Raw genomic sequence first — 55,434 nt, forward strand, 5'->3', positions numbered from 1 at the left:
CACCGAATCGGTGTCCCGGCCCCGCGCCGCAGGCGACCGCAGGGGTCAGAGCTGCTGCCAGGCCGGCTTGGCCGCGTAGGTGTCGCGGAAGTAGTCGGCGAGCTTGAGGCGGGAGGCGGCGGCCTCGTCCACCACCACGGTGGCGTGCGGGTGCAGCTGCAGCGCCGAGGCGGGAACGACGGCGGCCAATGGGCCCTCGACGGCCAGCGCGACGGCCTCGGCCTTGGCCTCGCCGGTGGCCAGCAGCACCAGGTGGCGGGCCTCCAGGATGGTGCCGATGCCCTGGGTGATGACGTGGTGCGGGACCTCGTCGATGCTGTCGAAGAACCGGGCGTTGTCGACCCGGGTCTGCCGGGTCAGGGTCTTGATCCTGGTCCGGGAGGAGAGCGAGGAGCAGGGCTCGTTGAAGCCGATGTGGCCGTCCGTGCCGATGCCGAGGATCTGCAGGTCCACACCGCCGGCCTCGGCCAGCGCGCGGTCGTAGGCGGTGGCGGCCGCGGCGATGTCGGCGGCGTTGCCGTCCGGGCCCAGGAAGGACTCCTCGGTCAGGCCGAGCGGCTCCACGACCTCCTTCAAGACCACCGAGCGGTAGGACTCCGGGTGGCCGGCCGGCAGGCCGACGTACTCGTCCAGCTGGCAGATGCGCGCCCGGGAGGCGTCCAGGCGGCCGTCGCGGACCCGCTCGGCGAGGGCCTGGTAGATCGGCAGCGGGGTCGAGCCGGTCGCGACGCCGAGCAGGGCCTCGGGCTTGCCGGTCAGCAGATCGGTGATCGCCGCGGCGATGAGTTCGCCGGCCGCTGGGGCGTCAGGGACGATCACGATTTCCATACTGGGTCCACCGTTCTGAGGCGAGGCTGAGGTCTAGACCTCCGAGGTCTAGACCAGTTTGCCGTGAACGGGGCCCCCAGGTCCACCCGGGGCCGGTCTCCGGGCCGGATGTTCTGCCTGGTGGGGGCTTTCCGGTGCCCGGGCCACCCGGGCCGCCCGGGCCGCCCGAGAAGGCGGGGGAGGCCGGGGAGGCCGGGACGCCCGAGGAGCCGGGGCCCGAAGGCCCCGGCTCCCGGTGCCCGGAGGTCCGGGCTGCCCTGTCTTACGGAGGTGTCCTTCCGGACGGCGCCCCTCCGGCGGCCGATCGGGGTCCGGCCCACCGGAGCGGAGCGCGCCGGATCAGAACGGGTTGGTACAGGTGGTCACCTGCTTGGCGGCGTCCAGCGCCGGGCCGGCGGTGGCGCAGATGATGCGGGGGGCGGTGGCGGTGACCTTGGGGGTGACGGCCTGGGCGGAGCCGAGTCGGACGGTCGTCGCACTGGCGACCGTCTCCCACGGGCTGCCCCAGGCCTGCTGGGTGCGCACCTCTACCTGAACCATCGTCAACTGGGTGGGGTCCGCGCTGACCTGGGCGATGCCGACGATGCCTTCACCGTCGGCCTGGTGCGTGATGCAGGGGCGGTTGAGCACCGTGGCGCAGGCCGCGGTGCCGGCCTCGGACGTCGCCGTGGCGGCCACGGCGGGGGCGGCCGACAGCCCGGCGATCCCTGCCACCGTCATCATCACGGCTGCAATCCGAGTGCGCATGATACGAACCTCCTTGGAAATAAAGGGAATCTCACTTCTTGAGATGAGTCTTGCACACATCATGAGATCGGCAAGTGTGCGTTGCGTCACACCCATGGTGACGGTTCAACTACTGGCTGCAATCGTTCGCCGGATGTTCAGCGCACGGACAAGTCGCGGCCTGACGGATGATCAGTAGGTCCGCAGCGCCCAGGGCGTTCGCCAAGTTCCCGACCTGCAAGGGTTCGTGGCCGATCGCGCCCGCGGCCGGGGTCCCGCGAGGAGTGGCGGGAGGCCGGGAGGAGTCCCGTCCGTGCGGCCGGGGAGGGTCGGAGCGGCCCGGGGCCCGGTTCCACGTACTCCGGGTCCGCCCGTTTGACCAGGCCTTGAACCACCCTTTTGTCGAAAGCGATCGTCCGGGCCCCGGCCCGCCCCGCCCTTCGTCCGGACTCCTTCACCCGTCCGGGTAAGCGCCTTGCCTCCGGGGCGAATCGGACGGATACCATCGAACCGATCCCACGGAGGTGGCGGCGTGGCCACGGTCATCGTGCAACTACCCAACCAGAGGCCGGAGTCGGCGCCCGGCACGGCGCCCGCACTGCTGCGGATGGGCCCCGGCGAGACCGCGGTGTTCGGCCGCGGCGAGCCCGCCCGGCCCGTCCCCATCCCACTGCCCGACCAGGGCGTCTCCCGCCGGGCCGGCGAAGTGGTCGCCGCCGAGGACTACTGGCTGCTGTCCAACTTCTCCACCACCGCCACCTACGTGGTGGAGAACCTCGAAGGGGCGGGGGAGCACGTCAAGGTCGCCCCCGGCCGGCTCGGCGCACCCGTCCCCTTCGAACTCTCCCGGGTCCTGCTGCCCGCCCTCGGCGAGCCCGCCGCCTTCAAGGTCTTCGCCCCGCAGCACTCCTACCTGGACGGCCACTCCGCCGGCGCGGACGGCGAACGCACCGTCAGCCCCTTCGCCCTGGACCCGACCGCCAAGTACTTCCTGGTGCTGCTCGCGCTCTGCGAACCCCGGCTGCGCTCGCCCTCCGCCGCCGCCGTCCCCGGGGCGACCGAGGTGCTGGCCCGGCTGCGCGCCCTGCCCGCCTGCCACGGGCTGACCCGCTCGGCGGTGAACTACCACATCGACTACCTCGTCGGCGCCAAACTGCGGCTGCGCGAGCCGTACGAGGAGGGCCCGGCCGGGGGCAAACGCGAGGAACTGGTCGCCCTGGCCCTGCGCTTCGACCTCGTCCGGGAGGAGCACCTCGCGCTGCTGCCGCCCCGGCGCCCGGCCACCCGGCCGTGACCCCGGCCGACCCGCCGGGGCCGCCACCCGGTTCACGGCCGCCCTTCGAGGTGCCCCCGGGCTACCTCCTGGCCGGCTACCGCACCGGCGCCTTCCTCGGCGCGGGCGCCTGGGGCAGCGTCTACGCCGCCGAGGGCCCGGACGGCACCCCGGCCGCCGTCAAGCTGCTCGGACCGGCCCGCTCCAGCCCCGGCCAGCGCCGTACGGCGGCCCAGATGGCCGCCGGGGAACTGCGGTTCAGCCGCCGCGCCGACCACCCCCACCTGATCCGCACCCTCGCCGTGGTCACCGTGGACGACCCCGGCCGCCCCGAACTGGACGGCGCCGTCGCGCTGGTGATGGAACGCGCTGCCCGCAGCCTCCAGGACCTGCTCGCCACCGCGCGCCCCGGCCGGGCCGTCCCCGGTGCCGAGCGGATCCTCGCCGAGGTGTGCGCCGGACTGACCCACATGCACCGGGCCGGCTGGGTGCACGGGGACCTCAAACCGGCCAACATCCTGCTGATGCCCGACGGCACCGCCAAGATCGCCGACTTCGGCCTGACCGCCGAGCTGGAGGGCACCCACGCCTACGCCCCGCCGCTCGGCTCCCCCGACCACGTCCCGCCCGAGTGGTGGTCCCAGCGCACCGGCGCGCGCGGGGTCGCGGTGCGCCCCAGCGCCGACGTCTGGGCCTTCGGGGTGATCGCCCACCAGCTGCTCACCGGAGGGCTGCACCCCTTCCTCGGTGCCACCGCCCGGGCCCGCTCGCTCGCCGCTCAGGCGTACGCGCGCGGCGCGGCCCCGCTGCGGCCGGACCAGGCACTGCCCGCCCGCTGGCGGCCCGTGGTGGCGGCCTGCCTGGCCCCGGACCGGGAGGAGCGCGCCCGCACCGACCTGGCCGCCCTGGTGGCCCGGGCCGGCGCCCGCCCGGCCGCCCGCCGCCGGGTGCTGCGGGCCGGCCTCGGGATGCTGGCCTGCACGGCCGTCCTGCTCGCGCTCACCGGGGGCCCCGAGCCGGTCGGCCGGGCCGGGCCGGGCGGTCACCGCGCCGCACCGCTGCCCGGGCAGATCCCGGCCGGATCCGACGTCCCGCCCGCCTACCGGGGCATGGTCGAGGACGCCGCCCGGCGCTGCCCGGAACCGGAGGTCACCCCCGTCCTGCTGGCCGCCATGCTCAAGGCGGAGAGCGGCTTCGACCCGAACGCGGCCCGCCCGGAGACCGGCGAGTACGGCATCGCGATGTGGACGCCCGCGGTCTTCGAGGCCTGGGCCAAGGCCGCCAGCCACCCCGGGCCGAAGTCCTACCTGGACCCGGGCGACGCGATCGCCGCGATGGGCAACTACGTCTGCTGGCTCGACCAGCAGCTCAAGCGGCAGGGCTTCACCCGCGACCTGCCCGCGCTGGTCGCCGCCGCGTACCGGACCAGCGACAAGACCGTGACGGCCGCCGGGGGCGTCCCGGAGCGGGTCCGGCCGCACGTCGACAAGGTGCTCCGGTACCTCGCCGACTACGGCGGGTGAGCGGACGTATCGGGATGAGTTGTGCCACATCCACCCGTATCCCGGCGCGGGCACCCGGGCGACCGGCCCCCGGTCTGGGATCCTCGGGCGCATGATCACGAAGCTCCGCGCGGCCTCCGCGCAATGGACCGTCGTCGTCCCGGTGGCGGCGTTCGTCGTCCTCGCCCTCACCTGGCACGAGGACCTGCCCGGCTGGGTGGTCGGCGTCGTCGCCGTGTTCCTGGTGGGGGCGGTGCTGGCCGCCGTGCACCACGCCGAGGTGATCGCGCACTGGACCGGGGAGCCGTTCGGATCGCTGGTGCTCGCGGTCGCCGTCACGGTGATCGAGGTCGCGCTGATCGTGACGCTGATGGCCGACGGCGGGGACAAGTCCTCGACCCTCGCCCGGGACACCGTGTTCGCCGCCGTGATGATCACCTGCAACGGGATCATGGGCCTGTCCATCATCGTGGCCGCGGTCAAGTACCGCACCGCCGTCTTCAACGCCGAGGGCACCGGCACCGCGCTCGCCTGCATCGCCACCCTGGCCACGCTCAGCATGGTGCTGCCGACCTTCACCACCAGCACCCCGGGCCCGCAGTTCTCCACCACCCAGCTGACCTACGCGGCCATCGCCTCGCTGGTGGTGTACGGGCTGTTCGTGACCACCCAGACCCTGCGGCACCGGGACTACTTCCTGCCCGTCACCCCGGAGGGCAAGGTCCGCCGGGAGGAGGACGAGGAGGACCACGCGACCCCGCCCACCGTCCGCGCCGCCGGGACGAGCATGCTGCTGCTCGCCGTCGCACTGGTCTCGGTGGTCGGCCTGGCCAAGGGCGTCTCGCCGACCATCGAGTCCGCGGTGGAGAGCGCCGGACTGCCGCACGCCGTGGTCGGCGTGGTGATCGCCCTGATGGTGCTGCTGCCGGAGACCATCGCGGCGCTCCGCTCGGCCGTGCGCAACCGGGTGCAGACCAGCCTCAACCTGGCCCTCGGCTCGGCGCTCGCCAGCATCGGCCTGACCATCCCGGCGGTCGCGATCGCCTCGGTCTGGCTCTCCGGCCCGCTCGTCCTCGGCCTCGAACCCTCGCACCTGGTGCTGCTGACCCTGACGGTCGTGCTCGGCACCCTGACCGTCATCCCGCGCCGGGCGACCCTGCTCCAGGGCGCGCTGCACCTGGGGGTGCTGGCGGAGTTCGTGGTGCTGGCGGTGAATCCGTGACGGGAGTGAACCACTGAGGCCCCTGGGGCCGTGGAGATGAACGGAAGCCCCTGGCACGTCCCCCCGTGCGGTCAGGGGCTTCCGTCGTCTCCGCCCCTGATCAGGGACGAACCCCGGCCCGCCGACGGACGTCGACGGGCCGGGCGCTTCGGTGCCGCGGCTCAGACGCGGCACCGCGGCCCCCGGAGGGCTCAGACCCCCGGGGACCGGCGTACCGGGGTGCCTCAGGCGGAGGTGCGGCGACGGCGGGTGTAGACCACCGCGCCCGCACCGGCGACCAGCAGGGCGGTGCCGGCGCCCGCGTACAGCAGGGTGCCGTCGCTACCGGTGGTGGCCAGCTTCTTGCCGTCGGCGGCCGCGCCCGGGATCGGGGTCGGGACGCTGACCTTGGCCGGCACGACCAGCGGCCGGCTCGGGCTGACCTTGGTGCCGTCCCCGGGGTGCACCGGGACGGTGGCGGTCGGCGGGGTGGACGGGCCGGCGCTCGGCACGGTGCTCGGGGTGCCGCTCGGGACCTCGGCGGCCGGGGTGGTCGGCGCGGGGGTCTTCGCGGGCTCGGTGGCCGGAGTGGTGGCCGGCGTCGTGGCCGGGGTGGTCGGCGCGGGGGTGGTCGGCACCGGCGGCAGCGGGGTGGTGGACGGCGTGGCCGAGTGCGAGGGCGCGGGGGTGTGGCTGGGCTCCGGGGTGTGCGACGGCGTGGCCGAGTGCGAGGGCGCCGGGGTGTGCGAGGGGCTGGTGCTCGGCACGGCGGTCGGCTTGCCGGTCGGGGCCGGGGTCTGCCCGCCGCAGTCGACCTTGAAGACCTTCTGCTTGGGGTTGCTGACGTCCGGGTTCTCCGGCAGCTCGCCGTCGACCAGCGGCACGGCCGCCCAGAACAGCTTGTAGTGGCCGTCCGGGAGCTTGATGTCCTCGGTGCGGATGTGGCCCTCGGAGTCGACCGGGAGGTCGCCGTACACGACCGGCTCGGTCATGTCGCCGTTCATGTCGAAGATCGCCCAGAGCACGTCCTGGTTCGCGTCGAAGCCGAAGGAGTCCAGGTAGAAGGTGCAGACCTTGGGCTCGTTGCGCACGTCCTCCTGACCGGTGCCGGCGTTGTGGATCTTCACGGTGCCGTTGTTGCCGGGGGCGCCCTTCCCGTTGCCGCCGGCGGCGGCGTGCGCGGCGGGGGCGAGCAGGAGCAGGGCGGCGGCGGTGGGGACGGCCACCAGGGAGCGGGCGGCGGTGGAGCGGAGGTGCATGGGTGTTCCATCGGGTACGGCGGGCCGGACGAGTCCGCGCGGTGGGTGGGGGCCTTCGGTCGCCCGCCGGGCGGGGGCCGGCTGGGTACGACGTGAGGGGCACAAAAGTTCCCGCAGGACGAAAGGTGACGCAAGGGGGATTTGGCAGAAATGCAGCGCTGAGGGCGATTTATCCGACTAGTTCCCCACAACGATCCGATCACCCGGTTGTGGTGAATTCATGTGCAGCGCAGGCCTCTGACGTGCTGATGTGCCGATCGGGACCCGGCTCGCCGGGCCGCGAGGACGGCCCGCGGGGCGACGACGGGACGGGTGGCGGGTGGCCGGTAATGGCCGGTTCGCGGGCCGGGTCCGCGTGTCATGGCGGCGGGCGGTGGGCCTGGTTCTCTATCGTCCGTCTGGAACCGCCCAGCCCGCCGATTCCGTTGCGCGTGCGGCCGATCGCGTCAGCCACCGGTCGAGCCAGCAGCCGATCCGACCCCAGGGGGAGTGCTCGATGCCCGGCCCAGAGCAGCAGCTGCGAGCGGAGCGGCAGCAGCCCGCTCCGACCGAGGACAGTGCCGACGTCATCGTGGTCGGCGCCGGACCGGCCGGCTCCACCGCCGCCTACCACCTCGCCCGCACCGGCCTGGACGTCCTGCTGCTGGAGAAGTCCGCCTTCCCGCGCGAGAAGGTCTGCGGCGACGGCCTCACCCCGCGCGCCGTCAAACAGCTGGTCGACATGGGCGTCGACGTCTCCGAGGAGGCCGGCTGGCTGCACAACAAGGGCCTGCGGCTGATCTCCGGGCACCGCTCGCTGGAGTTCGACTGGCCCGAGCTCTCCGCCTTCCCCGGCCACGGACTCGTGCGCCGCCGGGCCGACTTCGACGAGCTGCTCGCCCGCCGGGCCGCCGCGGCCGGTGCCCGGCTGATCGAACGGGCCAACGTGGCAGGGCCGTTGACGGACCAGCGGTCCGGCCGGATCACCGGCGTCAGCGCCAAGGTGGGCGAGGAGCGCAGGCCCGTCGAGTACCGCGCCCCGCTCGTGGTCGCCGCCGACGGCAACTCCACCCGGCTGTCCGTCGCGATGAAGCGCTACCGGCGCACCGACCGCGCGATGGGCGTGGCCTACCGCACCTACTTCACCACCCCGCGCCACCAGGACCGTTACCTGGAGGCCTGGCTCGACCTGCGCCACCCCGACGACCCGGCCCACCGGCTGCTGCCCGGCTACGCCTGGGTGTTCGGCATGGGCGACGGCACCGCCAACGTCGGCCTCGGCGTCCTCGACACCGCGAAGACCGACCTGGACTGGCGCGAGCTGCTGCGGCGCTGGTGCGCCGACCTGCCGCCCGACTACGGCTACCACCCCGAGGCCGTCACCGAGCCGATCCGCGGCTCCGCCCTGCCGATGGGCCTCAACCGCCGACCCCACTACGCCGACGGCCTGTTGCTGATCGGCGACGCCGGCGGCACGGTCAGCCCCGGCACCGGGGAGGGCATCGCCTACGCGATGGAGTCCGGCCGCTACGCCGCCGAGACCGTCGTCCAGGCGCACGCCCGCCGCACCGACCGCGGCCGTGAACTCGCCCTGCGCGCCTACCCGCAGAAGCTCCGCTCCGCCTACGCGGGCTACTTCGCGCTGGGCCGGCTGGCCGCCGACCTGCTCGGGCGGCCCCGGCTGCTCGGTGCGGCCGGAGCCGCCGGGCTGGGCCACCCGGCGCTGTTGAAGGTGGCCTTCCGGCTGATGGTCAACCTGACCGAGCCCGACTCCAAGGACGCCCTGGACCGGCTGCTCCACCTGCTCGGGCGGGTCGCCCCGGGGCGGTGAGGCCGGCGGCCGGGCCGCCCCTTTGTCCGAGTGCGCGGCCCGGCGTCCCGGGCGTGGCCGAAACCGGGGAATCCGGTCGGTCTTCGGCCAAGTCGTGTTGACGAATGATCAGTGAATCCGCTTGCCTGGTGGCGAACCGGCCACGGAGGGTGAGCGCAATGCCCTCCGCGGCTGCTCTCCCACCGATCCTCGTTCGACGGAGACACCGTGCGCCTTCGCCTGCTCGTCGCGCCCCTCGCCGCGGCCGCCGCCCTGACCGCCGTGAGCATTCCCGCCGCCGCCGCCGACACCAGGGCGGCCACCCCGTCCGACCAGTGCTCCGCGGCGTTCTTCGACGGCGACTCCCGCCTCGGCCCCGAGGACCTCCCGACCACCGGCCCGGTCGGCCGCCAACTCGCCGGCTACCAGCGCACCGGCGGCGCCGGCGAGCAGGACTTCCTGACCAAGTACTACGACCCGACCGCCAACGGCGGCAAGGGCGGCTGGATCTACCCGCCGTCCGACGGCTACGTCACCCTCCCCGACGGCAGCCCGGTCGAGTTCGACCTCACCCTGTACCCGAACCAGAACATCGACCGCTACGGCAGCGAGTACGGCTCCTTCCTCGCCCCCGAGGGCCTGCCCTACGCCAACCGCGCGATCCCCCCGCAGAGCCTCGACAGCGTCCCGGCGGCCGGCTGCAACTACCACGACTACAAGGTCGTCAAGCCGTTCAAGGTGCACGCCGGCCCGATCGCCCCCTGGTTCAACCAGCCCGGCTGGGGCCTCCAGTACCAGCTCGACGCCGCCCTCGTCCCCAGCGGCCCGGCGAAGCTGAACGTGCTCTGGCTCGTGGAGAACGGCTACCTCGCCCGGATCTGACCGGACTCCGGCCGGACCGGTCGCCGCCGGATTAATCACTGGCGGGCGCGGCGCGACGGGAGGTAGGAAGGCGGGGTGACCACCAGTGACCTGGCGACCGACCGGCGCCCCTTCCAGCCCGAGGTCCTCGACCTGGGCGCCTTCCAGCTGCGCCCCTGGGGCCGCGCCCTCGACCTGCCCGGCGGCACCGTCGCCGCCGTGACGGCGGCCGCCGCCGACGCGGAGATCGCCCGCTGGAACCCCCTGCACGACGCCACCCACCCGGCCGGCGCCGAGGCCTACCTCGACCGCGCCGACCAGCGCTGGGCCGACGGCAGCACCGCCTGCTTCGCCGTCACCGACCGCGCCGACGGCCGGCTGTGCGGCAACGTCGTGCTGCTCTGGACGGACCAGGGCGAGGGCGTCGCCATGGTCGGCTACTGGCTGCTCGCCGCCGCCCGCGGCCGCGGCTTGGCCACCCTCGCCACCACCGCCATCACCGACTGGGGCGTGCGCACCGCCGGGGTGCGCCGCATCGAGCTCTACCACGCCGTCGGCAACGACTCCTCCTGCCGGGTCGCCGCCCGGGCCGGCTTCCCGTACGAGGGCACCCTGCGCGGCTCCTACCGCTACGGCGACGGCCCCTACAACGACGAGCACCTCCACGCCCGCCTGGCCACCGACCCGCCGGTCACCCTCGGCTGAACCCGGGGCCGGACAACCGGGTCACGGCCCGCCCCGGCCCGCCCCGGTCTCCGCCGACCCGCGCCCGCCCCCGCCTCCGCCCGGGCCGTCCATCGCCTGTCTACCGGTGCTTCGTAGGTTCCGCCGCAGTAATGTCACCGATCCTCTGGAGAGACATGTTGCGGTTGCGAACGACCGTCCCCGGCCCGGCGGCGGGGGGATCGCCGCCCCGACGCCGGGCCGAGGGGCTGCGCCGGGTCCTGCTGGTCCTGCTGGCGATCCTCCTCCTGCCGATCGGGGCGAACGGGCCGGCGCACGCGGCCCAGGACGACCCGTCCCAGCGCTACCTGAACTTCATCGGGGACCTCCAGCGCAACTTCACCCGCCCGTACCGCGGCGACTACAACATCACGCTCGACAATGCCACCCCCGTGACGGTCAACCTCTTCGATCTGGTCCACCCGAACCGGGATCAGCCGGCGAACATGGAGACCGGGCTGATCATCGCGCCGAACGACCTCTACATCTGCGGCTTCTACACCATCCGGGACGGAGTGCGGACGGTCTACCGCATGCGCGACGACGGCATCGGCTCGTCCAGGGTCGCCCGCAACACGTGGTTCAACCAGCAGCAGCTAACTCTGGGGGACGGCAGGTACGTCTACCTCAACGACATCGGTGTGGACTACGGCGACCTCAGGAACGAGAGCGCCAACCGGGACAACCCCTTCACCTTCGAGAACCGTTGGGTGAACATCGACGCCGATGCGCTGACGCGCGCCGTCGGAATCCTGGAGGGCGTCACCTTCCATCGGCGGAATGCGGCGAACGTCGCTCAGCAGACACCGTGGTTGCGCAGCGCTCTGATGGTCCTCGTCGAAGCCCTGGCCGAGGGCACCCGGTTCCGCAACATCAGGGACGCCATCGGGGCGGCGCTGCGCAGCGGGATCCCGGCCCGCATTGCGCAGTTCGAACCCCAGATCCAGACCTGGAACGCGCGGAGCAGCGACCTGTGGGAGGCCAACCAGGACCCGGGCAACTCCTGGTTCGCCGCCCGAGCGGCCGCCGTCGGGCTGGCCGTCCTCCAGGTCCGGACGGGGGGTCCGATCTGCCGGATCCCGCGGTCGAGCGACGGCGCGCCCGGGTGCGGCCGCCCGCTGGTGAACGCGAGTTTCAGCACCGGCCGCGACATGTACCTCCTCCAGGGGCCGTTCGTCGCCCGCATCAAGGACGCTTCGCAGAACGCCGTCCTGGCCGGAGGCACGGAGGACACCGTCTCCCACCTGTGGCCGGTCCTGGCGGGCACGCCCTTCGCGAACGGCTTCGACGCGGCCTTCACGCTGCCGGAGGACCCGGACGAGGTGATGCTGTTCCGCGGGGACCAGTACATGCGGATGCGGTTGGACTCCGACGGGAACGCCAAGGTCACCAAGGCGCCGACGACGATCGCGGACGGGTGGCACAGCCTGGCCGGCAGTGACGGCACCAGGCCCTTCACCCAGGGGGTCGACTCGGCCCTGTCGGTGATGGAGAACCAGGTCTTCCTCTTCAAGGGCGACACCTACGTGTCGCTGGAAGTCAACATCGGCAGCTCCACCGACCGCGTGCTCAACGGGCCCAAGCCCATCGGCGACAACTTCAGGGCCCTGGCCAAGGCCGGCTGGACCGACGGGTTCAACGCGGCCGTCCGCTGGCCGGGGGTGCAGACCTTCGACCGGGCCTTCGCCGCCTTCTTCCGCGGGAACCAGTGGACCAGGGGATTCGTCGCGGCCGGCGGCCCGGACAGCGACCTCGTCTTCACCGCCGATGCGCTGCGCTGGGGCGTCCTGGCGGGCACGATCTTCGCCGCGGGCGACACCACCGGCATGACGAAGATCCCGCGGACGGACGACAAGGGCGGCCCGACGAGCACGCCCCCGCCCTCGGCGGCCGGCGTCTCGCTGGTCAACGACAGCACCGGCCGGGTCGCCGACGTCGACCAGGCGAACCCCGCCAGCGGCACCAAGGTCAAGGCCCTGGGCGGGAAGGGGAACCAGGCGCAGAAGTGGAACCTGGACCGCCAGGACGACGGCCGGTTCGCGATCCGCACGGCCCTCGACCCCGGCCAGGTCCTGGAGGCCAACGGCAACCGGTCGCAGAGCGTGGACGGCACCAGCTACTACACCGCGCTGCAGCGGGACGGCGGTGGTGCGAACCAGCGCTGGCGGCTCGACGCGCTGGGCGGGCAGACGTACCAGCTCGTCACCTCGGACGGCGGCTGCCTGACCGACCAGGGCGAGGACAAGGCCCTGGCCTTCTGGAGGTGCACCGGGGCCTTCGAGCAGCGGTGGCACCTGGAGGGCGGCACCAGCACCGGTGATCCCGGGGGGCGGGGCTCCGCGGGTTCCCCCTTCGACGACTCCGCGGACGACCGGGGGACGAAACCCGCGTCCGCCGGTGACTGCCGGCCGGAGGGGATGACGCCCACGGACGGTGTGTCGGCCCGCTACTGCGACGTCTACGACGGCAGCGGCCGGGAGTGGGTCGGCAACGGCCGTTCCCGGCGCGCGGTGGGCTACTTCACCGGGTGGCGCTCCGGGGCGAAGGGCGATCCGGCCTACCTGGTGTCGAACATCCCCTGGTCGAAGGTGACGCACGTCAACTACGCCTTCGCCAAGGTGGACGGGAACCGCATCAGCGTCGGCGACGTGAACGACCCGGAGAACCCGGCCACGGGCATGACCTGGGACGGGGACCGGAACGCGATGGACCCCGCCCTGCCGTACAAGGGGCACTTCAACCTGCTGAACACGTACAAGAAGAAGCACCCGGCGGTGAAGACGCTGATCTCGGTCGGCGGCTGGGCGGACACGCGCGGCTTCTACGCGATGGCGACCAACGCGGACGGCTCGGTCAACCAGGCGGGGATCGACACGTTCGCCGACTCCGTGACGGAGTTCCTGGACCGCTACGGGTTCAACGGTGTCGACATCGACTACGAGTACCCCGGCGCCCTGCCCAGTACGGGCAACCCGCTGGACTGGGACGTGTCCGATCCGCGGCGCAAGGGGCTGCAACAGGGCTACACCGCGCTGATGAAGACCTTGCGGGCGAAGCTGGACCGGGCCGGTGCGGACAAGGGCCGCTACTACCTGCTGACCTCGGCCGGGTCCGCCTCCGGCTACCTCGTGCGCGGGCTGGACGCCGGCCAGGCGCTCCAGTACCAGGACTTCGTCAACGTCATGAGCTACGACCTGCACGGCTCGTGGAACAAGTACGTCGGCCCGCAGGCCCCGCTGTACGACGACGGCCGCGACAACGAGCTGGCGGACGCCGGGATCTACGACGACCAGCGCGCCGACACCAAGGACTACGGGAAGAACGGGTACTTCAACGTCGACTGGGCCTACCACTACTACCGCGGTGCCCTGCCGCCCGGGCGGATCAACCTCGGCATCCCCTTCTACTCACGCGGCTGGCAGAACGTGCAGGGCGGTACGGACGGCCTGTGGGGCACCTCCGCCATGCCCGACCAGTCCAAGTGCCCGCGGGGCGTGGGCGGCCGGGGGCCGGCCAAGGGCCAGGACTGCGGACTGGGCGCGACCGGCATCGACAACGTGTGGCACGACACGGAGGACGGCCGTGAGGTCGGGGCCGGGTCGAACCCGCTGTGGCACACCAGGAACCTCCAGGACGGCCGCACCCCCGGCTACCTGAAGGCCTACGGCGTCGACCCCGGCACCGACGCCGGGAAGCCGACCGGTACGTACGCGGAGAAGTACTCCGACCCGCTCCAGTCGTCGTGGCTGTGGAACGACGCCAAGAAGGTGTTCCTGTCGACGGAGAACGAGAAGTCCGTCGACGCGAAGGCGAAGTACATCGCGGACAAGGGCATCGGCGGGGCGATGATCTGGGAGCTCGCCGGTGACTACACCAAGCGCGCGAACGGCGAGTGGGGGATGGGCTACGACCTGACCACCCGGCTCGACAACGCCCTCAAGGGCGCGGGGGCCTCGGGCAACGCCACCGGCGGCGGCAAGTCGCTCCCCGCCCAGGTGATCGACGTCAAGGCCGAGCTGGTGGACTTCCCCACGGCAGTGGCGGACATGTGGCCGATCCAGCCGAAACTGCGGATCACCAACAGCTCCAAGGTCGCCCTCGCCCAGGGCACGGAGATCTCCTTCGACCTCCCCACCTCCACCACGCCGGTGGTGAAGGACGGCGCCTGGAAGGTGATGGGCGGCATCACCCCCGGCCACAGCGGTCCGAACGCGGGGGGCTTGAAGGGCGACTTCCACCGGGTGACGATCAAGCTCGGTTACTGCGAGGACGTTCCGGCCGGCAGGTCGAAGGACATCGACGTCAAGTACTACCTGCCCGTCACCGGGCCGGCGAACGTGACGTTCAGGATCGGCGGGACGGAGTTCGGTTCGACGGGTGACCGGCGCCGCGCCGTGACGACGGTCGACCCGCCCGCCCCGGCGTCCGGCTCCCAGTGCCAGGCCGCGCCGTGGCAGGCGCACGCCTACAACCCGAACCCGTCGTTCGCGTTCTGGCAGACCGGCGACAAGTGGATCATCGAGGACCGCAACAGCGGCAACGTCCTCGACCACCCCGGGAGTTGGGCCGACGCCCACCTGTCGATGAAGCAGGCCGGCAACGCCAACCAGCTGTGGACGGTGAGCGAGGACTCCCAGGGGTGGTACCACATCAAGTCCGGTACCAGCGGCCACGACCAGTGCCTCGGCGCCACCACGGCCAGGGGCACCCTCACCGTGCGGGACTGTGACGGCAAGGTCGACCAGTGGTGGCGCCTGGTACGGCTCAGCACGGACCAGGCCACCGCGGGCAAGCCGCTGCTGGACTCGGCGGCCCCCGGCGGCCCCGTGCACGGCGCCGCCTACGCCCTGGGCGGCTTCGTCGGCGGGAACGACGACTGGTGGAAGGTGCCGGCCTACCTCGCCGCACCCGCCAACAGCGCCACCGCCTCCAGCACGAAGATCATCGCGGGGGACACCGAGGGGGCCTGGGCCTCGACGGTGTCGTGGAACGGCTCCTACTGGCGGGCCAAGTGGTGGAACAAGGCCACGGACGAGCCCGGCAGGAGCGACGCCTGGCAGAAGCTCGGCCCCACCCCCTGACCGCCCCAACCCCTGATCGCCCCACCCCCTGACCGCCTCGGACCCCGACCGGGGGGTGCCGGGACTCGGGTAATGACGACCGAGGACCTGGACACCCCCGGCCGGGGCCCCGGTCAGCCGGGGAGCTGGGTGAACTGGGCGAGCTGGATGAGGTTGCCGCAGGTGTCGTCCAGCACCGCGACGGTGACCGGGCCCATCGCCGTGGGCTGCTGGGTGAACCGCACCCCGAGCCGGTGCAGGCGGTCGTACTCGGCGTGCACGTCGTCCACCGCGAACTGGGCGGCCGGGATGCCGTCCTCGACCAGCGCGGTCTTGTACGGCCCGATGGCGCGGTGGGCGTCGGGCTCCAGCAGCAGCTGGGTGCCGTCCGGCTGCTCGGGGGAGACCACGGTGAGCCAGCGGTACGCGCCGAGCGGGACCTCCGCCTTCTTCACGAAGCCCAGCACCTCGGTGTAGAAGCGCAACGCCTTGTCCTGGTCGTCGACGAACACGGTGGTCAGGTTGATCCTCATGGGGTGCCCTCCTACGCGCCCGGGTGGTGGCGGCCGTCGCCGAGCCGATCGTAGATCGCCCGCAGCCAGGGTTGCCGGACGGCGGGCAGCCGGGCGAGGTGGTGGCGCAGCAGGTACCGGTCGGGTTCGAACAGGAAGGCGGGGCGCAGCGGCAGCGGGTCGTCCCGCTCCTCCCCGGCGGGCAGCCTGGTGGCGAGACGGGGCGGGGGGAAGGCCAGGTACCTCCACACCCCGGCGTCCAGCGGGACGGCCACGGTGCCGGAGGGCGCCGGCCAGGCGGCGCCGGTCCACGGGTGGCGGGGGACGAGGGCGATGTCCGGCTCCGCCACCGGCACCGTCAGCTCCGTACCGCACCCGGCGCACGCGAACACCGCCACCCGCTCCCCTCCCCGTCGACGGACCTCCGGAGTATTCCGGCCCGCGCGGCGCCCGCCAAGCGGTTTTCCGGTGCCCGGGGCGGCCGTTCCGGGCAGGCTGCGCGCCGGGCCGGGGAGCGTCCTAACCTGGAAGGGCGCGCGGTGCGTGACCTGCGCGGGGGAAGCCCCGACGCAGGGCCCGGAGCACGGGAGAGGTGGCCATGACGGTGATCTCGGCGGCCCTGATCGGCACCGACTGGCGGCCCCGGCTGCCCGGCGGCGCCGAGCTGTTGCGCGAGTGCGCCGTGCGGGGCTGGACGGTGGTGCTGACCGGCCCCGGCCCGGCCGGGGTGCGGGCACTGACCGTGACCGCCCCCGGTGGCGATGCCGTGCGGGCCGCACTGGCGCTGGTGGGCGGCGGGCCCTCGCACGCGGTGGCCGTCGCCGGGAGCGTGCGCGAGGTGCTGGCGGCGCGCCGGGCCGGGGTGCCCTGCGTCGCCCTGGAGGCCGGCGGGGACGCCGGTCCCGAGCTGCGGGCGGCCGGCGCGGACGAGGTCCACCGCGACGCCGCCGCCCTGCTGCGCGTCCTGGACGACAGCCTGCTCGCCCGTCCCCGGGCCTTCGGGCGCGTGGCCGCCGCAACCGGCGGCCCCCGGAACGGTTAACGCCGGCCCGTACCGGGCAACCGCCCGGGTGCGAGCACGTCACCGGAAGTGTCGGAGGTGACCGAGATGGACGGACCCGCGTTGAGCGGATGGGAGCGGCGGCTCCTCGAGGAGATCGAGTCCGATCTGCGCCAGGACACGCGCCTCGACCGGAAGTTGAGCACGATGGGGGCCAAGCGGCCGAACCGGTTCCTGGACGCCCTGCGCGGCGTCGGGCGCCGGATCTCGGTCGGGGTCCTGTTGACCGTACTGGTGATGACGTCGATCTGCGTGGGCATCGGCGTGCGCACTCCGACCACTGCGGTGCTGACCGCCCTCGGGGTGGTCTGGGCCGCCTCGGTGGCGGCCTCGGTGGCCGCCACGGCGCTGCTGCGGCGGCGACGGGCGCCGGGCCGGGGCGACGGCGTCGTCGGCGGTGCAGCCCCGGACCGCGAGGACGGGCGGGACCGCCGGGAACGCCGGGACCGCGGGGAGGGACGGGACCGCGGGGACGGCCGGGACGGACGTGAACGAAGGCCCTGGGACCGCCCGGAGGCGTGACGCGACGGGGGGCCGAACCATCGAGAGGTGCGCATGAGTACCGACCTGTGGGAGTACCGCCCGGGCTCCCACCCCGCCGCCGACCTCAGCCTGGTCGGGTACGAGGCCCAGGCGACCGACGGACCCCTCGGCCGGGTCGACCAGGACGCCGGCGACCACCTGGCCGTCGACGCCGGCGCCTGGGTGCCGGGTGCGAGGGTGCTCGTCCCGGTCGGTCTGGTCGCCCGGATCGACCACCTGGACCGCGCCGTCCACCTGGACTGCCCGCGCGCCCGGCTGGGCACCGTCCCGCCGCCCGCCGAGCACCTCACCACCGCCCGCCGGCGCTGAGCCGTGGACCGCTGACCATGGGCTGGCCCGCCACCACCCTGACCGGCCGGACGATCGCCTTCCTGGTCGCCCCGTACGGCACCGAACAGGAGGAACTGGCCTCGCCCTGGCAGGCGGTGCTCGAAGCCGGCGGGCGCCCGCGCCTGCTCTCCACCGCGCCCGGCCGGGTCCAGGCCGTCCGGCACCGCGCGCCCGGGGACACCTTCGCGGTGGACGTCCCGGTGGCCGAGGCGGACCCGGCGGACTACGCCGGGCTGGTGCTGCCCGGCGGCGTCGCCGGTCCGGACGCGCTGCGGCTCGACCCGGCAGCGGTCGCCTTCGTCCGGGCCTGCTGCGCCGCCGGCCGCCCGGTCGCGGCGATCTGCCACGCCGCCTGGACCCTGATCGAGGCCGACGCCGTCCGCGGCCGCACCCTCACCTCCTGGCCCAGCCTGCGGACCGACCTGGTCAACGCGGGCGCCCAGTGGGTCGACCGGGAGGTGCACGTCTGCCGGGACGGCCCGGGCCCGCTGGTGACCAGCCGCACGCCGGGCGACCTGCCGGTGTTCGAGGACACCTTCGTCACCGAGTTCGCCCACGCGGCGGCCGGGCGACGGAAGTGACGCGGGGTCAGAGGATTCGTCCGTGGGTGCACGTCCGGGGCGGAGGAGCGTGACCGCGCCGGGGTCAGTCCCCGCGCAGGCGGACGAAGGTGGCGGTGGGCGGGCGGCCGGTGAGGGTGACCTCGGCGCGCAGCGGGGCGGTGAGCGGGTGCACCCGGCCGTGGTCGGGGTCGGCGGCGGGCGGGCCGAGCAGCGGGCCGGCCGCCCGGGCGACCTCCCGGGCCTGCACCGGGGTGAGCCGTGGGGTGGTCAACAGCACGCGGCCGTCGCCGAGTTCGAGCACCAGGGCGTGCGGCCGGTCGGCCGGACCGGTCAGGGCGCGGACGGTGGCGTCCTCGGTGTCGCTGCGCCGGTACTTGACCCAGGCCCGGCCCGCGCCGCGCGCCCGGTACGGGGAGGCGGCGGCCTTGCACACCAGGCCCTCCACGCCGGTGTCGGCCAGCTGGGTGATCCACGCCACGGCCTCCGCCCGGTCGGTGGTGGCCAGCACCGGCTGGATCGGCGGCGGGACGTCGGCCAGCGCGGCCAGCAGCAGCCGGCGCCGGTCGGTGAGCGGCAGGCGCCGGACGTCCCGGCCGGGCAGGGCCAGCAGGTCGAAGGCGATCAGCCCGAGCGCGACGTCCGGGGCGGCGGCCCGGGCCTGCCGGGTGTGCAGCAGCTCCTCGAAGGCGAACCGCCCGGCCCGCCAGGCGACCAGTTCGGCGTCCAGCACCAGCCCCTCGGGCAGCCGGGCGACGGCGGCGGCGATCGGCGGGAACTCGGGGGCGAGGTCGCGGCCGCTGCGGGACTGCAGGAAGGCCGGCCGGTCGCCGCGGGCGAAGGCGACACAGCGGAAGCCGTCCAGTTTCAGCTCGTACTGCACGCCGCCCCCGCCCAGCCCGTCGGCGGGCGGCACGGCGGTGACGGCGGCGGGGCGCATCACCTCGACCGGCGGGTGGAGCGCCTGCCGCGGCTGGGAGGGCCGCGCCGGGGCCGTGGGGGCCGTGGAGGCCGAGGTGGCCGTGGGGGCCGAGGTGGCCGAGGGCGCGGCACCGGCGGCGGGTGCCGCAGGCAGCGGCCGGGCCTGCTCCGGGTCCAGCAGCGGCGCGAACAGGTCGCCGTGCGCCGCCAGCCGGCCCGGCAGCTCGGCGAGGGTGAACACCAGCTCCGCCTCCCCGCGGGCCCGCTCCAACTCGGCCCAGGCCAGCGGGGCGGAGACCGTCGGCAGCGGCCGGGCCCGCAGGGTGTACGGGGCGGCGGTGGTCTTCTTGGCGTTGTTCTGCGACCAGTCGACCAGCACCCGGCCGCGCCGCCGGGCCTTGGCCATGGTGTGCACCACCAGCTCCGGGTGCTCCGCCTCCAGGGCGGCGGCCAGCGCCTTGGCGTACCCGGAGACCTCGGCGCTGGGCGTGGGCTCGATCGGCACCAGCAGGTGCAGGCCCTTGGAACCGGAGGTCTTCACCCAGGCCGACAGGCCGTCCGCGGCCAGCCGCTCGCGCAGCAGCAGCGCGACCGCCCGGCAGGTGAGCACGTCGGCGCCCTCGCCCGGGTCGAGGTCCAGGACCAGCCGGTCGGCCAGCCCGGGCGCGGCGGCGTGCCACTGCGGGACGTGCAGTTCCAGGCAGCCCAGGTTGGCGACCGCCAGCAGCGCCGCGCCGTTCTCCAGCACCACCTGGCGCAGCTCCCCGGCGGTGCTCGGCACGTCCACCGTGCGCACCCAGTCCGGGGTGCCCGGCGGCGGGTTCTTGGCGACGAACACCTCCGCCTCGACGCCGTCCGGGCAGCGCAGGAAGGAGACCGGGCGGTCCCGCAGGTGGGGCAGCAGGGCGGTGTGCACCGCGGCGTAGTAGCGCAGCACCTCGCCCTTGGGGGTGCCGATGCTCGGGTAGTACACCTTGTCGAGGTGGGACAGGGCGAGGGTGTGCCCGTCGACCGTCATCTGCGGCATCGGCGCTCTCCGGGAGTGCTGCGGTGGCCCCCTCAGCCAGTCTGCCCCGCCCCCGCCGCCCGGGCCCGGCGGCCGGAGCCCGCGGCCGCTCCACCGGGGTCCGGCTCACGGCGCCGGGGTCCGGCTCACGGCGCCGGGGCGGGCCGGGGCGCGCCCGGGTAGGTGCCGAAGTACCAGTGGTTGCCCTCCGGGTCGGCCGCGGCGAAGTCGCGCGAGCCGTAGTCGGTCTCGGTCAGGCCGGTGGTGATCCGGGCCCCGGCGGCCACGGCCCGGGCGTGCACGCCGTCCGGGTCGGCGGTGACCACGTACGCGCTGAACGTGCCCGGCTCGCCCCGCCACTGGCCCGGCGCGGTCTCGCGCACCGAGCCGAGCATCACGCCGCCGCCCTCCGGCCAGGCCAGTTCGGCGTGCGCCACGAACTCGCCCTCGCCGTAACTGGCCACCTCCTGGAAGCCGAAGGCCTCCACCAGGAAGCGGATCAGGGCGCGGGCGTCGGTCGCGCGCAAGGTGGGCCAGACCTGCGGGGCAGGGGTCTCGGTGTCCATGAATCTCACTCCTCGGGTGCGGTGGTTACGCCTCCCACTCTGCGGCCGCCCCCGCCGCCCCGCCTTGGACGTTTCGGAACTTGCCCTCCTCCGGCCGCTCCGCCGCCAGCCAGGCACTCGGCGCCGACCCCGCCAGCGCGCGGAACTCCCGGGCCAGGTGCGCCTGGTCGAAGTAGCCGCAGCGGAGCGCCAGTTCCGCCAACCGGGGCGGCGGCGCGCCGGTCGCCAGCAGGTGCCGGGCCCGGTCGAAGCGGATCACCCGGGCGGCGGCCTTCGGGGTCAGCCCGGTCTCCCGGCGGAACCGCTCCTGGAGGTGCCGGGCGCTCCACCCGGTCTCCCGGGCCAGCTCGGCCACCGGCAGCGCCCCGCCGCTGCGCCGCAGCGCCCGCCAGGCCCAGCCCACCTCCGGCGGTACCAGGCCGGACGGCCGGGCGGCCCGCAGCAGCGCCCCGTCCAGTGCGGCGAACCGCTCCGCCCAGCCGTCGGCCGCCCGCAGCCGCTCCTGCAACTGCGGGCCGAGCCGGCCGAGCACGTCCTCCGCCGGGACGTCGATCCCGGCCAACTCCCCTGCGGGCAGACCGAACAGCGCCCGGGCGGCGAGCGGGTGCACGGCGATCTGCACCCCGGACTGGGCGCCCTCGTGGGTGATCAGGGCGGGGGAGGTGTGCAGCCCGCCGAGCAGCGTCGGGTAGCTGCCGGGCGGCTGCGCCGGATCGGGGTGGCCGGCGATCACCAGCGGCTCGTCCAGGGTGAGGATGAAGGTCAGGTACGGGGAGGGCAGGCCGCGGTGCACGGCCGGGGCCAGGCCGCGCTGGCGGTAGCCCGAGTACCAGGCCACGTACGGGCGCAGCGCCGTCGCGGGCCGGGCGCGGACGGCCTCGTCGACCGGGTCGGTGGCTTGCGTGGTCACGGGTTCCAGTATCGGCGCCCGCGGTCGCGGGCGGGAGCGCGGTCGCCTACGGTGAGGGCACGGTCACCCTGTGAGGGGCGCGGTGCGCCGCCGGGGGATGGCCGCCGGGGGGCAACACCGACGAAGGAGTCCCCGTGACCACTGCCCGAGACATCATGCACACCGGCGCCCAGTGCATCGGCGCCCACCAGACGCTGGACGAGGCCGCGAAGATGATGCGCGACAAGAACGTCGGCGCGCTGCCGATCTGCGGCGACGACCAGAAGCTCCACGGCATCATCACCGACCGCGACATCGTGGTGCGCTGTCTCGCCGAGGGCAAGGACCCGGCCGCCATGACGGCCATCGAACTGGCCGGGCACCTGCACTGCGTGCGGGCCGACGACAGCATGGACACGGTGCTCAAGAAGATGGAGCAGCACCAGATCCGGCGCATCCCGGTGATCGACGGCGACCGGCTGGTCGGCATGATCAGCGAGGCCGACCTGGCGATGGGTCACCGCGAGGGCCACCGGCTGACGGACCAGCAGATCATCGAATTCATGGACAGCGTCTACTCGAAGCGCTGACGCGCCCACCTTGAACGACGGCCCCGCCGTGCCCGCGGCGGGGCCGCTCGCCGTCTCATGGGCTGGATTTTCCTTTCTCGCAAGGCGAGATGCGGGCACAATCGCGCACATGGGAAAGCAGTACGAATGCATCGACGGCCGGCTGCGGCAGTTCATCGAACGCCAGCCCGTCTACTTCGTCGCGACGGCACCGCTGGCCGGTGACGGGCACGTCAACCTCTCGCCCAAGGGCCGCTCCGGCACTCTCGCGATCATCGACGAACTCACCCTCGCCTACCTGGACTTCGGCGGCTCGCAGGCCGAGACCATCGCCCACCTGCGGGAGAACGGCCGGATCACCCTGATGTGGTGCGCCTTCGACGGCCCGCCCACCGTGGTGCGGGTGCACGGCCACGGCGAGCCGGTCTTCCGGGACGACCCGCGCTTCGCGGACCTCCTCGCCCGCTTCGAACCCGGGGTGGACGGCTCGGGCCTGCGGGCCATCGTGCTGGTCCGGGCCGAACGGGTCAGCGACTCCTGCGGGTACGCCGTGCCGTTCATGGACTACCGCGCCGACCGCGACCTGCACGCGCAGTACTTCGACCGCAAGGACGAGGACGAGTTCGGCGCCTACTGCGAGCGCAAGCCCCTCGTCGCCACCAGCATCGACGGCCTGCCCGCCCTCCCCCTCCCACTCCCCGCCCGCCCGACCGCGTCGACCCAGTCGGCCTGAGGGTCTGCGGGCCGGACGGGCGGGGCGGACGGTGACATGGCGAAGCCGCCGTACCCCGGGGGGTGCGGCGGCTTCGTGGGTGCGTGGGGCGGCGGGCTTACTTGCCCAGGCCGGCCTTGACGGAGCAGATCGGCCAGGCGCCGGGGCCCTGGGCGGCGAGGACCTTCTCGCCGATCGCGATCTGCTGGGCCTTGGAGGCCATGTGGGCCTGTGGGGCGTACGCGGTGCCGCCGAAGGCCGCCCAGGTGCTGGAGGTGAACTGCAGGCCGCCGTAGAAGCCGTTGCCGTTGTTGATGGCCCAGTTGCCGGTGGCCTCGCAGGAGGCGACCTTGTCCCAGACCGACGCCGGCGCGGCGGAGGCGCTGGTGGCCGTGACGAGGCCGGCCACCGGCAGCGCGGTGAGCGCCCCGGCCATCAGAGCCATCCGGACGCGGTTGCGGCGCTTCGGGGTGGCAGTGGTGGTGGCAGCGGCAGTCTCGTTACGGAAGGTCATGCGTTTCCTTTCGGAGGGGGTGTGCGGGCGTGCGGAACCAGGCCTTCGGAAGGCCGTCGGTTGCGGGGACGCATCGCTCGCGCGGTCCGGCACCGTTCCTGCCCGGGGGCCGTGGGGCCCGGCCGGAGCGGAATCGCTCGGTGCAACGAGTTCGAAGGTACGGGGGTGGTCGTGGCGGTTTCAAGGAATCGCAGGTTCGAGCACGTCAGAGGCCTGTTACCGCAGGTAGCGATCACGAAAATAAGGTGATTCAGACCGATTTGCGGCTATTTCCAAGATCAAACCACCCCCGGAAGTGGCCCCGGTCACCGCGAAGGCCGTGTGAGGCCGCGCACACCGTCGACAGCGCGTGACGGCCCGCCCGCCCCCGGTACCGGCGCGGCGCCGCCGCGGGCCCGCCCGGGTGGCCCGCGCCACAGCCCTCACCCGGAGTGCCCCCGCCGGCCACCCACGGTGGCGGGCATAGCCTTCCGCCCATGAGCAATGACAGCGATGCGGCCGACACCGGGGCCGTCGAGGGCGCGGGCCGACCGGCCGGCGCCGAGCACGGGGAGCACCAGCCGGCCGTCGCACCGAGCGGCTTCGAGCTGGGGACCGACGGACCCAAGGTGATCCTGGCGGGCCTGGACGGCTCCGACTCCTCCTGGCGCGCCACCGCCTACGCCGCCGGACTGGCCCGCCGGCAGGGCGCCCAGCTGGCCGTCGCCTACGTCCAGCCGATACTCGGCGCCGCCACCGCCCTGGCCGGGGCCGCCGTGGAGGAGACCACCCAGGAGGTCGCCGACGAGCTGCTGGCCGCGCTGCGCGAGGCCGAGCAGCGGGTGAGCGAGGTCTGGCGGGTGGAGTGGAGCTTCCTCACCCTGCGTGGCGACCCCTACGCCGGCCTCGCCAAGCTCGCCGACGAGCTGCGCGCCGACGCCGTGGTGGTCGGCGTCTCGGAGCAGGCCGGGCACAAGGTGATCGGCTCGGTCGCGGTCCGGCTGGTCAAGGCCGGCCGCTGGCCGGTCACCGTCGTGCCGTAGCCGTAGCCGTAGCCGTAGCCGTAGCCGTAATAGGGGTGGCCGTCGGAGGGGTGGCCGCAGTGGTACGGGCCCGGACCGCCCGCCGGGCGGCGCCGGAGCGGCGGGTAGGGTGCGTGACCATGACGGAGACGTCGGGCGCGCACCCCACCGAGCCGGCCCACCCGACCGGTAACGACCTGCATCTGGACCTGCCCGCCACCGGCGGCCGCCGCGCCGCACTGATGGCCGCGCTGCGCGAGGCGATCCGCAGCGGCAGACTGGCCCCCGGCACCCGACTGCCGCCCTACCGGGCCCTGGCCACCGACCTCGGCCTGGCCCGCAACACCGCCGCCGAGGCCTACGCCGAGCTCGTCGCCGAGGGCTGGCTCACCGCCCGCCAGGGCTCCGGCACCACCGTCGCCGACCGCGCCGCACCCGTCCCGCCCACCCGGGCCCGCCGCCCCGCACTCCGCTCCGGACCGGCGCACGACCTGCGCCAGGGCCAGCCCGACGCCGCCTCCTTCCCCCGCGCCGCCTGGTTGGCCGCCGCCCGCCGGGCCCTCACCGCCGCCCCGAACGAGGCCTTCGGGCCGGGCGACCCCCAGGGCCGGCCCGAACTGCGCGCCGTCCTCGCCGACTACCTCGCCCGCGCCCGCGGCGTGCGCACCGACCCCGACCGGATCGTGGTCTGCTCCGGCTTCGCCCACGCGCTGCGCCTGCTCTTCGACGGTGCCGCGCCCGCCCTGCCGCCCGCCGACCAGGGGCCGCTGGCCGTCGAGGCGTACGGGCTGGGCTTCCACCGCGGGCTGCTGGCCGCCGCCGGCGTCACCGCCGTCCCGCTGTCGATCGACGAACAGGGCGCCCGGATAGGGGAGTTGGCCCGGTGCCCGGAGGTCCGGACGGTCCTGCTCACCCCCGCCCACCAGTTCCCGACCGGCGGCCCGCTGCACGCCGGGCGCCGCGCCGCCGTGATCGACTGGGCGCGCGGACGCGGCGGGCTCGTCCTGGAGGACGACTACGACGGGGAGTTCCGCTACGACCGCCAGCCGGTCGGCGCCGTCCAGGGGCTCGACCCCGAACGGGTCGTCTACCTCGGCAGCGCCAGCAAGAGCCTGAGCCCGGCGCTGCGCCTCGGCTGGATGGTCCTGCCGGACCACCTGGTCGACCGGGTGCTCGCCGCGAAGGGCGAACGCGAGGCCTGGGCCAGTGCGTTGGACCAGCTGACGCTCGCCGAGTTCATCGACTCCGGCGGCTACGACCGCCACCTGCGCCGGATGCGCCGCCGCTACCGGGACCGCCGCGACCAGCTGGTGACCGCGCTGGCCGCCCACGCCCCGCACATCGAGGTGTCCGGCATCGCGGCCGGCCTGCACGCCGTGCTGCGGCTCGCCCCCGGCACCGAACGGTCCGTTCTCCAGGCCGCCGCCCATCGCGGCCTGGCGGTCGAGGGGCTCGCCGACTACCGGCACCCGGCGGCCGATCCGGCGGCGACGCCCGCCGTCGACGGCCTGGTGGTCGGCTACGCCACGCCGCCGGACCACGCCTGGCCGGCCGCGCTCCGGGCACTGTGCGACGTCCTGCCGTCGCCGGCCTGAGCGCCTGCCGGCCGGAGCACCTATCGGCCTCAGCGCACCTGCCTCAGCGCACCGGCCTCTATGCGCCGGCCTCAATGCGCCAGCCCGGCCTGGGCGCACCGGCCCGAGCAGGCCGTCCGGGTGCGCGGCGAAGGATAGGGCACCGGCGGTTCCGCCGGGCCGGAACGCGGACGGTCGGTCCCCGGCGTCCGCCCGCCGCTCGTACGCGAGTACGGGTTCGGGCCGAGGAGGGCGGCCCCGACGGCGCCGCCCCCTACGCTCCTTGGACATGCGCAGAACACATCTGAGCCGTGCCGCGCTCGCCGTGGGCCCGGCCCTCGCCGCCGGACTGCTGCTGGCGGCACCCGCCCGGGCCGCCGACAGCCCGCTGCCCCTGACGGCCGTCTCCGACCACCAGACGACCGGCCGGGGAGGTGAGTTCACACTGACCCTGACGCTCACCAACCCGTACGACACCCCGATCCAGTTCGTCTACCAGAGCGTCCAGGAGACGTACGACACCAGCCTGGTGAAGGGGCTCAAGTACACCGCCACGGCCTGCGGCACCCAGACCAACGGGTGCAGCGACAACGTGCACGGCGGCATCGCCCGCTACGACGTCCCGCTCGCCCCCGGCGCCAGCAGCACCTTCACGGTCACCTACGCCGTGGCCCCGGACTCGGCCTGCGGCCAGGGCGTCCGGATCGACTTCTACTCGTACCTGTACTACGAGTACCAGGGCGGCCTGGCCAACAACTCCGGCATCCTGGGCATCCCCGGTACCCAGGTCGCCTGCTGATCCACCCCCTCCCCCCGGCGCGGCCCTCGCGGCCGCACCCCCCGTACACCCGTCAGGTGCCGGCCACCCCCGTACCGGCACCTGACGGGCCTTCCGCATGCGTCGGTGCCGGTGCCGGTGCCGGAGGTGGAGTCGGTGCCGGGCTCGGTGTCGGAGCCGGGTGACAGGGTTCGGACCATGCCCGACTACGCATGGATGCCGTACCGCCCCGGACCGGACGACGACCTGCCCCTGCCCCTGCCCTACGGGCTGTACGCCGCCCTGCGGGAGCAGGTGGGCCCCGAGCACACCTCCCGGGTCGGCTGGCTGCTGCGCCCCTCGCTGGAGCTGCGCGCGGACGTCGCCGAGGAGGAGCCCGGCTGGACGTCCGTCGGGCGGACCGGCGGATCGGCGGCGCTGCCGCCCGGCGTCGACTGGCCCGAGGGCGACGGCCACCCGATGGAACTGCTCGCCCGACTCGACTGCGCCCGGCTGGCGGAGGCCTTCCGGGCCGGTGGCGGCGGTCGCTGGCCGCTGCCGGTCGAGGGCCTGCTGCTGTTCTTCCACGACCCGATGCCCGCCGACCTCGACGGGGAGAGCTGCCGGGTGCTGCACGTCCCGGCCGGGAGCCCGGAGCGTCCGGCCCCGCCGGACCCGGACGGCCTGGAGCCGCTGCCCGCTCGGCCGGTCCGGGCGCGCTGGGCCCTGTCGGCGCCCTCCTACCTGGAGGACGAGCTGCGGGCGCTGCTCGCGGGTGACTACCTGGTGGCCATGGGCGTCTCGGACGCCTGCCGCGAGCACCTCGGCGGCGCCGACGTCCGGCTCCTGGGGTGGTGCGACAGCGACAACACCACCCGCCCCGACGGGCACCGGCCGCTGCTCCAGGTCGAGGGCTCGGCGGTGGACGCGCGGTGGGGCGAACTCGTCAACGTCTCGTTCTGGATCACCGAGGAGGACCTGGCCGCAGGCCGCCTCGACCGGGTGCGGCAGGGCCTGGAGGTCGCCTGAGCGGTGTGCCGGGTTGACGGCAGGGGGGCTGCGCGGCAGGAGGGCGCGCGGGGTGGGGTCGGGTCGGCGGGGCGCCCGGGGTACGGGGTACGGGGTGAGCGCCCGCGAACGGGTGTTCCGGTGACGATAGCGGCCCGTGGGGGCGGATCACCGGAGATTCACCCTATCGGGGGGTAGTGGGCCGCCCTACGGGCTCCGTCGGGTTCTGGTGATCTAGGGTTCCGGATGGGCCGCCGGGCGATGGCGGTCGTCCTCTCGATACTCGCCAACTTCCCCACCAGCTCGCGGATCTGATGATCCGTCGCGGAGCATGCCCCGGAACCGGAGCGGTACCGGCCCCGGCTGCGTGATCCGACCACACGAATGGAGACCCCTGCCGATGTCCGTGGACACGACGAGCCCGGAGACACAGCAGGACCGGCAGCAGAGCCTCGCGACGGCCGCTGCCCGCAACCTTGCCACCACGACCAAGTCCGCCCCGCAGATGCAGGAGATCACCTCCCGCTGGCTGCTCAAGGTGCTCCCGTGGGTCGAGGCCCACGGTGGTGCGTACCGGGTCAACCGACGGCTCACCTACACCGTCGGCAACGGCGTGGTGGAGTTCATCAAGACCGGATCCCAGGTCCGCGTGATCCCGGCCGAGCTGGGCGAACTCGCCCTGCTGCGCGGCTACGAGGACGAGGAGGTGCTGACCGCCCTCGCCGACCGCTGCCAGCAGCGCGACTTCGGCCCCGGCGAGGTGCTCACCACCCAGGGCGAGGCGGCCGACCGGATCTTCCTGATCGCGCACGGCAAGATCAACAAGATCGGCACCGGCAAGTACGGTGACGAGACCGTGGTCGGCGTGGCCGCCGACGGCGACCGCTTCGGCGACGACTCGCTGCTGAACCCGGACGCGGTCTGGGAGTACACGGCGAAGACCACCACCTCCGGGGTCGCCCTCACCCTGAGCCGGGACGACTTCGCCCGCATCCGGGACAACGCGCCGAGCCTCCAGGAGCACCTGACGACGTTCCTGTCCCTGCCGCTGCAGGCCCAGAACGAGCGCGGCGAGGCCGAGATCGCCATGTCGGCCGGCCACCGCGGCGAGTACGAACTCCCCGGCGCCTTCGTGGACTACGAGCTCAAGCCGCGCGAGTACGAGCTGAGCGTCGCCCAGACCATCCTCAAGATCCACACCCGCGTCGCGGACCTGTACAACCAGCCGATGAACCAGACCGAGCACCAGCTCCGGCTGACCATCGAGGCCCTGCGCGAGCGGCAGGAGCACGAGATGATCAACAACCCGGAGTTCGGCCTGCTCAACAACGCCGACTTCGACCAGCGGATCCAGACCCACTCCGGCCCGCCCACCCCGGACGACCTGGACGAGCTGCTCAACCGCCGCCGCGACCCGGACTACCTGCTGGCCCACCCCAAGGCCATCGCCGCGATCGGCCGCGAGTTCAACGCCCGGGGCATCTACCCGCACCACGTCGACCTCGGCGGGCAGCAGGTGCCGGCCTGGCGCGGGGTTCCGATCCTGCCCTGCAGCAAGATCCCGATCACCAAGGAGAACACCAGCTCGATCCTGGTGATCCGTACCGGTGAGGACAACCAGGGCGTCATCGGCCTGCACCAGACCGGGCTGCCGGACGAGTACCAGCCCTCGCTCTCGGTCCGCTTCATGGGGATCGACGAGAAGGCGATCATCTCCTACCTGGTCAGCGCCTACTACTCCTGCGCGATCCTGGTGCCGGACGCGGTCGGCGTGTTGGAGAACGTCGAGATCGCGCACCGCCGCCACTGAGCGCGCGGAACGGCGGGCGCGGGCCGTAACCGGTCGGCGCGAAGATCGTTTCACCTGATGGCGGACGGCCCGCCCCGGAGGCGGGCCGTCCGCCTGATCACGTCTGAATGCGCATGGTCGTACCCGATCGGCTCTGATCCGGATCCGACCACTGCCGTCCGTTCCTGTCGGCTGATCAGCCAAATCCCTTCCGTCCTGCCCGGACGACCCGAGAGGTGTGTGGAGCCCATGCCGCAGCGCCGGCAGTACCGACGGATACCGCGGCACGGCGGCGGGGGCGCGGTCCCCGGTCGGCGGGCGCGGCTGATCGGCGCTGCGGTCGGCGTGGTGGCGATGTGCGCACTGGTCGGCGGGGCCAGCGCCTCGGGGGCCGAACGCCCCGGCGGGCACGCGAACGGCGCGGCCGTCGACACCTGCGTGTGCACCGGGACGGACGTGTCCACCACGGTGGGCCCGGGCGGCAGCGTGGACGTCGGAGTGGACGTGGACGTCGAGGTCGGCGTCACCGTCGCCCCCGACGTCGGCCGCCACCACGGGCCCCGGCCGCCGCACGACCACCACCACTGCCACCGGCCGCTGACGGCCGGCACGGTGCCCGCGGTGCCCTCGCCCTCCGGCACGGCCGGGCTCCGGCCGGCGCCGGGGCGACCGACCGACGGCCACGGGTCCGGCGGCCACGGGGGCGGCGGCGAATGGTCCGGTGACGACGGGCAGGGGGAGCACGGGGACGGCTGGTGGCACTGGGGCCACGGGGGGCACCACCATCACCACCACCATCCGCACCCCTGCCCGAGCCCCACCCCGACGCCCACCCCGACCCCGACGCCTACGCACACACCGACGCCGACCCCCACCCCTACGCATACCTCGACGCCGACGCCCACCCCGAGCGCCACCCCCACGCCGTCCCCGACCGCGGTCCCGTCGCCCCCGGCCCCCAGCCCGCCGGCGTCGCCCCCGGCCCCGGCGTCTCCGCCGCCGCCCGCCCCCGCACCGGCGCCACCGCCCCCGGCGGTGCCCGCCGTGCCCGCGGCCCCGGCGCCCGCCGCCCCCGCTCCGCCACCGCCACCGGTGGTGCCGGTTCCGGCGGTGCCCGACCCGACGGTCCCCGCCGTGGTGGCGCCCAGCCCCGTGCTGCCGAGCCCGGCCCGTCCGAGCCCGGCCCGGCCCACGCCGTCGGCGCATCCCTCCTTCAAGGTGGTGCGGGCCGCCAAACCGGGGCCCGTCGCGCCGCCGCACCACGGCGCCTCGACCACCACCACGATGCTGCTGATCACCGTCCCCGCGGTGCTCGCGGCGGCCTCGCTGCGCCCGGGGCGTGGCCGCGGCCGCGGTGGTTCCGGGTCCTGACGGCCTCCCGTCCCGACCTTCCCCCGGCTCCTCCTGTCGAGTCCTGTCGAGCGGGCCCGGGGGTTCGCCTTTCACGTCACGAGCCAAGCCAGAGAAGGGAGTTCCCATGTCCGAGTGGGTGGCGCTGATCATCGCCTTGGCGGCGGCCTGTGCCGTTGTGTTGGCGGTGGTGGTGCTGCGGCGCCGCGGCACCGGCGTCGTCGAGAACACCGACGAGACGCCGGACGTCATCGAGTACATCACGATGATGATCGGAGTGGTCTACGCGATCGTCCTCGGCCTCGCCATCGCGGGTGTCTGGGAGGCGCGCGGCGCCGCCCAGGACGACCTGTTCCGTGAGGCCCAGTCGCTGCGGGAGGTCAGCGACCGGGCGGTGGTCTACCCGGTCGAGTTCCGCGACCAGGTCCGGGCCGACGTCGACGCGTACGTCACCTACGTGGTGACCGTCGAGTGGGACTACATGGGCAAGAACGGTGAGATCACCGACAAAGGCACCGAGTTGCTGGACAAGATCCAGAACGAGGTGGTCTCCCGGGCGCCGGCCTCGGAGCTGGAGGCCCAGGCCTACCAGCCGATCACCGACCGGATCAGCCAGGCCTCCGACTCCCGCAACCAGCGCGGCCAGAACGCCGGGCCGACCATGCCGGGCGTGGTGTGGTTCGGGCTGATCGGCGGGGCGGTGGTGACCATCGGCATGCTGTTCGCGCTGCAGATCCAGCGCACACCGAGGGAGTTGATCCTGGCGGCCTGTTTCAGCGTGCTGATCGCCTTCCTGCTGTTCATGATCTGGGACTTCGACGATCCGTTCGCCCGGAGCGTCTCGGTCACCACCCAGCCCTTCACGGACCTCTTCCCCTCGCTCAACCTCAAGAGTTGAACCGGGGCCGAGACCGATGCCGGCGCCGGTGGTCCCGAACGGGGCCACCGGCGTCGGTCGTTCGACCGGCTCGACGTCAGCGCAGGCTGCTGTCCATCGAGTTGAGCATGGTGCCGGAGGCGTCGTCGTTCTCCAGCGAGAAGGCGAACAGGCCGCCCAGGCCCTTGCCCTTGGCGTAGGCGCCGCGGGCCTGGACGGCCTGCGGGGTGTCACCCGTCCAGAAGTTGGTGCCGTCGTAGACCCAGCTGCTCTCCGTCACCGGGTCCCAATGGGTCTGCGCGGCGGTCGGGTTGAGCTCCTTCCAGGCGGCCAGACCGGCCTCCTGGCTGAGCGGCTTGGCGGCCGTCGGGCCGGTCGCGCTCTGGTACAGGCCGTAGTTCGCGCCGGCCGGGACGCCGGTCCAGCCGCGCCAGTAGAACGGGATGCCGAGCACGATCTTGTTCGCCGGGAAGCCGCCGGGGACGCCGTACTCGGGCAGGCCGGCGGTGTACGCGGTGAGGGTGGTGTCCACGTTGTACTTGCGGGTGCCGGGGGTGATCGGTGTGGTCGGGTCCGCCGGGCTGTCGTGCAGCGGGTCCTGGTGGTTGGTCGGGCCCTTGGCGTCCCAGGAGCCGTGCATGTCGTAGGACATCACGTCGGCGTAGTCCAGGTAGGCGCCGATCTTGTCGGTCTCCAGCTGGGCGATCTTGTCCTGGCCGCTGGGCAGCGCGGCGCTCAGCAGGTAGCGCTTGCCCTGGGCGGCGCCGAGGGCGTCCAGCTGGGTGCGGAACTCCTTGAGCAGCAGGGTGTAGTTCTGCTTGTCGGCGGGGGAGTAGTGGTTGCCGGTGTGGCCGCCGGCCGAGCCCGGGTACTCCCAGTCGATGTCGATGCCGTCGAAGATGCCGGCCGCCGAGGCCGCGCCGCCGGAGGCGTCACCGGCGACCCCGGTCGGCAGGTTCCCCTTGAGGAACATGTCGACGCAGGAGGAGACGAAGGCCTTCCGGGAGGCGTCGGTGGCGGCCGCGTCCGAGAAGTACTTGGAGTACGTCCAGCCGCCGATCGAGATGGTGAAGCGCAGGTTCGGGTACTTGGCCTTGAGCTGGCGCAGCTGGTTGAAGTTGCCCTTGAGCGGCTGGTCCCAGCCGTCGGTGCTGCCGTCCACGCTGGTGGCGGAGGTGTAGCCGTCCTGGTAGTCGGCGTAGGCGTCGCCCGCGCCGTCACCGGCGTTGGGGTCGGAGTCGTTGGCCGAGTCGGAGGTCTTCACCGCCTGGAAGCAGGTGAACTTCGAGGGGTCGATGTTGGCGAAGGCGTAGTGGACGACGTCCAGCTTGTTCGCGGCGCCGCTGGTGTCGACGTTCTTCGGGTAGTAGGCGTTCTCGTAGATGCCCCACTGGTCGAAGTAGGCCGCGCGGACCGGCTGTTGGGCGGGCGCCGCGGCGGTCGTGGTGCTCACCGGGGCGGACTGGGCGGAGGCGTGGCTCCCCGAGTAGCCCTGGACGCTGAACGTGTAGGCCTGGCCGGGCCGCAGCGAGCTGACGGCGACCGAGGTGCCCATCGAGGTGGCGACCAACTGGCCGTTGGACCACACCTTGTAGGCGACCGGGCCGTCGTCGCCGTTCAGGGTGGACGGCTGCCAGCCGAGCACCACGGCGCCGGAGGTGACCTTGCTGACCGTGACGCCGGTCGGGGTGGTGACCTTGCCGTCCCCGGCCGGGCCGCTCGCGGTGGCGGTCGGACTCCCGGTCGGACTCCCGGTGGGGCTGCCGGTGGGGCTCCCGCTCGGGGAGCCCGTCGCGGTCGGACTTCCGCTGGGCGAGCCGGTGGCCGTGGGGCTGCCCGAAGCCGTCGGGCTGGTGGACGCCGTGGGGCTGCCCGTGGCCGTCGGGCTGGTGGACGCCGTCGGGCTGGTGGTGGAGGTCGGCCCGCCCGGACCGGTCAGGGTGAGGTCGTCCGCGTAGTACGTGCCGGTGCCGTACCAGCCGTGGGTGAAGACCGTGACGGAGGTCGTGGTGGCGCCGGTGGTGAAGGTGCTGCTGAGCTGGTTCCAGCCCGTCCCGCCGGGCGTCCAGCTGGAGGCGTTGACGCCGGTGCCGGTGGCGCCCAGGTACACGTAGCTGCCCTGGACGAAGCCGGCCAGGGTGTAGCTGGTGTTCGGCTGGACGGTGACGGTCTGCTGGCACTGCGCGGTGTCGGAGCCGGAGGCGGCGCCGCTGAGCGCGTAACTCCCGCCGTGCACCGGGGTGGTGACCACCGAGCCGTTGGAGCAGCTCCAGCCGGACAGGGTGCCGGTCTCGAAGCCGCCGTTGGCCAGCAGGTTGACCGGCGAGGCGGCGGCGGAGCCGAGGGTGAGGGCGAGGGCGGCGCCGCTGGTGGTCAGCGTGGCGGCCAGGGCGAGTGCGGTGGCCCGTCTGTGCCGGGCGGCCCGACGGGCGGCTCGACCCTCGGCGGGCAGGTCGGGCCGTGCGGGCAGGACGCGGTCGTGCATGCGGGGTGTCCTCCGGATGTGTGGGGGTTCCGGCGGTGCGTGGCCCGGACGGGCCGTGGGGAGCCGGCCCGGACGCGGTGGGGGCGACCGGGCGGGGTGACACGTGCTTGACGGGTGCTCGACTGAACAGATTGGACTGGACCAATATTCGCCGTCAAGGGTGTCCACCCGCTGGACCGACCCGGGCGGCGAACAGCGGCCGACCGGTAGGTTGACCGGGACGGAACAGGACTGCCGAACGGAGGAGCGTATGGACAGTCAGGGCTGGGACGACCGCTACGCCGCGAGTGAACTGGTCTGGGGCGCCGCGCCCAACCGGTGGGTGGTGCGCGAACTCACCGGCCGCGCCCCCGGCCACGCCCTCGACCTGGCCACCGGCGAGGGCCGCAACGCCATCTGGCTCGCCGCCCGGGGCTGGGAGGTCACCGGCCTCGACTTCTCCGCCGTCGCCCTCGAACGCGCCGAACGGCTCACCGCCGAACTGCCCGACGAGGTCGCCGACCGCCTCACCTGGCGCCACGGCGACGCCCGCACCCACGAGGCCCCCACCGTCGGCTACGACCTCGTCCTGGTCGCCTACCTCCACCTGCCCGCCGCCGACCGCCGCGCCGCACTGCACCGCGCCGCCGAAGCACTCGCCCCCGGCGGCACCCTGCTGGTGATCGGACACGACCTGAGCAACCTCACCGAAGGCGTCGGCGGCCCGCAGGACCCGGCCGTGCTGTTCACCCCGCAGGACGTCCTCGCCGACCTCGCCCCCTACGGCCTGCACACCGTGCGGGCCGAGCGCGTCCGGCGCGAGGTCGACACCGAACCCGGCCACCGGGGCGGTGCGACGGGCGGAGCGACCGGCGTCGCGACGGGCGTCGCGATCGACGCGCTGGTGCGCCTGGAGCGGGGTGCCGCGTGAGCGCCCGGCCCACGACCGCCCGCCCCACCCGCCGGCTGCTCCTCACCGGCCTCGCGGCCGCCGCCCCGCTGGTGCTCGCCGGCTGCTCCTCCGGCAAGAAGGACAAGGCCGACAAGAACGGCCCGGTCGCCAGGGCCAGTGACCCGGGCGGCGCCGCCTTCGTGATGATCATCCGGCACGGCGAGAAGCCCGACGGCAACCAGCCCGGCCTGGACGAGAACGGCAAGCACGACGGCAAGTCCCTCACCCAGCGCGGCTGGGACCGGGCCAAGGCACTGCCCACCCTGTTCACCACCCCGCCCGCGACCGGCCTGCGCACCCCCGCCCGGATCTACGCCGCCACCGACCAGGGCCCGCTGGCCGGAGCCCACCGGATGCGGCAGACCGTCACCCCGCTGGCCGGCGGGCTCGGACTGACCGTGGACACCACCTACGCCGAGTCCCAGGAGTCCCAGCTGGCCGCCGCCGCCCTCGCCGGAACGCAGCCGGTGCTGATCTGCTGGGAGCACTCCCGGATCCCGCGGATCGTCGAGGCGCTCGGAGCGGCCGGCAGCGGGGCGCCGGGCACCTGGCCGGACCGGTTCGACCTGGTCTGGGTGTTCTCCCGGCCGGCCGGCGGGGCCTGGACCTTCCAGGAGGTGCGCCAGCACCTGCTGGACGGCGACGCCTGACCCGCCCGGTCGCCCCCCGGTCAGGCCGCCGACGCGCTGATCGTCACCACCGAGTACTGGACGACGGTCAGCGGCACGCCGACCGTCCCGGTGGTCACCGTGTACGGGACGGGCCGGGGCGCCGGGTCGGTGCCGTCCGGGCTGGCGACGGTCACGGCGGTGACGGCCGCTCCGGCCGGGAGCGCGTAGGAGAGGGTGCAGTTGACGGGCGTGGTGCGGAAGTCGGCCGGGGCGTCGCCGAAATTGGTGAAGTTCACCAGGTGGACGACGGTGTCGCCGCCGAGCCGCCGGGCGTCCAGGAAGATCCGCCGGTCCCCGGTGAGGGTGACGGCGGGCGGCGCCGACTGCCGTACCGCCGCCAGCAGTTGGTCGGCCGAGGCCTGGTCGGTGTTCGACAGGTAGCTCAGCCCGGGCAGGGCCTTGAGGTACCAGCAGCTGCCGCTGCCGTAGGAGTTCCGCCGGCTCGCGGGCAACGGGTCGGCCCGGCGTAGCCCGAGGACGTCGGAGAGCGCGAACTCGGCCCGCCGGCCGCCCAGTTCGTCCAGCGCGGTGGGGGCCGGGCCGGTGATCACGACCGTCCCGCCGGCCGCGACGAAGCCGCGCAGCACGGTCGCCTCGGCGTCCGAGACGGCCTGGAGGTTGGGCAGCAGCAGGACCTGGAAGCGGGCCAGGTCGGCGGCGACGAGGCCGGGGCTGGGCACGGTGTCGAACGGCACCTGGGCGTACACCAGCGCCTTGACCGTGCCGCGGAACTCGCCCAGCCAGGGCAGCGCGGCACAGCTCATCTGCGGGTCGTCGCCGCCCCACCAGTCGGCGACCCCGGCCGGGGCCTTGGCGTTGGCGTACATCCCGTTGCCCTCGCCGGGCGCGACGTAGTCCCGGGACGGCGCGGAGTGGTAGACCCCGACCCGGGCCGCGGAGACCGGGTCGTAGAGCTTCGCCTGGTTGGCCCGGACGAAGGCGAACATCCGGGCGCGCATGGCCGCGTCCACGGTGTCGTTCTTGAACGGCGTCCTCACCTCGTACGGGTTGCAGCCGGCCGCGATCAGCTGGGACATCACCAGCGAGGCGTCGTCGGCCTGCCAGCCGTAGGAGAACGCCCATGCGGGCTTGGCGCCGCTGGCCGCGCGGGCGTACTTGTACATCGAGATCAGGCAGGTCCAGTCGGTGGCGGTGGCGTGCCGCATCCCGTCGTAGTTGCCGAGGATGTCCACCTCCCAGACCTGGGAGACCGCGTCCTCGGCGGTGCGCAGGTAGCCGCCGTCCAGGCCGATGGAGGTGGCGTAGCGGTAGTCCATCGAGACCGTCTCGACGAAGGTGACCAGGTCGGGGTTGACCGAGCGCCCGGCGGCGGCGATGTCCAACTGGAAGCCGAGCAGGCTGCGGTGGCGCCACTCGACGTAGCGGCGGAACACCGGGTCGGTGAAGTCGGCGGCCCGGGGCAGGGCGAGCCCGGTGTCGGCCTTGAAGGCGGCCGCGCCCCAGCTGGAGGCGTCGCACCAGGTGAGCACGCCGTCGAAGTAGATCGGCACGTCCGGCCAGATGCCGTCCACGCCGGTGGCGGCCACCCCCTTGATCCGCCGGAGGTAGTAGTCCCGCCAGGGCGAGTGGGGGCTGAGCCAGACGCTCTCGTCGCCCGGGTCGACCCAGACCACCACGCTGCCGTAGAACACGTTGGGCTTGCCCGCGAGGTCGCGCTGGACCCAGTCCTTGCCGTGGTCGTCCTTGTAGAAGGAGCGGCCCTTCTCACCGCCGGGGGAGATCAGTTCGAGGGACGGGTAGTACATGACGACCTTGAGGCCGGCCGCGTGGGCCAGGCCGGTGAAGGTCTTCACGTCGGCCATGTGGGCGGCGAACTCGGCGTCGGTGAGCCAGTTGGAGAGCAGGGTGTCGAGTTCGATGACGCTGACGTTCTGCGCCTTGAGGGCGTCGACGTAACCCTGCATGTCGGCGGGCTCGTTGAAGGTGCCGTCGGCGATCCGGGCGTAGCGGGTCCAGTCGGGCCAGGGCTGCGCCGCGGTGGATCCCGGCGCGGCCGGGCGGACGGCTCGGGCGGCTCGGGCGGTCAGGGTCGGGGCGGCGGGAGCGGTCGGCGGGGCCGGGGCGAACGGGGTGGCGGCCCGGGCCGGGTCGGCTGGCAGCAGGCGGCCGGCGGCGAGGGCGCCGCCCGCGCCGAGGCCGGCCCGGAGCAGCCGGCGGCGGCCGAGGCGGGCGGTGGTGGCGGCGGTGGCCGCGGGCGGTGTTCCGTCGTGCTGTTCGGGCATGGTGGTCCCCCAGCGTGGGTCGGAGCGGCTCCGAGGCGACCCTAGACCGTGCGCCGCCCGTCGGGCCGGTCCCCTGTCATGGCTACGCCAGTCGTCGGACGGGTGGATCCGCCGGTGCGCGGAGCACCGCCGCGAGCGGGGCCGGTGGGGCTGGTGGGTGGGAGCGCCGCCGCCTGGGTAGGGGACCTGGACGGACGCCGTCCGATGATCATAGTTTCTCTGTGTGCGATAGGTTCACGGCACGGACGGCGGCGGGAACGAGGAGGGCACGATGGCCGTTTCGCTGGCCAAGGGGCAGAAGATCAGCCTGGAGAAGCCGGGCGGTGGGCAGCTGAGCGTGGTCCGGATGGGCCTGGGCTGGCGGGCGGTGCAGCGCAAGGGCTTCCTGGCCAAACTGCTGTCCGCCGGGCAGGAGATCGACCTGGACGCCTCGGCGGTGCTCTTCGCCCACGGCAAGCCGCTGGACGTGGTCTTCTTCCAGCACCTCACCAGCAACGACGGCTCCGTCCGGCACAGCGGGGACAACCTGGTCGGCGGCTCGGGCGACGCGACCGACGACGAGTCGATCACCGTCGACCTGACCAAGGTGTCCGCCGAGGTCGACCAGATCCTCTTCACCGTGAACTCCTTCACCGGGCAGACCTTCCAGGAGGTCGAGGCCGCCTTCTGCCGCCTGGTCGACGAGACCACCGGCGTCGAGCTGGCCCGCTACACCCTCACCGGCGGCGGCCCCTACACCGCCCAGATCATGGCCAAGGTGCAGCGCACACCGGGCGGTTGGCAGATGGCCGCGATCGGCCAGCCCGCCAGCGGGCGCACCTTCCAGGACCTCATGCCGGAGCTGGTCAAGCACCTGTGACCCGGGCCCGGGCTCCGGCGCCTCAGTCGAGGTCGCGGCGCCGGAACCCGGCCAGGGCCAGCGCGATCAGCGCGGCCGCGACCAGGGTCAGCACGATCGGCGGCGCCCAGTCCATCCGGGCCGCCGGGAGCCGGGGCACCCGGCCGAACGGGGACAACCCGTCCAGCCCCCGGGGCAGTTGCAGCAACGGGCCCAGGTAGCCGATCACGAACGCGTACGCCGGGACGGCCCAGGCCAGCGCCGTGGCCCGGGGCAGCCAACCGTGGACGGCGGCCGCGAAGCCCACCGTCACCCACAGCGCGGGCACGAAAACCAGCGCCGCACCCAGCAGCCGCAGGAACACGGCACCGTCGCCGGTCGACAGCGCCCCGGCCAGGCCGAAACCCGTGCCCGCCGCCACCATCACCACGACGGAGCCCAGCAGCGCCGCCGCCAGGTGCCCGCCCAGCCAGCCGGAGCGCGACACCCCCGCGGCCAGCACGGGCACCACCCGCCCGGCGCTCTCCTCGGCGCGCGCACGCTGCGCCGCCAGCACCGCGTAGACGCCGCCGACCACCGCGACGACCAGCATCGTCAGCGCCGCGAAGGAGTCGGCGAGGGAGTGGCCGCCCAGCCGGGCCAGCGCCTCCTTGATCCGGTCGACGTCCCGGAGCATCGAGTCGGCCTCGCCGAGCAGCGAGCCGTACATCGCGCCGAGCAGCAGCAGGGCCGCCGCGAAGCCGCCGATCAGCCCGCGGTGCAGCCGCAGCGCCAGGCCGAACGGGGTGCCCAGGAAGGCGCTGCCGGTGGCCGGGCCGGGGCGGGCCGCGCGCAGCCCGGCGCCGAAGTCGCGGCGGGTGCTCAGCGCGAACCCCGCCACGGCCGTGCCGGCGGCCAGCGCCAGTGCGGGCAGCAGCGGCCACCAGCGGTCCTCGACGAAGGGGTAGCCGCGCTGGAGCCAGCCGATCGGGGAGGCCCAGGAGAGGCCGGTCCGGCCGGTGTCCCCGGCGGCGCGCAGCGCGTAGGCGGCGCCGAGTACGGCGAGGGCGAGCCCGGAGGCCGTCCGGGCGTGCGCGGAGACCTGCGCGGTGACGGCGGCGACGGCCCCGAACAGCAGCCCGCCGACGGCCGTGGCGGCGCCGTAGAGCAGCGCGCCGCCGGCGCCCAGTCCGGGGATGCCGAGGGCGGGCAGGCCCAGGGCGAGCAGCAGGCCGAGGGCGAGGTCGGCGACCGCGGCGGCGGCCAGCGCGGCGGCGAGCTGGGCGTGCCGGCCGACGGCGGCCGAGCGGAACAGCTCGGCGCGGCCGCCCTCCTCCTCGGCCCGGGTGTGCCGGATGACGGTCAGCACGTTCAGCAGGCCGGCGAGGACGATCAGCAGGCCCAGCAGCCGGTGGCCGAGCATCGCGCCCCAGGTGTAGTCGGCCAGGTAGCGGGCCGGGCCGGTCATGGCGAGCACGGCGGGACTGGCCGAGGCGTGCGCGATCGAGGCCCGGTCGGCGGCGGTCGGGTAGACGGAGTGGACGCTGTCGGCGGTGGCCAGGGTGAGCAGCCCGAGGCCGAGCACCCAGGCGCCCAGCCGTACCCGGTCGCGGCGCAGCGCGAAGCGCAGCAGGGTGGCGGCGCCGGCCAGGGCGGCGGGCCCGCCGGGGCGGACCGGGGCGGTGCGCCGGGCGGTGGGGGCGGTGGTGGCGGTCATCGGACGGCCTCGGGGTCGGGGTGGTGCCCGTTGGCGGCCAGCTCGTCGCCGTAGTGGCGCAGCATGAGCTCCTCCAGGGTGGGCGGGTGGCTGACCAGGGTGCGCAGTCCGGCCTCGCTCAGCATCCGTACCGCGGCGTCGAGCCGGGTGCCGTCCACGGCGAAGCGGACCCGGCGCCCCTCGGTGCGCAGGGCGTGCACCCCGGGCAGCGCGTCCAGTCCGGTGACGGGCCGGTCGGTCTCCGCCTCCACGGTGGTGCGGGTGAGGTGGCGCAGTTCGGACAGGGTGCCGCTCTGCACCACCCGGCCCCGGCGGATGATGCTGACCCGGTCGCCCAGCTTCTCCACCTCGTCCAGGACGTGGCTGGAGAGCAGGACGGTGCGGCCCTGGTCCTTGGCCTGCCGGACGACGTCCTGGAAGACCACCTCCATCAGCGGGTCCAGGCCGGAGGTCGGCTCGTCCAGCAGCAGGAGCTCGGCGTCGGAGGCGAGTGCGGCGACGATGGCGACCTTCTGCCGGTTGCCCTTGGAGTAGCTGCGGCCCTTCTTGGTCGGGTCGAGGTCGAAGCGCTCGACCAGTTCGTCCCGGCGGCGGGGGTCGGGCCGGCCGCGCAGTCGGCAGAGCAGGTCGATCGCCTCGCCGCCGGTGAGGTTGGGCCACAGCTCGACGTCCCCGGGGACGTAGGCGAGGCGGCGGTGCAACTCGACGGCGTCGCGCCACGGGTCCTTGCCGAGCAGTCGGGCGCTGCCGCCGTCGGCGCGCAGCAGGCCGAGCAGGACGCGGAGGGTGGTGGACTTCCCGGCGCCGTTGGGGCCGAGGAAGCCGTGGACCTCGCCGGTCTCGACGGTGAGGTCGAGGCCGTCCAGCGCGGTGGTCCGGCCGAAGGTCTTGCGCAGGCCGGACAGGATGATGGCCTTGGTCATGCTTTCGAAGCTACCGTAGTTTCAGAAAAACGTGAATATTGGGAAGGCGTTAAAGTTCGGTCAGTGGGCGGATGATCTCCGGGAAAGGGGAGAGCGGTGGAACGGGAACCGGAGCGGAGTGCGGAGCAGGGCGTGGAGCAGGGGGCGGCGCCGACGCCGGGCAGGTGGCACGAGTACCAGGCCGTGGCCGACTTCGTGGAGCGGTTCGCGGCCGAGCTGGTGGTCGCCGGCATGGGTCGGATGCCCGCCCGGATCTTCTCCTGCCTGATGGCCGAGGAGAGCGGTGTACTGACCTCCGCCGAGCTCTCCGAGCGGCTGCAGATCAGCCCGGCGGCCGTCTCCGGCGGGATGCGCTACCTGATCCAGGTCGGTCTGGTCGCCAAGGAGCGCGAGCCGGGCTCCCGCCGCGACCGCTACCGGGTGCTCAACGACGTCTGGTTCGAGTCGCTGACCCGGCGCGACGAACTGCTGCTGCGCTGGATCGGGGTGTTGAAGGAGGGGGAGGTGACCGTCGGCAGGGGCACGGTCGCGGGGGAGCGGCTCGCGGAGAGCGCGGCCTTCTTCGAGTTCATGATCGACGAGCTGCACGGGATGCTCGGCCGCTGGCGCGTGCACCGGGCGGCGCGGCACCTGGAGCTGTAGGAGCTCGGCCCCGACGGCGTTCGCGTCCCGGAGGTGCGGACGGCGGCAGTCCGGCCGGTCGGGCCGTTCTGCCGCCGTCGGCGGTTGGGTGCGGTGCGTGCGCGGGTGCTACTTCTTCGCGCTCGCCGCGGGGGAGGGCGAGAGCGAGGCGCTCGGCGTGCCGGTCGGCGTGCCGGTCGGCGCGGCGGAGGTGGTGGCGCTGGGGGTCGCGGTGGCGCTCGGGCTGCCGCTGGGGGTGGGCGTCGCGCAGTTCGGGGCGGTGGACGGAGCGGCCGACGGGGTGCCGGTGGGGGTGGACGTCGGGCCGGCGGTGGGCGAGGGCGAACCGCTCGGCGTGGCCGTTCCGGTGGGCGTCGCGGTCGCGGTCGGGCTCGGGCAGGACGTCGGCGTGCCGGTCGGGGTGCCGGACGGCGTGGCCGTCGGGGAGGCGCTGCCGGTCGGCGTGGTGCTCGGAGTCGTCGTCGGCGTGCCGCTCGGGGTGGCCGTCGGGCTGGCGGAGGGCGAGGGCGAACCGCTCGGCGTCGGCGTGCCGGTGGGCTGCGCGGACGGCGTCGGAGTCGGCGTCACCGGAGGCACCGTCGGCTGGCCGCCCGGCGTCGGGCCGGTGCCGGTGCCGCCGGTCGGGGTGGTGCCCGGGGTGCCGGTGCTGCCGGACGGCCGGAGGAAGGGCGAGGGCGTCGAGCCGGGCAGGGTCGGGACGCCCGGGCGGTCCGCGACCGTGGTCACCTGGCCGCTGCCGAAGTGCGCCATCCAGTTGCGGACGGTGCGCAGGTACTCGGTGGAGTTGTTGTAGCTGAGGATCGCCCGGTCCAGCTGGGCCGGGTCGGAGAGGTCCCGGCCGCCCGCGCACAGGTAGCGCCCGGCGGCCTCGGCCGCGTCGAAGATGTTGTTCGGGTCGGCCGTGCCCTTGCCGGTGGTGTCCACGCCCCAGGAGGCCCAGGTGGAGGGGATGAACTGCATCGGGCCGACCGCGCGGTCCCAACGGGAGTCGCCGTCGTAGCGGCCGCCGTCGGTGTCGGGTATCGCGGCGAAGCCGTTGCCGTCCAGCACCGGGCCGAGGATCGGGGTGAGCGTGGTGCCGGCGGCGTCCACCTTGCCGCCGTTCGCCTGGCCGGACTCGACCTGGCCGATCGCCGCCAGCAGCTGCCAGGGCAGGTGGCAGCCCGGCGAACGCTGCGCCAGTGAGGCCTCGGCCTTCTGGTACGCGGCGAAGACGGTGGCGGGCAGTGAGGGCCCGTTGGCGGTGAACGGGCCGGCCGCGGGCAGACCGGGCTGGGTGCCGGGCGGCTGCGGCAGCTGGACGGCGCTGCCGCCGTCGGCCGCGGTGCCCGGGACTCCGGCGGCCGGACCGCCGAAGGGGGTGGTGGAGCCGCTCGCGGACTGTGCGGCGGCGTCCTGCGACTGCCCGGTGTCGGCGGCGGCGGCCGGGGCGAGCCCGAGGCCCGACACCTGAGAGCCGGTCAGCGCGGCCAGCGCGGCGAACGCGGCCGCCGTGCCGGTGACCCGCTTGCCGATCCGTACCTTCCGCCCGCCCTTGGCACTGCCGATCCTCGCCGCCATCTGCTGCCCCTCCCCGTCGCCGTCCGGACCCTCCCGGAACGGTTGAGCCTTCGTCATCGTGCCCGCCCGCCGAATCGGCGGCGCCCGCCGCCGCAACGATTAGTATCACGACGATCTGACAGGTCCAGGATGGACGGGAGGCGGCCGCGAACCCGACGACGGGTGAACGCGGCGTCCCGGCCGAGGCCCGGTCGGCCCGGAGTCGTCGCGTGGCGCCCGCTCCGCGCTCCATCTCCGCTGCCAGTAAAGGGAGTTGGCCGTGGGGCCAACGCCGGGCGGCCGGGCGCCCCGGCGGTCGGACGGGCGGTTCGAAGCGCGGGGGTGGTGCGTGGGCGTCGTTTCGGGCTCCCCGGCGGCGCCCGTCGCGAACCCCGCTGACCTGGCCCGATGCCCGCCCCCGTGGGCGGCCTTCCCTAGCAGGACGGACGGTCGGGCGCCAGGGGGCATCCCCAACTCGGCCCTGGACGGATGACGTTCAGGTGAAAGTGGGCATGCCAGGAATCCCGGTCCGGCATGCTGTGCCGCGTGACCATGTGGATGGAGGCCGAAGCCGTGAGCGCGAACCTGCCGGAGACCGTCGCCGAGGGGGCGGTGGTCCTGCCGGCACCCCCTCGGGTGGTGGACGACCTGGCCCGTGACCTGACCCAGGCCGCCGCCGCCGTCCGGGCGGTGTCGCGCAGCGGCCGCACCACCGGCGGGGACGTCGCGGTCGCCGCCTACACCGCCGTGGTGTGCACCGGGCGTTCGGCAGCGCGCGCCCTGGAGGAGGCCGCCGCCTGGTGCCGGCAGGCCCCGGAGGCCGAGGTGCACTCGCTCGCCTGGGCGCGGGTGCCCGGGCACCGGCACGACGTCTTCGAGTACCGGGTCACCATGGCCGTCAGCTTCCCCGACGACGAGACCGGGGAGCACCTCGGGGACACCCACCACTCCCACCGGTGAGGCCGTATGATCACCTGCATGGGTGATCGGGGTACGAACGGGACGGCCGGAGCGGCGGCGGACGACACCGCCAACGGGACTGCGGTGGAGGCCACTTCGGAGGCCGGCGTGCACGGCGACGACGGCCCGCGCGAACTCTCGCGGGTCGCCGCCGTCGGTGCCACCGTGCTGGCGATCGTCTGCGGCTGCGCGGCGATGCTGGCCGGGCTCCACTGGTTGGGCTGGACCGTCCCGGGCATCGGCTGGATCGTCGCCAAGGCCGGGATCAAGCTGTCGGTGGGCGGCTTCCTCGTCCTGGCCGTGGCCGCCGAGCACCTGCGCGGCAAGCTCCGGCCGAAGTCCCGCTCCTGACCGGCCCGCTCCTGACCGGCCCGGCCGGGCCGGTCGGCCGCGGTGCCCGGGGGCTCAACCGGCCTGCGGCGCCGGGCAGGTGAGGTCGTGCTCGGGCGCGCGGCCGTCCAGCAGGTAGCGCTCGACGGTGTCCGTGACGCACGGGTCGGAGCCCGGGTACTGGCCGTGGTTGCCGTTGCTGGTGACCGTCACCAGCCGGGAGCCGCGCAGCGCCCGGTGCGCGCCGAGCGCCGCCTCGTAGTACGTCGCCGGGTCGTGCAGCGAGTTGAGCATCAGCACCGGCGGCAGGTGGGCGCCGGTGACCTTGACCTCGGGCGCCGGGGCGGTCGGCCAGAGCGCGCAGACCGAGCTGAACGCGAGCGTGCGGGCACCGATCAGCGGGTAGCGCGCGGTGTTCTCCGCGCCGCGCTCGATCCAGGTGTCCAGGTCCTTCGTCCACGGGGTGTCGCCGCACGTCACCGAGAAGTACTCGGCGAGGAACTCCGGGCTGAGGTACTGGCCGAACAGCCGGCGGGCGGTCTCCTTGGCGGCCGGATCGGCCTGCTGCCAGTCGTCCAGCGCGGTCAGTCCGCTCGCCAGCAGGGGGAAGGCCTTCTCGCTGTAGATCGCGTTGATCGTGCCGTTGTCCAGCTGGTTGGGGCCGAGCGTCAACGACCCGTCGGTGATCGGCGCGTCGTGCAGCGCGGCGCGCCGCTGCTCCCAGTGGGCTCCGACCTCCGCCGGGGTCGAGCCCCAGTGGTAGGTGGCATCCCGGGCGGCCATCCAGGGCAGGAAGTCCTCCTCGAAGCGGCGCTGGAAGCTCATCGGCTGGCCCAGTTCGTACTGCTCCCAGGTGCCGTCGAAGCCGATGTTGCTGTCCAGTACCATCCGCTCGACCCGGTGCGGGAAGAGCGTCCCGTAGTAGGCGCCGATCATGGTGGCGTAGGAGGCGCCGTAGTAGCTGATCTTCTTCTCGCCCAGCAGCGAGCGGTACAGGTCCATGTCGCGGGCGGTCTGCTCGGTGGTCAGGTAGGGCAGCAGGTCGCCGCTGTTCTTCTCGCAACCCTCCACCAGCTTACGGGAGTTGGCGATGACCCGGTCGACCGCCTCCGGGGACCGGTCGCGGTAGTCCCCGGCCAGGAACTCCTGGAACTCCTCCGGGGTCTGGCACGCGACGTGGGTGCTGCGGCCGACGCCGCGCTGGTCGAAGCTGACGATGTCGTACGCGGCGGCCACCGCGGGGGCGCCCTGGGCGAGGTCCATCGGGCGCAGCAGGCCCTGCCCGCCCGGGCCGCCGGCCGTCTCCATCAGCGCGCCCTTGCGGTGGGCCTGGTCGGTGGCGCGGTGCCGGGAGACGGCGATGCTCAGGTCGTCGCCTGCGCCGGGGTGGTGCCAGTCGCGCGGGACGGCCATGGTGGCGCACTCCAGGGCCGGTTGGCCCGCGCAGGGCTGCCAGTCGAGCGCCTGCCGGGCGTAGCGGGCGGGGACGCGGTCGGCGTCCCCCGGGTTGCGGCCGGAGTCGGCGTTCGCGGTGGCGGGCAGGGCGAGGCCGGCGAGGAGCGCGGCGGCGAGGGCGGCGGCGCGGCGGCCGTGGGATGCGGTGGTGTTCACGGGAACGATCATGTCCCGCCGGACGGCTGACGCACGATGAGGCAGGAGACCGCCTTCGGGGTGGTGCTGGATACACCCCCGGGCGGGGGTATCCAGCACCACGGCCCGGCGGGGGGCGTTTCAGCAGCGGTTCCGGCGGGTGGTTCCGGCGGGTGGTTCGGGCGGGTGCGGTTCCGGAGGGCGGCTCAGTAAGCGGCGGTGAACCGGGCACGTCGGTGCACGGGCCGCTCCGCCTCGTCCAGCAGCGCGACGGCGAGGTCCTCCATGGAGATCGCCGAGTTGCCGTCGGCGTCGACCAGCAGCTCGTCCCGGCCGAGCCGGAACCGGCCGGTGCGCACCCCGGGTTCGAGCAGGGCGGCCGGGCTCAGGTACGTCCAGTCGACCTCCCCGTCCGCGCGGTAGAGCTCCAGCTGCTCGCCGCAGGCCAGGGCGATCGGCCGGATCTCCGCGGGGAAGCCGGGCGACTCCACCAGGATCGTGCCGTCGGTGCCCGGCACGGTCAGGCTGCCGGCCCCGCCGACGGCGAGCAGGCGCACGCCGGTCCCGGCGAGGCCGGCCAGCAGACCCCGGGTGGTGGCCGCCAGCTCGTGCTCACGGCCGGGCGCCGGGCGGGTGGCGGTGACCGCCAGGTCCTGGCCGGCGACGATCCGGGCGACGTCGGCGGGCTCGCCGGCATCGCCGACGGCGAGCGTGACGGTGGCCGGCAGGCCGTGCGGCTTGGCGGGGTCGCGGACGACGGCCGTCACCTCGTGGCCGCGGGCGAGCGCCTCGGTCACGACCCGTCGGCCGACGTTGCCGGTGGCGCCGAACACGGTGATGCGCATGAAGGTCTCTCCTCGGTTCCTCTGAACGGGACTGGGACGGGGCAGGGGTGGTGTGTCGTGCGGTGTGCGGTGTGCGGTGTGCGGTGTGCCGGGTCAGGCGTTCTCGCGCACCGGGTCCGGCCGGAGGTCCGGTCCCGGGCCCGGTCCGGTGGACGGTGGGGCGGCCCGGTGGGGCCGCTGGGTCTGGGCGACGATCAGCGAGCCGAGGACGACCAGCGCGCCGAGCGCCTGCAGCGGGCTCAGGTCCTGTCCGAGCACCAGCCAGCCGGCCAGGGTGGCGACCACCGGGCTGAGCAGGGAGAGGAAGGACAGCGAGGTCGGCGGCAGCGAGCGCAGCCCGCGGAACCAGACGGCGTAGGTGAGGGCCGCGCCGATCAGGCAGAGGTAGGCGTAGCCGAGCAGGTTGTCGGCGGTGTAGTGGGTGGGCGGGGCGCCCTCGCTCAGCAGGGTGGCCGGCACCAGCAGCAGGCCGCCGGCGGTGAGTTGCCAGCCGGTGGTGGCGAGCAGCGGTGCGGGGGAGAGCCAGCGCTTGGAGAGCACGACGCCGAAGGCCATCACCACCGCGCCGCCGAGCGCGGCGGCCACCCCGGCCGCGTCCAGCCGGGCGTCGGCGCGCAGCACCAGCAGGCTGACGCCCGCCACGCCGGCGATGCCGGAGAGCACGGTGCGCAGGGTGAGCCGGTCGCCGAGCAGGGCGGCCGAGAGCCCGGCGGTGACCAGGGGCTGGACGGCGCCGACGGTGGCGGCGATCCCGCCCGGGAGGCGGTAGGCGGCGATGAACAGCAGGGCCTGGAAGGCGCCGATGTTGAGGGCGCCGAGGACGAGGGCGCGCCACCACCAGTCGCCCTTGGGCAGGGCGCGGGTGAGGGCGATCAGCAGCAGTCCGGCGGGCAGGCAGCGGATGACGGCGGCGAGGAGCGGGCGGTGGGGCGGGAGCAGTTCGGTGGTGACGAGGTAGGTCGTCCCCCAGACCGCGGGTGCGAGGGCCGTCGTCAGCAGGACGGCGAGGCGATTACTTAGCACTAAGCCAATGTATCTCAGCGCTAAGGCATTCTTCGGCGGATCCCACCGGTGATGTGGCTCACAGTTACCTCATCGCTAAGGAATCCGACGGGCATCGCTTACCCTGAACCCGTGGCAGATCATCTCGACCGCGTCGTCGCGCAATGGGGCGCCGAGCGCCCCGACCTGGACGTCTCCCCGATGGAGGTGTTCGGACGGCTCAAGCGCCTCTACCGCCTCGTCGACGCCGAACTCAACCGCACCTTCGCCGAACACGGCCTGGACGCGCCCTCGTTCGACGTCCTCGCCACCCTCAAACGCAGCGGCCCGCCCTACCGCCTCACCCCCACCGGCCTGATGCAGTCCGCCATGGTCACCTCCGGTGCCATCACCCAGCGCCTCGACCGCCTGGAAGCCCGCGGTCTGGTCACCCGGACCCGCAGCGACCAGGACCGCCGCAGCCGCGACGTCGAACTCACCCCCGAGGGCCACGCCCTGATCGACCGCGCCCTCCCCGACCACATCGCCACCGAGCACCGCATGCTCGCCGACCTCGACGAGGCCCGCAGGGCCGCGCTCGTCGACGCCATGCGCGCGCTGCTCGCCGACCTCGGGGACGACCCGGCCGGCTGACCGGCCGGCTGACCGGCCGGGTCGCCGGGTGAACCGCCCCGGCCCGTAAACCGATTGCCGGGGCAGGCCGCCCCGCCTTGGATGGCGGCCATGGACCACCCCCTCTGGACCGCACTCCCCGCCGACGTCCGTCGCACGGTCGACGAACACCTCGCCGTACGGCGCCACGTCCACGCGATCAAGGCGATTCGCGACGCGTCGCCGGAGCCCGTGCCCGGCATCCGTGAGTGCGTCGACCTGATCGCCGACCGGATGGCGGAACTCGGTCCTGAGCCCGATCCCTCGGAGAACGGTCCGACCCCGCCGTCCGCCCCGAACGGCTCTCCCCGCCACGGTGGTTGACGCGAACTGGCCGATTTCGGAGTGACGCTCCCGGGAGCTGTTCCGGGACCATTGCACCGAAGGCGAGACATGTCCGGAAGGAGATCGTTCCGATGCGTATGCGCGACGCGGTGCTCGTGCTCGCTTCCGCCGCCCTGACAGCGGCGGTCGGTGCCGGTACGGCCGCTGCCGCCCCGAAGAGTGGGGCGGACGTGAACCTGTGGTCCCCGAAGGGCTTCAAGGCCGGAGTCGAGAAGTCCTGGACGGGTGACGGGCACAAGGGCTACAACGGTCAGTTCGCCTGGTTGACGCGGAGCGGCAGTGTCTGGGTCGAGGTGCGGATCAGCTGGGAGTCCGGCGGCCTGGAGCAGAAGAAGGTCACGTTCGGGAAGCAGTACTCCTACAAGGGCGCCTATGAGGTCTACCTGCGTGCCTGCGACTCCAGCGGCTGTGGCGGCTGGTGGTAGGCGCCGACCCCGTACGCGTCAGGGGTTGACCGCGACCGCCTTGAAGAAGGTGTAGTGCAAGGTCCCGCCCGGTTCGGCCGCCCGGCGCAGGTCGGCGATGCCGCGGTCGAAGGCCTCCGGGGTGGTGAGCCCGGCGGCCAGGGCCTCGGGCCGGACGGCCTCGACCATCGGGACGAAGGTCCGCCGGGTGAAGCCCTCCACCAGGGCCGGGCGGCCGTCGTCGGCGTAGACCGTCCGCGGGCGGACCGTCACGTCCGCGAACCCGGCCGCCGTCAGCAGCGGGTGCAGCCGGCGCCCCACCAGGGCGTCGCCGCCCGCCCCGGCCTGGAGCCGGACCAGGTGGTCGACGGTGCGGCGGGCCGCCGGGGTCTCCGGGTGGAAGAAGGCCGAGCCGTGGTCGCCCTCGATCACCGTGATCGTGCCGCCCGGCCGCAGCACCCGCCGCAGCGCGGCCAGCCCGGCCGTCGGGTCGGGCAGGTGCTCCAGTACGAAGCACAGGAAGACGTGGTCGAACGCGCCGTCCGGGAAGGGCAGTCGGTGGAGGTCGCCGTGGTGCCAGGTGACCTGGGCGGCCGGCGCCGCGGCGGCGATCCGGGCCCGGGCCTGGTCCAGCGACCGCGCGGAGACGTCCGCCGCCGTGAGCAGCACGCCCGGGCTGGTGGCGAGCAGGTGCGCCGTCTGCGCCCCCACCCCGCAGCCCGCCTCCAGCACCCGGCTGCCCGCCGGGTAGGCGGTGCCCGAGTGCAGCAGCTCGGCGAGGGTGTCGGCCTGGTCGCCGAGGCGCTGCGCCTCGGTGTCGGAGTAGCCGTGGACGTACGGGGTGGCGGGGAGCGGGGTCGTCTCGGTGGTCATGGCTCAACCCTCGCGTCAGTATGGACCGGTGAACAGGTCCAAAGCCGCCGCGAACGACAGGTCCAAAGAGGCCGGACCGGCCGGGGAGGTCGGGGAGACCGGTGTCGACTTCCTCCAGCTCGATGCCGCCGAGGCCCCGCCGGGCGGCCTCACCGACTGGCTGGCCCGCCGGTTGCGCGAGGCCGTCGCCGACGGGCTGCTGCCCGCCGGCACCCGACTGCCCGCCAGTCGGGTGCTCGCGGCCGAACTCGGCGTCTCCCGGGGCGTGGTGACCGATGCCTACCGGCGGCTCGCCGAGGCGGGGCAGCTCGCCGGGCGGGGCCGGGGCGGGACGGTCGTGGTCGCGTTGCCGCCGGCCGCGGTTCCCACCGAGGTTCCCAGCGCGGTTTCCGCCGCTGTGCCGGCCCGCCCGGCACCCGCGCTGTTCCGGGACGACCCCGACCCCGAGGTGTTCGACCACCTGCGCGCCACCCCCGCCCGGATCGACCTCACCCCCGGCGTGCCCGACCTCGCCGCGTTCCCCCGCGCCGCCTGGCTGCGGGCCGAACGGGCCGTCCTCGACGGCCTCGCCGCGGCCGACCTCGGCTACGGGGACGTCCGCGGCACCCCCGCCCTGCGGCAGGCCGTCGCCCACTGGCTCGCCCGCAACCGGGGCATCCGCGCCGACCCGGAGGAGGTGCTCGTGGTCGCCGGGACGGCCCAGTCGCTCGCACTGCTCGGCCGGGCCTTCGGCCGGATGGGCATCACCGAGGTCGCGGTCGAGGATCCGGGCTCCCTCGGCGCCCGCCAGCACCTCGCCCACTGGCTCGCCGCCACCCCGCCCGTCCCGGTGGACGCCGAGGGCATCCGGGTCGACGCGCTGCGCGCCACCGGCGCCCCCGCCGTGCTGCTCACCCCCGCCCACCAGTACCCGACCGGTGTCGTCCTCGGCGGCGAGCGGCGCCGTGAACTCCTGCGCTGGGCGGGCGAGGGCGGTCTGGTCGTCGAGGACGACTACGACGCCGAGCACCGTTACGACCGCCCGCCCGTCCCCGCGCTGCGGGCCGAACTGCCCGACCGGGTCTGCTACGCGGGCAGCACCTCCAAACTGCTCGCCCCGGCGCTGCGCACCGGCTGGCTGCTGGTGCCGCCGCCGCTGCGTGCGGCCGTCCTCGACGCCAAGCGCTTCGCGGACCTCGGCAACCCGGTGCTGCCCCAACTGGTGCTCGCCCGGCTGATGGAATCCGGTGAACTGGAGCGCCACCTGCGGCTGTTGCGGCGCCGCCACCGTCGCCGCCGGGACGCGATGATCGCCGCCGTCCGTACCCACCTCCCCGCCGCGACCGTGCACGGCGCGGCCGCCGGGCTGCACCTGATGCTCACCCTGCCGGAGCAACTCGGATGCAGTGACGTGGAGTTGGCCACCGCGGCGCTCGCCTGCGGCGTCAAGGTCCAGCCCCTGTCCTGGCACGCCCGCCTGCCGTTCCCGCCCGGTCTGGTGCTCGGCTACGCGGCCGGCCCGCCGGGCGACATCGCCGAAGGCATCGCCGTCCTGGGGGAGTTGGTCCGCCGGGCCTCGGCCGGCCGCAATTCGGGTGCCCGCCCGGCTCCTGCGTGATCGAATCGACCACCATGAGGACGACGAAACCCGCTGCACCGGAGCGAGCCGACCTGCTGGCCAGGATGGAGCGGAACCTGGCCGAGCACGCCTGTCACCTGCACCGCCGTACCGCGGGCATGACCGTCGCCGACGCGGACGACCTGACGGTCGCCGACAGCGGCCTCGACGACGACACCTTCAACATCGTCGCCCTGGCCCGCTTCCGCCCGACACCGCCGACGCGCGGATCGCCGACACCGTCCGGGACCTGGCCGCCAGGGGGCGCCCGTTCTCGTGGTGGGTCGGCCCGGCCTCGACCCCGGCGGACCTGTCCGCCCGCCTGAGCGCCGCAGGCCTGGAGGCGTCCGAGCGGGAGACGGCCATGTGGGCGCTCCTGGACGACGCCCCACCGCCCGAGCACGTCACCGGGCTCGACATCCGCGCCGTGACCACACCCGAAGGCCTCGCCGACCACGCCTCGGTCGTGGCCGCGAACTGGGACCCGCCGGCCGCCACCGTGCGGCGGTTCTTCACCCGTGCGGCGGAGTCGGCACTCGCCGACGACTGTCCGGCCCGCTACCTGGTCGGCTACGTCGACGACCGGCCGGTCTGCTCGGCCGAGGTCCTCCTGCACGCGGGGGTCGCCGGGATCTACAACATCGCCACGCTGGCCGCCCACCGCCGACGCGGCTACGGCGGCGCCGTCACCCTCGCCGCCCTGGCGACGGCCCGCGCCCACGGGCACCGGATCGCCGTCCTCCAGGCCTCGGCGGAAGGCCGGCCGGTCTACCGCCGTCTGGGCTTCCACGACTGCGGCGAGTTCGTCGAGCACGCCGTCTGAGGCCCACCGCACGCGGCCGGGGGCCAACGGGGGCCCGGCCCCGGTGCCGGTGCCGGTGGCGGGGCCGGTGGTGTGCGGGCTGCCGTCCGGCGGGTTCCTGGGTACGCTGACGGACCGTATGCCGATGCTGACCCTGGAGGGACGGATGGCCCCGTTACGGCGGATCGCCCGGTTGACGTCGGTGGTGCTGGTGGTGGCGGCCGTGCTCGGCCCCGTCCCCGCCGGGTCGGTGACGCGCGGGAGAGGGCTCCCCGACGAGAGGAACCCGGCGATGACCGGACGGCACCAGGACGCGCGTCAACTCGCGGGCCGGCGCATCGTGCTCTCCTACCCCGGCCCGACCCCGCCGCCCGGGGTGCTGCGGGCGATCCGGGAGGGCCGGGCGGCCGGGGTCATCCTGTTCGGTGAGAACGTCACCGGTCCGGAGCAACTGGCCGAGGCGGTGGCCGCGTTGAAGCAGGCCGCCGCCGAGGCCCCGGACGCGCGCCCGCTGCTGCTGATGACCGACCAGGAGGGCGGCAAGGTGCGCCGGCTGCCGGGGGCGCCGGAGCTCTCCGCCCGCCGCACCGGGACGGCCCCGGATCCGTTCGCCGCCGCCGTGGACTCCGGCGCCGGGGCTGCCGGAACGCTCGGCGACGCCGGGTTGAACGTCAACCTCGCCCCGGTGCTCGACGTCTACGAAACCCCGGGCAACTTCATCGACCGCTACGAGCGCTCCTACGGCCAGGACCCGTCCACGGTGGGTGCGTTGGGCAGCGCCTTCCTCGCCGAGCAGCAGAGCCGGGGCGTGGCGGCCACCGCCAAGCACTTCCCCGGCCTGGGCGCGGCGGCCCGGGACGAGAACACCGACGCCCGCCCCGTCACCCTCCCCGTCCCGCTGGACCGGCTGCGCTCCCGCGACGAGGCCCCGTACCGGGCCGCCATCGCCGCGGGCGTGCGGATGGTGATGGCCTCCTGGGCGGTCTACCCGGCGCTGGACCCGGACCGCCCGGCCGGGCTGTCGCCCACCGTGGTCCAGGGCGAACTCCGTGAGCGCCTGGGCTTCGACGGCGTCACCGTCACCGACGCCCTGGAAGCCGACGCCCTCACGCCGTACGGTCCGACCGGCCCGCGTGCCGTCGCCGCCGCGGCGGCCGGGATGGACCTGATCCTCTGCTCCGCCCGCGACCCCCAGCAGGGTGAGGACGCCACCACCGCCCTGGCGGCCGCCCTGGACTCCGGCGGCCTCGACCGCGCGGCCTTCACGGAGGCCGTCGCCCGGGTGGACGCGCTGCGGGAGGACCTCGGCTGACGGCGGCCCGCGCGGCCCGCGCGGCCAGGGCAGTCAGGGCGGCCGACCGGGCGGCCCCGCTGCTCGGTCCGGCCGCCGGGCCAACGGTTCATCCCGGGTTCAACGGGCCGACGCCCGGCGAGGTGCGGGGGTTCGCCGTGCCGGATGGGAACACGCCATCGTAGGCGTGCTTTCGGTCGGAGGCATTGGTTCGAAGGGGAAGTCGCACTTGGGGGTTTGATTCGCATGGCAGAGTTGCAGTCAAGGCAAGCATGAAATGTCACATGTGCCATGACACACTGCTCGATCCCCGTCCCACGCGTTCATTCCTCACACCCTCCGAAGGAGGAGCCATGAACCGCATCACCCGCGCTACCCGCATCACCCGGATCGCGGCAGGCGCGGCCGGTGCCGTCGCGCTGCTGGGCGCGCCGCTGCCGGCGGCCGCCGCCGGGCAGGAGTCCGCCACCGTCACCACCTGCGGGCACTCCGGCCTCCAGGCCGGACTGTCCACCAGGGTCTGCGCGGACGTCACCGGTGACGCCGTCGTGCTGTACGGCCTGATCGGGCTGGCCGGCCCGCCCTCGCCGGGAACGCCGTGGCCGCCGGCGCCGCAGGCGCTGGTCACCCGGCTGTCGGCCGATCTGGCCGGCGTCGGCCCGCTCGGTGCGGTGGCCGGGCGCACCGAGTTCAGGGTCAGCACGGTCCGGGTGGACGGGGTCGGTGCCACCGTGCCCTGCGGGTCGGTCGTGCACGCCTCCTTCGCGGTGGAGGGGAGCTTGCGGGGACCGGCCCCGGTCACCGTCGATGTGCCTGTAGGCTGCTGACGGCTCGTCATCCAGACTGCCGGGCCCGGGAGTTGGCAGCGTCCCGGGTCCGGCCCTTCGCCGTCCCGATCCGGCCGTCGATGTGGGAGAGGTCACCTTCCACTGTGACGACTTGAAGAAATCTTCATCTGTGGCGATGATGCCTACCGGCCGTGGCACGGACCCCGCCCGGCCGGGCGACCAGGCCGC

General features: G+C 74.2%; 50 protein-coding genes and 2 pseudogenes. 33 read left to right on the forward strand and 19 right to left on the reverse strand.

Going from position 1 to position 55,434, the window contains the following annotated elements; all coding sequences use genetic code 11:
- Positions 1–45: 45 nt before the first annotated feature.
- Together nagB and ACFXPX_RS05105 are read right to left on the reverse strand one after the other, a co-directional pair.
- Entirely contained in the window at positions 46–828 is a 783-nt protein-coding gene (nagB, locus tag ACFXPX_RS05100) for a glucosamine-6-phosphate deaminase (protein WP_380527935.1), read from the reverse strand.
- A 339-nt stretch (positions 829–1,167) separates the two neighbouring features.
- Positions 1,168–1,575, reverse strand: coding sequence for a hypothetical protein (locus ACFXPX_RS05105; RefSeq protein WP_380527932.1), 408 nt, complete (start codon positions 1,573–1,575; stop codon positions 1,168–1,170).
- A gap of 511 nt (positions 1,576–2,086) precedes the next feature.
- Between ACFXPX_RS05105 and ACFXPX_RS05110 the strand changes: the two genes are divergently transcribed.
- The 3 genes from ACFXPX_RS05110 to ACFXPX_RS05120 all read left to right on the forward strand — a co-directional run bounded on the left by ACFXPX_RS05110 (position 2,087) and on the right by ACFXPX_RS05120 (position 5,551).
- Positions 2,087–2,848: a serine/threonine protein kinase gene (locus tag ACFXPX_RS05110; protein WP_380527929.1), complete on the forward strand. Its 762-nt coding sequence runs from the start codon at positions 2,087–2,089 to the stop codon at positions 2,846–2,848.
- A gap of 50 nt (positions 2,849–2,898) precedes the next feature.
- The gene (locus ACFXPX_RS05115) at positions 2,899–4,350 is read left to right on the forward strand and encodes a serine/threonine-protein kinase (protein WP_380639584.1); all 1,452 of its coding nucleotides are present in this window, start codon (positions 2,899–2,901) and stop codon (positions 4,348–4,350) included.
- 91 nt (positions 4,351–4,441) lie between these two features.
- A complete protein-coding gene (locus tag ACFXPX_RS05120; RefSeq protein ID WP_375886733.1) occupies positions 4,442–5,551 on the forward strand; it encodes a calcium:proton antiporter in 1,110 nt (369 codons plus the stop codon).
- Between the two features lie 224 nt (positions 5,552–5,775).
- On the opposite strand, the gene ACFXPX_RS05125 is transcribed toward ACFXPX_RS05120, so the two are convergent.
- Positions 5,776–6,789: an LPXTG cell wall anchor domain-containing protein gene (locus tag ACFXPX_RS05125; RefSeq protein ID WP_380639586.1), complete on the reverse strand. Its 1,014-nt coding sequence runs from the start codon at positions 6,787–6,789 to the stop codon at positions 5,776–5,778.
- Between the two features lie 496 nt (positions 6,790–7,285).
- On the opposite strand from ACFXPX_RS05125, the gene ACFXPX_RS05130 reads away from it, so the two are divergent.
- The 4 genes from ACFXPX_RS05130 (at position 7,286) to ACFXPX_RS05145 (ending at position 15,243) form a co-directional block, all read left to right on the forward strand.
- Positions 7,286–8,599: a geranylgeranyl reductase family protein gene (locus ACFXPX_RS05130; RefSeq protein ID WP_380527919.1), complete on the forward strand. Its 1,314-nt coding sequence runs from the start codon at positions 7,286–7,288 to the stop codon at positions 8,597–8,599.
- A gap of 207 nt (positions 8,600–8,806) precedes the next feature.
- Complete coding sequence (locus ACFXPX_RS05135) at positions 8,807–9,460, forward strand: TNT domain-containing protein (RefSeq protein WP_375886738.1); 654 nt, start codon at positions 8,807–8,809, stop codon at positions 9,458–9,460.
- A 75-nt stretch (positions 9,461–9,535) separates the two neighbouring features.
- On the forward strand, positions 9,536–10,144 hold the full coding sequence (locus tag ACFXPX_RS05140) for a GNAT family N-acetyltransferase (RefSeq protein ID WP_375886741.1): 609 nt from the start codon (positions 9,536–9,538) through the stop codon (positions 10,142–10,144).
- A gap of 155 nt (positions 10,145–10,299) precedes the next feature.
- Entirely contained in the window at positions 10,300–15,243 is a 4,944-nt protein-coding gene (locus tag ACFXPX_RS05145) for a glycosyl hydrolase family 18 protein (RefSeq protein WP_380639588.1), read from the forward strand.
- A 113-nt stretch (positions 15,244–15,356) separates the two neighbouring features.
- Here the strand turns inward: ACFXPX_RS05145 and ACFXPX_RS05150 are convergent, their stop codons facing one another.
- Positions 15,357–15,755, reverse strand: a complete 399-nt coding sequence (locus ACFXPX_RS05150) for a VOC family protein (protein ID WP_380639590.1) — start codon at positions 15,753–15,755, stop codon at positions 15,357–15,359.
- An 11-nt stretch (positions 15,756–15,766) separates the two neighbouring features.
- Complete coding sequence (locus ACFXPX_RS05155; RefSeq protein ID WP_380639592.1) at positions 15,767–16,132, reverse strand: hypothetical protein; 366 nt, start codon at positions 16,130–16,132, stop codon at positions 15,767–15,769.
- A gap of 200 nt (positions 16,133–16,332) precedes the next feature.
- Between ACFXPX_RS05155 and ACFXPX_RS05160 the strand changes: the two genes are divergently transcribed.
- From ACFXPX_RS05160 to ACFXPX_RS05175, 4 genes are all read left to right on the forward strand, one after another.
- On the forward strand, positions 16,333–16,776 hold the full coding sequence (locus ACFXPX_RS05160; RefSeq protein ID WP_380527905.1) for an HAD family hydrolase: 444 nt from the start codon (positions 16,333–16,335) through the stop codon (positions 16,774–16,776).
- A 66-nt stretch (positions 16,777–16,842) separates the two neighbouring features.
- Positions 16,843–17,316 carry a hypothetical protein gene (locus ACFXPX_RS05165; RefSeq protein WP_380527903.1) on the forward strand — a complete coding sequence of 158 codons (474 nt, stop codon included), beginning with the start codon at positions 16,843–16,845 and terminating at the stop codon, positions 17,314–17,316.
- Between the two features lie 33 nt (positions 17,317–17,349).
- Positions 17,350–17,646, forward strand: coding sequence for a PRC-barrel domain containing protein (locus ACFXPX_RS05170; protein ID WP_380527900.1), 297 nt, complete (start codon positions 17,350–17,352; stop codon positions 17,644–17,646).
- Positions 17,647–17,663: 17 nt separating this feature from the next.
- Positions 17,664–18,248, forward strand: a complete 585-nt coding sequence (locus ACFXPX_RS05175) for a type 1 glutamine amidotransferase domain-containing protein (RefSeq protein ID WP_380591111.1) — start codon at positions 17,664–17,666, stop codon at positions 18,246–18,248.
- A gap of 64 nt (positions 18,249–18,312) precedes the next feature.
- Here ACFXPX_RS05175 and ACFXPX_RS05180 read toward each other — a convergent pair whose 3' ends face one another.
- The 4 genes and pseudogenes from ACFXPX_RS05180 to ACFXPX_RS05195 all read right to left on the reverse strand — a co-directional run bounded on the left by ACFXPX_RS05180 (position 18,313) and on the right by ACFXPX_RS05195 (position 21,630).
- Positions 18,313–19,167: a DNA ligase gene (locus tag ACFXPX_RS05180; protein WP_375887044.1), complete on the reverse strand. Its 855-nt coding sequence runs from the start codon at positions 19,165–19,167 to the stop codon at positions 18,313–18,315.
- 129 nt (positions 19,168–19,296) lie between these two features.
- Positions 19,297–20,175 (reverse strand): annotated as a pseudogene (gene ligD / locus ACFXPX_RS05185) (non-homologous end-joining DNA ligase); the annotation flags it as partial.
- A gap of 125 nt (positions 20,176–20,300) precedes the next feature.
- Positions 20,301–20,720, reverse strand: coding sequence for a VOC family protein (locus ACFXPX_RS05190; protein WP_375886761.1), 420 nt, complete (start codon positions 20,718–20,720; stop codon positions 20,301–20,303).
- A 25-nt stretch (positions 20,721–20,745) separates the two neighbouring features.
- A complete protein-coding gene (locus ACFXPX_RS05195) occupies positions 20,746–21,630 on the reverse strand; it encodes a helix-turn-helix domain-containing protein (protein WP_380639594.1) in 885 nt (294 codons plus the stop codon).
- A 134-nt stretch (positions 21,631–21,764) separates the two neighbouring features.
- Between ACFXPX_RS05195 and ACFXPX_RS05200 the strand changes: the two genes are divergently transcribed.
- The gene (locus tag ACFXPX_RS05200) at positions 21,765–22,199 is read left to right on the forward strand and encodes a CBS domain-containing protein (RefSeq protein WP_375886767.1); all 435 of its coding nucleotides are present in this window, start codon (positions 21,765–21,767) and stop codon (positions 22,197–22,199) included.
- A gap of 109 nt (positions 22,200–22,308) precedes the next feature.
- A complete protein-coding gene (locus ACFXPX_RS05205; RefSeq protein WP_380591102.1) occupies positions 22,309–22,911 on the forward strand; it encodes a pyridoxamine 5'-phosphate oxidase family protein in 603 nt (200 codons plus the stop codon).
- 97 nt (positions 22,912–23,008) lie between these two features.
- On the opposite strand, the gene ACFXPX_RS05210 is transcribed toward ACFXPX_RS05205, so the two are convergent.
- Positions 23,009–23,404, reverse strand: coding sequence for a transglycosylase family protein (locus ACFXPX_RS05210; RefSeq protein ID WP_375886773.1), 396 nt, complete (start codon positions 23,402–23,404; stop codon positions 23,009–23,011).
- Between the two features lie 476 nt (positions 23,405–23,880).
- Here ACFXPX_RS05210 and ACFXPX_RS05215 point away from each other — a divergent pair, with 476 nt between their 5' ends.
- The 7 genes from ACFXPX_RS05215 (at position 23,881) to ACFXPX_RS05245 (ending at position 31,781) form a co-directional block, all read left to right on the forward strand.
- The gene (locus ACFXPX_RS05215) at positions 23,881–24,426 is read left to right on the forward strand and encodes a universal stress protein (RefSeq protein ID WP_380591096.1); all 546 of its coding nucleotides are present in this window, start codon (positions 23,881–23,883) and stop codon (positions 24,424–24,426) included.
- Between the two features lie 119 nt (positions 24,427–24,545).
- Positions 24,546–26,000 carry a PLP-dependent aminotransferase family protein gene (locus ACFXPX_RS05220; protein ID WP_380527887.1) on the forward strand — a complete coding sequence of 485 codons (1,455 nt, stop codon included), beginning with the start codon at positions 24,546–24,548 and terminating at the stop codon, positions 25,998–26,000.
- A 268-nt stretch (positions 26,001–26,268) separates the two neighbouring features.
- Entirely contained in the window at positions 26,269–26,778 is a 510-nt protein-coding gene (locus ACFXPX_RS05225) for a hypothetical protein (protein WP_375886782.1), read from the forward strand.
- Between the two features lie 177 nt (positions 26,779–26,955).
- Positions 26,956–27,765 carry a DUF1963 domain-containing protein gene (locus ACFXPX_RS05230; RefSeq protein WP_380639596.1) on the forward strand — a complete coding sequence of 270 codons (810 nt, stop codon included), beginning with the start codon at positions 26,956–26,958 and terminating at the stop codon, positions 27,763–27,765.
- A 379-nt stretch (positions 27,766–28,144) separates the two neighbouring features.
- Positions 28,145–29,554, forward strand: coding sequence for a family 2B encapsulin nanocompartment shell protein (locus ACFXPX_RS05235; protein ID WP_375886785.1), 1,410 nt, complete (start codon positions 28,145–28,147; stop codon positions 29,552–29,554).
- A gap of 228 nt (positions 29,555–29,782) precedes the next feature.
- Positions 29,783–30,904 carry a hypothetical protein gene (locus ACFXPX_RS05240; RefSeq protein ID WP_380639598.1) on the forward strand — a complete coding sequence of 374 codons (1,122 nt, stop codon included), beginning with the start codon at positions 29,783–29,785 and terminating at the stop codon, positions 30,902–30,904.
- A 106-nt stretch (positions 30,905–31,010) separates the two neighbouring features.
- The gene (locus tag ACFXPX_RS05245) at positions 31,011–31,781 is read left to right on the forward strand and encodes a hypothetical protein (RefSeq protein WP_380527879.1); all 771 of its coding nucleotides are present in this window, start codon (positions 31,011–31,013) and stop codon (positions 31,779–31,781) included.
- Positions 31,782–31,857: 76 nt separating this feature from the next.
- On the opposite strand, the gene ACFXPX_RS05250 is transcribed toward ACFXPX_RS05245, so the two are convergent.
- The gene (locus ACFXPX_RS05250; RefSeq protein WP_380639600.1) at positions 31,858–34,245 is read right to left on the reverse strand and encodes a glycosyl hydrolase family 18 protein; all 2,388 of its coding nucleotides are present in this window, start codon (positions 34,243–34,245) and stop codon (positions 31,858–31,860) included.
- A gap of 250 nt (positions 34,246–34,495) precedes the next feature.
- Between ACFXPX_RS05250 and ACFXPX_RS05255 the strand changes: the two genes are divergently transcribed.
- Positions 34,496–35,155, forward strand: coding sequence for a methyltransferase domain-containing protein (locus ACFXPX_RS05255; protein WP_380527873.1), 660 nt, complete (start codon positions 34,496–34,498; stop codon positions 35,153–35,155).
- Positions 35,152–35,826, forward strand: a complete 675-nt coding sequence (locus ACFXPX_RS05260) for a hypothetical protein (protein WP_380527870.1) — start codon at positions 35,152–35,154, stop codon at positions 35,824–35,826. The genes ACFXPX_RS05255 and ACFXPX_RS05260 overlap by 4 nt, the downstream gene beginning before the upstream one ends.
- A 20-nt stretch (positions 35,827–35,846) precedes the next feature.
- On the opposite strand, the gene ACFXPX_RS05265 is transcribed toward ACFXPX_RS05260, so the two are convergent.
- Positions 35,847–38,090 (reverse strand): hypothetical protein, encoded by a 2,244-nt coding sequence (locus tag ACFXPX_RS05265; RefSeq protein ID WP_380639602.1) that lies wholly within the window; start codon positions 38,088–38,090, stop codon positions 35,847–35,849.
- 271 nt (positions 38,091–38,361) lie between these two features.
- On the opposite strand from ACFXPX_RS05265, the gene ACFXPX_RS05270 reads away from it, so the two are divergent.
- A complete protein-coding gene (locus ACFXPX_RS05270; protein ID WP_375886802.1) occupies positions 38,362–38,949 on the forward strand; it encodes a TerD family protein in 588 nt (195 codons plus the stop codon).
- A gap of 22 nt (positions 38,950–38,971) precedes the next feature.
- Here the strand turns inward: ACFXPX_RS05270 and ACFXPX_RS05275 are convergent, their stop codons facing one another.
- Both ACFXPX_RS05275 and ACFXPX_RS05280 read right to left on the reverse strand, forming a co-directional pair.
- Positions 38,972–40,624 carry an ABC transporter permease gene (locus tag ACFXPX_RS05275; protein ID WP_380639604.1) on the reverse strand — a complete coding sequence of 551 codons (1,653 nt, stop codon included), beginning with the start codon at positions 40,622–40,624 and terminating at the stop codon, positions 38,972–38,974.
- Positions 40,621–41,547: an ABC transporter ATP-binding protein gene (locus ACFXPX_RS05280; RefSeq protein WP_380530001.1), complete on the reverse strand. Its 927-nt coding sequence runs from the start codon at positions 41,545–41,547 to the stop codon at positions 40,621–40,623. The genes ACFXPX_RS05275 and ACFXPX_RS05280 overlap by 4 nt, the downstream gene beginning before the upstream one ends.
- 96 nt (positions 41,548–41,643) lie before the next feature.
- On the opposite strand from ACFXPX_RS05280, the gene ACFXPX_RS05285 reads away from it, so the two are divergent.
- Entirely contained in the window at positions 41,644–42,189 is a 546-nt protein-coding gene (locus tag ACFXPX_RS05285) for a GbsR/MarR family transcriptional regulator (RefSeq protein ID WP_380639606.1), read from the forward strand.
- A gap of 108 nt (positions 42,190–42,297) precedes the next feature.
- On the opposite strand, the gene ACFXPX_RS05290 is transcribed toward ACFXPX_RS05285, so the two are convergent.
- On the reverse strand, positions 42,298–43,749 hold the full coding sequence (locus ACFXPX_RS05290; protein WP_380639608.1) for a hypothetical protein: 1,452 nt from the start codon (positions 43,747–43,749) through the stop codon (positions 42,298–42,300).
- 525 nt (positions 43,750–44,274) lie between these two features.
- On the opposite strand from ACFXPX_RS05290, the gene ACFXPX_RS05295 reads away from it, so the two are divergent.
- A complete protein-coding gene (locus ACFXPX_RS05295) occupies positions 44,275–44,688 on the forward strand; it encodes a hypothetical protein (protein ID WP_375886815.1) in 414 nt (137 codons plus the stop codon).
- An 18-nt stretch (positions 44,689–44,706) separates the two neighbouring features.
- Entirely contained in the window at positions 44,707–45,039 is a 333-nt protein-coding gene (locus ACFXPX_RS05300) for a hypothetical protein (protein ID WP_380529996.1), read from the forward strand.
- Positions 45,040–45,093: 54 nt separating this feature from the next.
- Here ACFXPX_RS05300 and ACFXPX_RS05305 read toward each other — a convergent pair whose 3' ends face one another.
- The 3 genes from ACFXPX_RS05305 to ACFXPX_RS05315 form a co-directional block, all read right to left on the reverse strand.
- Positions 45,094–46,629 (reverse strand): alpha/beta hydrolase, encoded by a 1,536-nt coding sequence (locus tag ACFXPX_RS05305; protein ID WP_380591068.1) that lies wholly within the window; start codon positions 46,627–46,629, stop codon positions 45,094–45,096.
- A 185-nt stretch (positions 46,630–46,814) separates the two neighbouring features.
- Positions 46,815–47,453, reverse strand: a complete 639-nt coding sequence (locus ACFXPX_RS05310; protein ID WP_380529993.1) for an NAD(P)-dependent oxidoreductase — start codon at positions 47,451–47,453, stop codon at positions 46,815–46,817.
- 93 nt (positions 47,454–47,546) lie between these two features.
- Positions 47,547–48,476, reverse strand: coding sequence for an EamA family transporter (locus ACFXPX_RS05315; RefSeq protein ID WP_380639610.1), 930 nt, complete (start codon positions 48,474–48,476; stop codon positions 47,547–47,549).
- Positions 48,477–48,587: 111 nt separating this feature from the next.
- On the opposite strand from ACFXPX_RS05315, the gene ACFXPX_RS05320 reads away from it, so the two are divergent.
- The 3 genes from ACFXPX_RS05320 to ACFXPX_RS05330 all read left to right on the forward strand — a co-directional run bounded on the left by ACFXPX_RS05320 (position 48,588) and on the right by ACFXPX_RS05330 (position 49,876).
- The gene (locus ACFXPX_RS05320; RefSeq protein WP_380529989.1) at positions 48,588–49,088 is read left to right on the forward strand and encodes a MarR family winged helix-turn-helix transcriptional regulator; all 501 of its coding nucleotides are present in this window, start codon (positions 48,588–48,590) and stop codon (positions 49,086–49,088) included.
- 90 nt (positions 49,089–49,178) lie between these two features.
- Positions 49,179–49,430: a hypothetical protein gene (locus ACFXPX_RS05325; protein WP_380529987.1), complete on the forward strand. Its 252-nt coding sequence runs from the start codon at positions 49,179–49,181 to the stop codon at positions 49,428–49,430.
- A gap of 92 nt (positions 49,431–49,522) precedes the next feature.
- Positions 49,523–49,876 carry a hypothetical protein gene (locus ACFXPX_RS05330; RefSeq protein ID WP_380529985.1) on the forward strand — a complete coding sequence of 118 codons (354 nt, stop codon included), beginning with the start codon at positions 49,523–49,525 and terminating at the stop codon, positions 49,874–49,876.
- An 18-nt stretch (positions 49,877–49,894) separates the two neighbouring features.
- Here the strand turns inward: ACFXPX_RS05330 and ACFXPX_RS05335 are convergent, their stop codons facing one another.
- Positions 49,895–50,728, reverse strand: coding sequence for a methyltransferase domain-containing protein (locus ACFXPX_RS05335; protein ID WP_380529983.1), 834 nt, complete (start codon positions 50,726–50,728; stop codon positions 49,895–49,897).
- A 28-nt stretch (positions 50,729–50,756) separates the two neighbouring features.
- On the opposite strand from ACFXPX_RS05335, the gene ACFXPX_RS05340 reads away from it, so the two are divergent.
- The 4 genes and pseudogenes from ACFXPX_RS05340 to ACFXPX_RS05355 all read left to right on the forward strand — a co-directional run bounded on the left by ACFXPX_RS05340 (position 50,757) and on the right by ACFXPX_RS05355 (position 55,245).
- On the forward strand, positions 50,757–52,325 hold the full coding sequence (locus ACFXPX_RS05340) for a PLP-dependent aminotransferase family protein (RefSeq protein WP_380591062.1): 1,569 nt from the start codon (positions 50,757–50,759) through the stop codon (positions 52,323–52,325).
- Between the two features lie 65 nt (positions 52,326–52,390).
- Positions 52,391–53,148 (forward strand): annotated as a pseudogene (locus ACFXPX_RS05345) (GNAT family N-acetyltransferase).
- A 124-nt stretch (positions 53,149–53,272) separates the two neighbouring features.
- On the forward strand, positions 53,273–54,439 hold the full coding sequence (locus ACFXPX_RS05350; RefSeq protein WP_380639612.1) for a glycoside hydrolase family 3 N-terminal domain-containing protein: 1,167 nt from the start codon (positions 53,273–53,275) through the stop codon (positions 54,437–54,439).
- Positions 54,440–54,771: 332 nt separating this feature from the next.
- On the forward strand, positions 54,772–55,245 hold the full coding sequence (locus ACFXPX_RS05355; protein WP_380639614.1) for a hypothetical protein: 474 nt from the start codon (positions 54,772–54,774) through the stop codon (positions 55,243–55,245).
- Positions 55,246–55,434: the final 189 nt, after the last annotated feature.

Origin of the sequence: Kitasatospora sp. NPDC059146 (assembly GCF_042786665.1) — a bacterium.
Classification (GTDB): Bacteria; Actinomycetota; Actinomycetes; order Streptomycetales; family Streptomycetaceae; genus Kitasatospora.

Excerpts from the sequence above, each read along its gene's own strand:
- ACFXPX_RS05230 (WP_380639596.1), top strand. The coding sequence starts at position 26,956 with ATGCCCGACTACGCATGGATGCCGTACCGCCCCGGACCGGACGACGAC.
- ACFXPX_RS05310 (WP_380529993.1), bottom strand. The coding sequence starts at position 47,453 with ATGCGCATCACCGTGTTCGGCGCCACCGGCAACGTCGGCCGACGGGTC.
- ACFXPX_RS05130 (WP_380527919.1), top strand. The coding sequence starts at position 7,286 with ATGCCCGGCCCAGAGCAGCAGCTGCGAGCGGAGCGGCAGCAGCCCGCT.
- ACFXPX_RS05220 (WP_380527887.1), top strand. The coding sequence starts at position 24,546 with ATGACGGAGACGTCGGGCGCGCACCCCACCGAGCCGGCCCACCCGACC.
- ACFXPX_RS05280 (WP_380530001.1), bottom strand. The coding sequence starts at position 41,547 with ATGACCAAGGCCATCATCCTGTCCGGCCTGCGCAAGACCTTCGGCCGG.
- ACFXPX_RS05290 (WP_380639608.1), bottom strand. The coding sequence starts at position 43,749 with ATGGCGGCGAGGATCGGCAGTGCCAAGGGCGGGCGGAAGGTACGGATC.
- ACFXPX_RS05190 (WP_375886761.1), bottom strand. The coding sequence starts at position 20,720 with ATGGACACCGAGACCCCTGCCCCGCAGGTCTGGCCCACCTTGCGCGCG.
- ACFXPX_RS05170 (WP_380527900.1), top strand. The coding sequence starts at position 17,350 with ATGAGTACCGACCTGTGGGAGTACCGCCCGGGCTCCCACCCCGCCGCC.
- ACFXPX_RS05125 (WP_380639586.1), bottom strand. The coding sequence starts at position 6,789 with ATGCACCTCCGCTCCACCGCCGCCCGCTCCCTGGTGGCCGTCCCCACC.
- ACFXPX_RS05105 (WP_380527932.1), bottom strand. The coding sequence starts at position 1,575 with ATGCGCACTCGGATTGCAGCCGTGATGATGACGGTGGCAGGGATCGCC.
- ACFXPX_RS05355 (WP_380639614.1), top strand. The coding sequence starts at position 54,772 with ATGAACCGCATCACCCGCGCTACCCGCATCACCCGGATCGCGGCAGGC.
- ACFXPX_RS05350 (WP_380639612.1), top strand. The coding sequence starts at position 53,273 with ATGCTGACCCTGGAGGGACGGATGGCCCCGTTACGGCGGATCGCCCGG.
- ACFXPX_RS05175 (WP_380591111.1), top strand. The coding sequence starts at position 17,664 with ATGGGCTGGCCCGCCACCACCCTGACCGGCCGGACGATCGCCTTCCTG.
- ACFXPX_RS05300 (WP_380529996.1), top strand. The coding sequence starts at position 44,707 with ATGGGTGATCGGGGTACGAACGGGACGGCCGGAGCGGCGGCGGACGAC.
- ACFXPX_RS05150 (WP_380639590.1), bottom strand. The coding sequence starts at position 15,755 with ATGAGGATCAACCTGACCACCGTGTTCGTCGACGACCAGGACAAGGCG.
- ACFXPX_RS05120 (WP_375886733.1), top strand. The coding sequence starts at position 4,442 with ATGATCACGAAGCTCCGCGCGGCCTCCGCGCAATGGACCGTCGTCGTC.
- ACFXPX_RS05270 (WP_375886802.1), top strand. The coding sequence starts at position 38,362 with ATGGCCGTTTCGCTGGCCAAGGGGCAGAAGATCAGCCTGGAGAAGCCG.
- ACFXPX_RS05165 (WP_380527903.1), top strand. The coding sequence starts at position 16,843 with ATGGACGGACCCGCGTTGAGCGGATGGGAGCGGCGGCTCCTCGAGGAG.
- nagB (WP_380527935.1), bottom strand. The coding sequence starts at position 828 with ATGGAAATCGTGATCGTCCCTGACGCCCCAGCGGCCGGCGAACTCATC.
- ACFXPX_RS05225 (WP_375886782.1), top strand. The coding sequence starts at position 26,269 with ATGCGCAGAACACATCTGAGCCGTGCCGCGCTCGCCGTGGGCCCGGCC.
- ACFXPX_RS05275 (WP_380639604.1), bottom strand. The coding sequence starts at position 40,624 with ATGACCGCCACCACCGCCCCCACCGCCCGGCGCACCGCCCCGGTCCGC.
- ACFXPX_RS05335 (WP_380529983.1), bottom strand. The coding sequence starts at position 50,728 with ATGACCACCGAGACGACCCCGCTCCCCGCCACCCCGTACGTCCACGGC.
- ACFXPX_RS05265 (WP_380639602.1), bottom strand. The coding sequence starts at position 38,090 with ATGCCCGAACAGCACGACGGAACACCGCCCGCGGCCACCGCCGCCACC.
- ACFXPX_RS05205 (WP_380591102.1), top strand. The coding sequence starts at position 22,309 with ATGGGAAAGCAGTACGAATGCATCGACGGCCGGCTGCGGCAGTTCATC.
- ACFXPX_RS05245 (WP_380527879.1), top strand. The coding sequence starts at position 31,011 with ATGTCCGAGTGGGTGGCGCTGATCATCGCCTTGGCGGCGGCCTGTGCC.
- ACFXPX_RS05180 (WP_375887044.1), bottom strand. The coding sequence starts at position 19,167 with ATGCGCCCCGCCGCCGTCACCGCCGTGCCGCCCGCCGACGGGCTGGGC.
- ACFXPX_RS05215 (WP_380591096.1), top strand. The coding sequence starts at position 23,881 with ATGAGCAATGACAGCGATGCGGCCGACACCGGGGCCGTCGAGGGCGCG.
- ACFXPX_RS05250 (WP_380639600.1), bottom strand. The coding sequence starts at position 34,245 with ATGCACGACCGCGTCCTGCCCGCACGGCCCGACCTGCCCGCCGAGGGT.
- ACFXPX_RS05145 (WP_380639588.1), top strand. The coding sequence starts at position 10,300 with ATGTTGCGGTTGCGAACGACCGTCCCCGGCCCGGCGGCGGGGGGATCG.
- ACFXPX_RS05235 (WP_375886785.1), top strand. The coding sequence starts at position 28,145 with ATGTCCGTGGACACGACGAGCCCGGAGACACAGCAGGACCGGCAGCAG.
- ACFXPX_RS05255 (WP_380527873.1), top strand. The coding sequence starts at position 34,496 with ATGGACAGTCAGGGCTGGGACGACCGCTACGCCGCGAGTGAACTGGTC.
- ACFXPX_RS05160 (WP_380527905.1), top strand. The coding sequence starts at position 16,333 with ATGACGGTGATCTCGGCGGCCCTGATCGGCACCGACTGGCGGCCCCGG.
- ACFXPX_RS05240 (WP_380639598.1), top strand. The coding sequence starts at position 29,783 with ATGCCGCAGCGCCGGCAGTACCGACGGATACCGCGGCACGGCGGCGGG.
- ACFXPX_RS05210 (WP_375886773.1), bottom strand. The coding sequence starts at position 23,404 with ATGACCTTCCGTAACGAGACTGCCGCTGCCACCACCACTGCCACCCCG.
- ACFXPX_RS05325 (WP_380529987.1), top strand. The coding sequence starts at position 49,179 with ATGGACCACCCCCTCTGGACCGCACTCCCCGCCGACGTCCGTCGCACG.
- ACFXPX_RS05330 (WP_380529985.1), top strand. The coding sequence starts at position 49,523 with ATGCGTATGCGCGACGCGGTGCTCGTGCTCGCTTCCGCCGCCCTGACA.